Genomic DNA, 52,927 nt, shown 5'->3' on the forward strand with positions numbered 1-52,927 from the left:
TTTCGCCGCGGTGCCGCACGCGTGGCAGAACCGCGCGAAGGCGCTCTTGCGGGTGCTGCAGGCGCCGCAGCGGTCGAAGAGGCCGATGCCGCAGTGCGGGCAGAAGTCGATGGCCGTGTTCTTCAGGTCCACCGGGCGCTCGCAGCCGGGGCACACGCCCTTGTCGAGCCGGGCCAGGGCCACGTCGTAGCTCAGTTCTTCGCGGCGCTGGGCATCGGGCAGGGCCTCGGCCTGGCGCTGGCGCTCCAGGTAGCGGTTGAGCGCGAGGATGGCGTAGCGCCCCACCAGCACGGTGACCACGATGCCGACGATGGAGCGCACGTAGCCGCCGTAGCTCGGCAGGTAGGGCACGAGTTCGACGAAGAACGCGAACAGCGCGAAGAAGATGAAGCCCCAGACGAACGGCCACCAGGTGCTCTTGCGCTTCTTCGCGAACAGCCAGCCGGCCACCACGAGCAGCGGCAGCGTGAGCGCGAGGCGGTAGAGGAACACGCGCATCTCGACCTTGCGCTGCGCCGCGCGCATCGATTCGTAGCCGGCGGCTTCGAGCTGGCCAAGGCGCTGGCGCGCGGCCGCGGCCGCCTGCCGGGCGTCGAGCGCGGCCTGCTGCTGGGCCTCCACCGCCTGCTGCGTCTGGCGCTCGCGCACCTTCAGCGCGTCGAGCGCCTGGGTGCGCTGCACCACCTCGGGGTTGTGTTCGGCCTGCTGCGTGGCGCTGCGCGTGGCGATCCAGTGGTTGAAGCTCTCGTTCGCGGCCTGGCTCTCGCTGCGCGCCTTGCTGCGCTGCAGCTGGGCCTGCTCCAGCGCGGCCTGCGCCTGCTCCTCGGCCGTGCCGGCCGCGCGCACCTCGGCGCGCAGGGCCTCGGCCGCCGGGCGGTCGAGGAAGTCGTCGAGCTGCAGCGGCGCTTCCACCCGGGGCAGGTCGCCCACCAGCGTGCCGCCCAGGCCGATGAGGAAGCTCGCGAACACCAGCGACACGAGCCACAGCCCGCGGCGGAACCACTTCTCGGACAGGCGCAGGGATTTGGCCATCACAGACTCCTTTCGTTATTGCTACATTTTTAATAGCAAACTATTCAATGGATACGGCGGCATGAAGCCACTTCGATCCCAAACCACCGATCATCGGCCGTTCACCGGCCCGCGTCCAGCGCCAGCGTGGCGGGCGCCGCGCCCAGGCCCGCGCGGGGCATCCACGCCAGCACCGAGTCCACGGTGACCGTGGCGATGCGGTCGGCAAAGCGGTCGCGGTCCGGATGGTCGTCGAAGGCCACGTTCGCCGCCGTGACGCGCCCGCCCAGCCGCGTGAGCGGGCCGATGCGCAGCACGGCGGGCTCGTAGCCCTTGAAGCGCAGCCACGCCTGCGCCTGGCTGCGCGTGCGCACGGTGGCGGGCTCCATGGCCAGCGCCAGCGTCTCCAGCGCCCATTGGTTGGACTGCTGGTAGCGCGTGCCCCAGGCATAGCTGACCATGCTGTAGGCGCGCTGGTGCAGCGCCACGGTGCGGGAGCGGTCGGCCAGCACGTCGGCCAGCCGCGCCTGCACCTCGGGCGCGGGCACGAGCCACACGGCCTCGTAGCGCCACAGGTCGTCCATGAAGAACTCGCCCAGGCCCTGCAGGTAGAGGCTGCCCACGGCCGTGCCGCATTCGTTGAGCTTGTGCGCCACGCGCCAGGGGCCCTCGGGCGTGCGGTAGGCCCAGCCCAGGTGTGAGTAATGCACGCCGTATTTCGACAGGTCCTGCCCGGCCCGCGCGAGCAGCACGACGCGCGCGCCGCTGCGCCGGTGCTCCGCCTCCAGGGCGCGCGCCGTGCGCTCGGCCAGCGCCATGCCGCGCTCGATGCCCTGGGGCGTGGGCCGCCGGGCCTCGCAGGAGCGCCCCGCATGGGCGGTGCCGGCCGCCAGCGCCGCGGCCCAGGCCAGGGCGCACAGGGCGAAGCGCCACGGGGTTGTCCATCGATCGGACACGGTGGCCGCCCTCACAGCCGCTCGTTGTGCAGCAGCGAGCGGCCCAGGGCGTTGGGCACGAAGGCCAGCGCCTCGCCCGCCGCCGAGAGGACCACGCCCGTGCCGATCACGCTGCAGGTGACCACCGTGCCCACGCCCACCGCCACGCCCGAGGCGGCGCGGCCCGCCACCTCGACGCTGGTACGGGCGCCGTCGGAAGCGCGCTCCAGCACGTAGACCGTGCCCACGGCCGAGGCCTCCACCGCGCGCACGGTGAGCACCGCGCCGGCCACCGACAGCGCCGCGGGCAGCGCGACGACCGCCCCGGCCGCCGTGGATGCCACCGATGCAGTGCCCACGACCGAGGCCACCGGCAGCATGGACAGCGCCACCGAGGCGTCGCTCTGCGCCCGCGCCGGCAGGGCCGCCGCCATGGCGGCGCCGGCGAGGGCCAGACCCGCCACCCACCGGTGGAGCGACCGCGGGGGCCGGAAAGGGGGGGCCGGGGGCTCGGGGCTGCGGTACGGAACGAGCGGCATGGGGATCTCCTGGAAAAGCTAAGGGTTGGGGTGGCGGTGCGGGGCATCGCTCAGTTCGCAGCGCGGTCCCCGCGCCCTGCGGCGGCCGGGGCGTCCTGCGCGGCGGGCAGGGGGGCTGCGGGGGCCGCCTGCATCGCTTCGCGGCGGCCCTGCAGGCGGGCTTCGGCGAGGTCGGCCTCGTGGCGGTCGCGCAGCATCTTGGCGAGCGTGAACGCGGTGGTGATGAGGTAGAGCCAGCTCACGCCCAGGAAGGCCTTGTAGGTGGGCGAGATCTCCATGTCCGCGAGGCCCCAGCCGGTGAGGCCCACGGCCACGCCGAAGCCGCCCCAGACGACCAGCTTGAAGAGCGGCGTGTCGCCCGCGCCGCGGCGCGCGGCGGCCTGGTTGTCGCGCACGAACTTGGCGAGCATGAACACGGCCGAGAGGCAGAACACGTAGCCCATCACCATGAAGATCTGCTCCAGCCGCTCTCCCGGCAGCCAGGCCAGCCCCACCGCGCAGCAGAACGCGGCGATGCCGAACGACACCCAGACCTGCAGTTGCCAGGCGGAGGTATCGCGCTGGACCAGCGGGGTGGAAGAAGGCGACGGGGAAGCGGAGTGGCGTGACATGGAATCGGAGGCCTGCGGCCCGGGGTGGAACATGGGCGGCATCATGGCCAGCGCCCCGGCCCGCGGCACCGCGCGGAGCGACGCAGTGGCCACGGCTCGGACGACCGGTATCGATTGGCGATACTTTTCTGCGCCCGCCGGGCCGCAAGCGCTGCAAGGAAGGCACCGCGCCGCCACGGGCCGCCGGCAGCGCCTGCCAGCGCCCCGCCCGCCCGGCCCCGTGGCGGGCCGTTGCGCCCGGGCACCGGGCCACACGCTACAAATTCAATAGCAAACACATCAATGGATACGGCGGCATGGAGCCATTCCGATGCAGAAACCGGGGCGAGGCAGGCCTGCGGGGCCCGGGCGGGCCGGGCCAGCCCGGGCGCTGCGGTCTGGGCAGGCGCGGCGCCATCGGTTAGGCTGCGGTCCTTACTTTTGGACACTACCGAGGAGCCCCCCCATGCCAGCCCTGCACATCGCCCGCGCCGCGAGCGCCTTCCTGCTGTGCGGTCTCGGGCTCGCGGCGCCCTCCCTGGCGGGGGTCATCGCCGGCACCGGCGCCACGCCCTCGCGCAGCCAGCTCGGCGCCACCGATGCGGCGTCGCTGCAGCCCGCCACGGGCCAGACGGGCCACGTGCTGCTGGTGCCCTACTTCACCGCGCAGCAGGGGCAGATGACGGTGCTGCACTTCGTGAACACCGACCTCTCCAACGGCAAGGCCATCAAGCTGCGCATCCGCGGCGCGGCCAACGGCGACAGCCTGCTGACCATGACGCTGCTGCTGTCGGCCGGCGACATGTGGACCGGCGCGATCACTGCGGGGGCCGACGGACGCGCGCAGCTCGTCACCGCGGACAACTCCTGCTCCTCGCCCCGGCTCGCCTCCGGCACGCCGCAGCCCTTCGCCACCGACCGCCTGAGCCCCTCGTGGACGGTGCAGGAACGTGCCGGCCACACGCGCGAGGGCACCATCGAGGCCATCGTGGCGGCCGACATTCCTTCGGCCGCCGTGTACGGCGCCACCAGCCAGGACCGTTCGGCGCTCTACACGGCGATCCGCCAGATCAATGACCTGGCCCCGTGCACCGCCTCGGCCATCGACGCGGCGCTGCTGGAAGACACGAGCGACGAGGCCACCGCCGCCGCCCGCGGCTTCGCCACGCCCTCCGGCGGCGTGGGCGGCACCTGGTACGTGATCGACGTGCCCGCGGCCACCACGTTCTCCTCGCCCATGACGACGCTGCAGGCCTTCACCGCGGCCGGCCAGCCCGCGCGCGGCAACTACGTGCTCTTCCCCCCCACCGACCAGGCCATCGCCCAGCCCGAGCGCTACACGGCCGACCCGCTGCTGGTCTCGGGCGGCTACGCCACGCGCCAGAAGGACATCGACGGCGCCACCAACCTGCCGACCACCGCCGCGGTGATCCAGGCCCGGGCCTACGACCTGCCCGACCTGTCCACGCCCTACCACCTGCCCGCCTCGGAACCGAACGCGCGCCGCACGGCGGCCGAACTCTCGGAAGTGTTCGCCGCGCGCGAGCTGCGCAACCAATATTCGACCGAGACCTCCATCTCCGCGCAGACCGACTGGGTGGTGGGCATGCCCACCAAGCGCTACAGCGTGGCCCTGGACTACTCCACCGGGGTGCGCACGTACTCCGTGGTGCCGCCGGCCGGCACGGGCGACCAGTTCTTCCACACCGACAACACGCTGGTCTCCGGCGGCAAGGTGTGCAGCAACAACGCCGGCTGGTCGTTCCTGGTGGCGTCGCGCGATGCCACGGTGTCCACCAGCGGCGCGGCCATTCCCACGGCGCTGCCGCTGGTGCCGCTGCTGTGCGGCGCGGTGTCGGTGGCGGCCTTCGGCGGCAGCTCGCCGCTGTCGGCCTCGGTGGCGCTGTCGCCGCTGCGCAGCGGGCTCGTCTCCGGCTGGGCCACGCTGCAGATCAACGACATCCCGGGCCTGCCCGTGATCGGCGCCGCGTTCACCAAGCTGGTCAACCCCAGCGCCACGCCGGGCGTGGCCGGCCACTACGGCCTCCTGTACCCGCACATGATCCGCCAGCCCTGAGCAGGCGGGAGCGCGCGGCGCCGCCGCCCCGCGCCCGGCCGGGCCGGCGCGCGCGCCTCAGACCGCGATCGGCAGCTCGGTGGTGGACAGCACGTTGCGCAGCACCATGAACGACCGCACCTGCCGCACGCCCGGCAGGTACAGCAGCTGCTCGGCATGCAGGCGGTTGAAGCTGTCGCTGTCGCGCGTGCGCACGAGCATGAAGTAGTCGAACTCGCCCGTCACGACGTGGCACTCCATGCAGCCGGAGATCTTCGCGGCCGCCTTCTCGAATTCCGCGAACGACTCGGGGGTGGAGCGGTCCAGCACCACGCCGATCATCACCAGCATGCCCGCGCCCACGGCGCGCGGGTTGAGCAGCGCCACCACCCCGTCGATCAGCCCCAGGCGCCGCAGCCGCTCCACGCGGCGCAGGCAGGCGGGCGCGCTCAGGTGGACCCGGGCCGCCAGCGCCACGTTGGAGACCGAGGCATCGCGCTGCAGGGCCCGCAGGATGGCCCGGTCGGTGCGGTCGAGCCCGCTGGCGGCATCGGCCACCGGGGCATCGGCCACCGGCTTGCTTAATTTAGTTGCGCACATCGCCTGTTTCCTGCAATGAAAGTTGGGTGGATTGCCATTGCTTCTGGCCCGAAGCGTTTCTTCTCTGGCATTTTCGCAACCCTGTTGCGCGGCCATTTTCCTACCATTGCAGTCAGCGCTGCCGCACGGTGCAGGCAGCTTTCCCTTCGGTTTCCCCTTGCCAGGAATGCTTTCCATGAACTTGCAGAAATTCCCGCGCCACGCCCTCACCTTCGGCCCCACGCCCATCCAGCCGCTGCCGCGCCTGTCCGCGCACCTGGGCGGCAAGGTGCACCTGTATGCCAAGCGCGAGGACTGCAACTCGGGCCTGGCCTTCGGCGGCAACAAGACCCGCAAGCTCGAATACCTGATCCCCGAGGCGCTCGAAGGCGGCTACGACACGCTGGTGTCGATCGGCGGCATCCAGTCCAACCAGACGCGCCAGGTGGCCGCCGTGGCCGCGCACCTGGGCCTCAAGTGCGTGCTGGTGCAGGAGAACTGGGTGAACTACTCCGATGCGGTGTACGACCGCGTGGGCAACATCGAGATGAGCCGCATCATGGGCGCCGACGTGCGGCTGGACGCCGCGGGCTTCGACATCGGCATCCGCCCGAGCTGGGAGCAGGCCATGGAGGACGTGCGCCGCGCGGGCGGCAAGCCGTTCCCGATCCCGGCGGGCTGCTCCGAGCATCCGCGCGGCGGCCTGGGCTTCGTGGGCTTCGCCGAGGAAGTGCGCCAGCAGGAGGCCGAGCTGGGCTTCCAGTTCGACTACATCGTCGTGTGCTCGGTCACGGGCAGCACGCAGGCCGGCATGGTGGTGGGCTTCGCGGCCGACGGCCGGGCGGACCGCGTGATCGGCATCGACGCCTCGGCCAAGCCCGAGCAGACGCGCGCGCAGATCCTGCGCATCGCCCAGAACACCGCGCAACTGGTCGAGCTGGGCCGCGACATCACCGACGCCGACATCGTGCTCGACACGCGCTACGGCGGCCCCGAATACGGCCTGCCCAACGAGGGCACGCTCGAAGCCATCCGCCTGTGCGCGCGCCAGGAGGCGATGCTCACCGACCCGGTGTACGAGGGCAAGTCGATGCACGGAATGATCGACATGGTGAAAAACGGCGAATTCCCCGAGGGCTCGCGCGTGCTCTACGCGCACCTGGGCGGCGTGCCGGCGCTCAACGCCTACAGCTTCCTCTTCCGCAACGGCTGAAGCCCGGCGCGCCGGCCGCATCGTTTCCCCGACGCAAGGACCCCGAAATGACGAAGTACCTGCTGCCCTCCCGGCGCACCGGCGTCGCATTCCTCCTGGCCGTCGCGGCATCGGGCCCGTGGTCCGCGGCGTGCGCCGAAGGCTACCCCTCCCGGCCGATCCAGCTCGTCGTTCCCTTCCCCGCCGGCGGGGCCGTGGACATCGTGGGGCGGCTGATCGGCAAACCCCTGGGCGACCACCTGGGCCAGCCGGTGGTGGTCGAGAACAAGGCCGGCGCCGGCACCATCGTCGGGGCCGCCTTCGTCGCCAATGCGCCGGCCGACGGCTACACGCTGCTGATCAGCTCGGGCTCCACGTTCACCGGCAACCCCGCGCTCAACCCCAGGCTGCCGTACGACCCTGTCCGGAGCTACGAGCCCATCGGCCTGGTGGCGCGGGTCCCGCTGGTCCTGCTGGCCCACCGCGATGTGCCGGCCGGCAGCCTGGCGGAGGTGATTGCCGCGGTGAAGCGCGCGCCCGACAAGTTCTCCTACGGCTCCTTCGGCAACGGCACCACGGGCCACTTCGCAGGCGAATTGCTGTGGGCCGCCACGGGCATCCGGCCGATGCACGTGCCCTACCGGGGCAGCGCGCCAGCGATGGCGGACCTCATGGGCGGGCAGATTCCCTTCACCATCGACACGGTGGCGGCGGCGCTGCCGCAGTTGAAGGCGGGCAAGATCAAGGCGATCGCGGTCATGGGAGCCACGCGCGCCACGCAGTTGCCCGATGTGCCCACGGTGGCGGAAAGCGGTTTTCCGGGATTCGCCGCCGACTCCTGGCTGGCCGTCGTCGCTCCGCGCGGGCTGCCGCCCGATGCCAGGGGCAGGCTGCAAAAGGCCGTGGGCGAGGTGGTGGCGGCGCCAGCGGTCCGCAGCAGGCTCATCGCCAGCGGACTGGAGCCCGCCTACGAACCCGCGGACGCGGTGATGGCGCGCATCGAGGACGAACTGCCGCGCATGCGCGCCATCGCGCAACGCGCCAACATCCGCCCGGAGTGAGCCGCCGGCCTGGTGGCCGGCAGCGGCGAGGACGGCGGGGGCCGCAGGGCCCCGGATGGACCGGCCGCATGCCCGGATCCGCATCGGATATGCCGCATGCCGCCTGATCCATTGAATAGTTTGCTACACAAACGATAGCAATCAACTGCCGGCGCGTGCCGGCGGACGCTCAGGCCCGCAGCCAGGCCTGCATGTGCGGGTAGGGCTGCGCGCCCTGCGCCTCGGCCTGCGCGGGTTGCAGCGCGAGGCCCGCCGCGGCCAGCCCGGCGGCGCCCAGGTACACGCCCATCTCGAACGTGAAACGCAGGCTCTGCGATTGCCCGTGGTAGCCCCCGTCGTGGAACAGCACGGCGGAATCCAGCCCCAGGTGGCGCATGGCGGCCCAGGCCCAGGCCGTGGCCTCGGTCTCCCCGCCGTGCTCGACGGAGGGCAGCGCTTCCAGCGCGCCGTCCACCTGGGCGCGCAGCGCGGCAGGGACCACGGCCAGGTGCCCCGCCTCGTGCAGCAGGTCGCCCGGCCAGCGCAGGCGGGCCATGTCCATGCAGAGCCCGCCATGCTCGATGCGCACCCCGGGCAGGAAGCAGCCCTCGGGCAGTTCGGCCTCGCGCACCGGCAGGCCGATGCCGCGCAGGAAGTCCACGATGCGGCGCGCCAGCGCCGCGTTCTCCGCGTCCAGGTTCACCTCGGCTTCCATCGCATTCCTCTCGTCGTTGCTGGGGTTTCAGGGGGCCGGCTGCAGCAGCTGCGCCACGCGCTCGCGCAGCGCCTCGGGCTGCACGGCCCGGGCGGGCAGCGGCGCGCCCACGTGCAGCCCCACGCGGTTGAAGAGCCCGCGGCGGAAGGGCCGCGCCATGGCCGCGCCGTCCACGCGGCTGAAGAACGATCCCCACAGGTTGGTGAGCGCCATGGGCACGACCGGGGGCTCGACCCCTTCGGCGCGGGCGCGCTCCAGGATCTTCATGATGCCGCCCTTGAAGGGCTGCAGCGTGCCGTCGCGCGTGATGCCGCCCTCGGGGAAGATGGCCAGCAGGTCGCCGCCGCGCAGCACCTGCGCGGCGCGCTCGAAGGCGGCCTCGTAGATGGCCGGGTTCTCCTTCTGCGGCGCGATGGGGATCGCCTTGGCGAGGCGGAACAGCCAGCCCAGCACCGGCACGCGGAAGATGCGGTGGTCCATCACGAAGTAGATGGGCCGCGGGCTCGCGGCCATGAGCAGCACGGCATCGACGAAGCTCACGTGGTTGCAGGCCAGCAGCGCCGCGCCCTGCGTGGGGATGTGCGCATCGCCCTGCACCCGGAAGCGGTACACCAGCCGCGAGAGCACCCAGGCCACGAAGCGCAGCAGGTATTCGGGCACGATGAGGAAGATGTAGCCCGCCACGATGGCGTTGGCGATGCCGGTGAAGAGGAACACCTGCGGAATGCTGAACTTCGCCGCCAGCAGCGCGCCCGCGATGACCGAGCTGGCGATCATGAACAGCGCGTTCAGGATGTTGTTGGCCGCGATGATGCGCGCGCGGTGCGTGGGCTGGCTGCGCATCTGGATCAGCGCGTACATGGGCACGCTGTAGAGGCCCGCGAACAGCGAGAGCAGCAGCAGGTCGGCCATCACGCGCCAGTGCGCGGGCTGGGCGATGAAGGCCGCGATGCCCATGGCCGGCGCGGGCGGCAGGCCGCGCGACGCGAAGTACAGGTCGATGGCGAACACGCTCATGCCGATGGCGCCCAGCGGCACCAGGCCGATCTCCACGTGCCGGCGCGAGAGCACCTCGCACAGCAGCGAGCCGATGCCGATGCCCACCGAGAACACCACGAGCAGCAGCGAGGCCACGCGCTCGTCGCCGTGCAGCACGTCCTTGGCGAAGCTCGGGAACTGCGACAGGAACACCGCGCCGAAGAACCACATCCAGCTGATGCCCAGCAGCGAGCGGAACACCACCACGTTGCCGTGCGCGAGCTTCAGGTTGCGCCAGGTCTCGGAGAACGGGTTCCAGTTGATGACGAGGCCCGGGTCGGTGGCCGGCGCGCTCGGGATGAACTGCGCGACGGCCCGGCCCGCAAGCGCGATGGCGACGCACGCCGCCGCCACCCAGGCATGGCCCACGCCGGGCAGCGCCACCAGCAGGCCGCCGGCCACCTGGCCGAGCAGGATGGCCACGAAGGTGCCCATCTCCACCATGCCGTTGCCGCCCGTCAGCTCGCGCTCGGAGAGCACCTGCGGCATGTAGGCGAACTTCACCGGCCCGAACAGCGTGGAGTGCAGGCCCATGAGGAAGGTGCAGGCCAGCAGCACCACCGGGCTGGCCGCCAGGAAGCCCCAGGCGGCCACCAGCATGATGGCCACCTCCAGGTTCTTCACGAAGCGGATCATCCGCGTCTTGTCGATCTTGTCGGTGAGCTGGCCCGAGGTGGCCGAGAACAGCAGGAACGGCAGGATGAAGAGCGCCCCGATCACGAGGCCCGCCATCGAGGGCGGCATCCACGACACGCTGAGCTGGTAGGTCACCATCACCGTGAAGGCGAACTTGAAGAGGTTGTCGTTCGCGGCGCCGGCGAATTGCGTCCAGAAGAACGGCGCGAACCGCCGCTGGCGCAGCAGCGCGAACTGGTTGGGGTGCTCGCCATGGCCACCCGGAGGTGCCGCCATGTCGGTCGCCGCGATGCGGACTGGGCTCTCGCTCATGCCGTGCTCCTGGGGGTGTATCGAATCATTTCGCCTCCGCGCTGGGCGGCATTGTGCCTTCGCGGCGGCCCCGCCAGGGCGTGCCGCGCTCGCACCGCGCGAAGTACCGCCGGTGCCCGAGCGCCGACAGCACCGGCCATGCGGCCATCGCCGCCGCGAGGTGCTTGAGGCTGTGGCCCGAGACGCACTGCGACGTGGCCGCGAACACCGCCGCGTCGCCGGCCTCCAGCAGCTTGGCGAGCGCATACCAGCCGACCACCGCGGCCAGCGAAAAGCCCAGTCGCCCCGGCAGCGGCGCGCGGCCTGCGCCTCGGTCACGCGCCGCATCGGCGGCCAGCGCCAGCAGGAGCAGCATGCCGCCGCCCTGCACCAGCCCCCAAGGCCACAGGTTGCCCGTGATGCCCCAGCTGCGCAGCGCCGCCCACCCGCCCGCCAGCACCGCCACCGCCGTGAGGGCTGCGGCCCGCGCGCCGATGCGCTCGTCCACCGCGAGCGCCAGCATGCCGGCGAAGGCCACGAGCATGCCCGCACGGTCGGCCAGCAGCGTGATGCCGTGGGGCTGCCAGTGGTAGAGCGCCGAGCCCGCCGCCGTGAGCAGCAGCCCCGTGAAGAACACGCCCGCCGCGCCGGCCGTGGCCCCGCGCAGCGCCCCCTCGCGCAGCCGCGCCGCGAGGCGCGCCAGGCCCGCGATGCCCAGCACCGCGAACGGAAGGTTGGTGAGCACGTCCATGGCGTGGGGCAGGCCCCAGAGCGTGCGCTGGTCCGCATAGGCATGGGCCTGCGCACCGGCCGCGACGAACGGGCCGGCCAGCGCCACGGCCAGGCAGGCCAGCAGCGCGGCGCAGAGCGCGCCTTCGCGGCGCGAAAGCCGCAGCGGGGCGGCGGAAGGGGCGTTGGAGGAACGGTGCATGGAAGAAAAAAGGGCGTGGATGGAAGTGCCGGCAGTCTGGCGCACTGCCCCACGGAGGCATCGATTTTCGCAACCCACAGCTCGAACCGATTCCCGGAGTATCCATAATCGATACCCATGAGCACCACTGCCGACCTCGTCGCCGCCCTGAAGAAGGAACTCAAGGCCGCGCACATGACCTACGCCGACCTCGCCCAGGCGCTGGGCATGGCCGAATCCAGCGTCAAGCGCATGCTGGCCAAGGGCGACATGCCGCTGTCGCGCATCGATGCGATCTGCCGCGCGCTGCGGCTGGATTTTGCCGACCTGGCGCGGCGCGTGGCCGACAGCCAGCCGCTGCTAGACCAGCTCACCCTGGAGCAGGAGCGCGCGGTGGTGGCCGACAAGAAGCTGCTGCTCATGGCCATCTGCGTGCTGAGCCAGTGGACGCTGGAGCAGATCCTGGGCACCTACCGGCTCTCGGAGGCGGAGGGCGTGAAGTACCTCGCGCAGCTCGACCGCATCGGCATCATCGAGCTGCGCCCCCTCAACCGCTACCGGCTCAAGCTGGGCAAGACCTTCCGCTGGCGCCCGCACGGCCCGGTGATGCACTACTTCCGCGACCATGCGCTGCTCGACTACTTCGCGGGCAGCTTCGACGGCCCCGGCGAGGGCGTGCTGATGGTGCACGGGGCCATCAGCCGCAGCCTGGCGCCGGCCTTCCAGGAGCGCATCCAGCGCGTGGCGCACGATTTCGCGCAGCAGCACCTGGCCGACCAGCGCCTGCCCGAAGGCGAGCGCGAGGGCTACACCGTGCTGCTGGCGATGCGCAGCTGGGAGTTCGAGGTGTTCACCGCGATGCGCCGCTGAAGGGGGCGGACCGGCCGCCCCATGCCGCGTCAGCGCCGGAAGTTCTGGCGCAGCGCGCTGCAGATGCAGGCCGCCAGCTCTTCCTGCTGCTCGATGCCGAACTGGACGGACCGGTCGAAGTTGCGCGCCCAGGTGATGCGCCGCAGCGATGGATCCACCAGCCGTATCGATGCGCGGATGCGGCCCTCGTCGATGCGCACGCTGCCTTCGACACGGTGGTGCGCGCAGCGCGCGGCCGCGCCGGCCGGTGCGGGCGACGGCCCCGAGGGCATGAGCACGGCGCCGAACGACTTGAAGAGCTGCTCCAGCAGCTCTTCGTACAGGCCGTCCGCGAAGGCCTGCCCGTCCATGCGCTCGGCGATGTAGTGGATGGGCTGCACCACCAGCAGATGGTCGGAGCCCGCGCCCCCGGCGGCGTCGCGGCGGCGCCGGAGCACGGGCATGTAGGTGCCGACGGGGATATGGATCTCGATGTCCTGGGGCGGCTCATGGGCCGCGTAGTAGGCCTCCAGCCGCTGCCGCAGGCGCCCCACCTGCACCCGCACGATGGGGTCCTCCGCCGGCAGGAACACCGCGGGCTCGCGGTCGAACACCTCGATGCCGATGGCGTATTCGCTGGTGTTGCGGCTGTCGCCGGCGATGGCCTGCGCCACGAGAAAGCGCAGCAGCCTCTGCATCCGGTGCGCTTTGGTGAAGCACTCGCTCCGCATGATCGCATCGCACGCGGAGCGGACATCGTCTTCTTTGATTTCCTCGGTTCCGTCTTTCAAAGTCATTCCCTCATTCATGTGTTCGCTTGTTATGTGAGGGAGCCCGGCAGGCGGCGCCACCGCCTGCCGGGCTCCCGCGAAAAGCTTCGCACGAATCGCGGGAGAACGGAGGTGGGCACATCGGCCCGCGGGGCTGGCGTTGATACGTGGCGTGCAACGGCCGGAGCCGGGGAAGGCACGCACCGCCCCGTGGCCCCTGGGCCGCGCGGCTACGGTAACGCTGCGGCAGGCTTAACCGTAACGATACCTTCCCATGCCGCAGCCCCGGAAATAAGATGCCCTCCAGCTCGCGACACCACCACCGCGGCATACAACAGAACATTGGAGGGGTCCATGTCAGATTCGCTTCCCGCGGATGTCATCCAGGCCATCGCGATATCGAACGCGAAGTCCATCGGAGAGCAGCCGGCCATCCTGGCGAACCTCGCGCTGGCGCAGCAGATCTTCAACCAGAACATGCAGCAGCAGATCGCGCTGAGCCAGCAGCAGGCGATGAACCAGGTGCAGATGGCCGCCACGGCCAAGAGCGTCGCCATGATCGACAACTGCAAGAACCAGGGCGCGATCGATCAGATGGTCAAGGACATCGAGAAGCTGATCCGCGACATGGACCTGATCCAGATGCAGAACCGGTCTTCCGGCAGCGGCTGAAGCCCGCCGCCGGCCCCGCAGCCCGCGCCCCCCATTCCACGCATGCCCTTCGCGCCGCCCTTGCCGGTCGGCGCGGAACCATCCTCCCCATTCCGGGGCGGCGGTAGGCAAGCCGCCATTTCACTTCAACAAACTGACCAACGAGGAGAAGAACCATGGCTTTGAACGAAGAAGTAGTGAGCGCCGTCGCCATCGGCAACCTGAAGGCGATTTCGGAACAGCCCGCGATGCTGTCCAACCTGGCCTACTCGAACACGGTGGCCAACACCAACCTGTCGCAGCAGAACGCGGTGGCGAACCAGCAGGCGATGAACGAGCTGGGCATCTCCATCGTTGCCAAGGCGTCCAACACGGTGAGCAACCTGGGCCCTCTGGAAGCCCGCTCCGCGGTGGACATCCTGACCAATAACGAGCTGGCGCAGACCATCGCCGACATGAAGGCCACCCTGCAGGCCTTCAAGGGCTGATCAACCGGCTCCACGGGGCCTGAAACGGAGGGCAGAACATGCTTGACGAACAAGTGGTGAGCGCGGTCGCGATCGGCAATCTGAAAGCGATTTCGGAACAGCCGGCCATGCTGTCCAACCTCGCTTATTCCAACGTGGTGGCGACCAGCAACCTCGGGCAGCAGAACGCGGTGGCCAACCAGCGCGCGGTCGGCGAACTCGGATTGCCGCTGGTGGCCAAGGCGACCAACACCATCAGCAACGTCGGCCCGCTGGAGGCCCGCGCTGCGGTGGATGTCCTGACGAACGACGAACTCGCGCAGACCATCGCCGACCTCAAGAGCGTGCTGGACGCATTTGCGGGGCCGTCCGGCGCAAGGCTGCCGAAGGATCTTCTGAAGGAGATCCGGGCGCTGGTCGACGTGGGCCTCAAGGTGGAGGCGGGGGTCCTGACCGTGCCCCCATCGGTCGACACGATCTTCATCCCCGGCAACATCGCCAAGGAAGACGTGCAGATCCTGATCGAGAACCGCGGCCTGATCCTCAAGGTCAGGCGCAAGTAAGCACCCACGGGTGATCGCGGGGCGGCCACCGGGCTGCCCCGCCTCTTTGCGAGGGAGGAAACATGGGAAGCATCGAAATCAAGGTGGCGGACGCAGCGCAGCAGGGCCTGCCCGGCGAGGTCACCGAAGCCGTCGCGCTGACCGGCGTGGCCACGGCGCAGCAGCCGGCGAACCTGTCCAACCTGGCGTATGCCAACCAGGTGAGCAGCACCAACCTGAGCGCCCAGAACCAGGTCGCCCGGCAGGACGCCATGAACCGGCTCCACCACTCCATCCTGGCGAATGCCGTCAACCAGGTGCAGGACCTGCAACCGGCCACGGCGCGGTCCGCCGTGGCGGCATTCAGCGGCAACGAAACGGCCCAGGCGCTCGCCGACCTGCGGGCCGCCATCGACGCCTTTCCCAGCCACTGAAGGCACAACCCGAGGAGCAACGGCATGGAACAGAACCCCGCCACCCTGGCCCCCATGGAGCAGCACAACCGCCTGCTCATGGCCCAGATCGACGGCCGGCTGCGCAGCGGCTTCGACGCCGCGCTGCAAAGCAGCGACTACTACGTGATCCGCAACAAGGCCACGGGCGTGCTCTCGGTGCTGGCATCGTCCACCATCCAGGACGACCACGACGTCGTCCAAGGGCCCGCGCCGTTTGCGCAGTGCATCGAGTTCGTCAATTCCTCCGTGGTCACGCGGATGGCCGAATCCGATGGCTGGACGCCGGCCCCCGCAGCCGCGCCGGCCGCGCAGGAAGCCGCCACCCAGGAAGGCACGCGATGAGCCAGCCCGAATCCATCCAGGAACTGGGCAAGGCCGCCGAGGACATCGCCGCGTCGATGACCAAGGTGGCCACGAACATCGCCCTGCTGGGCGTGGAAGGCAATGCCGACGAGCAGATGCGCATCATCACCGAGGAGAACAACAAGGTGCTGGACCGCATCCGCAAGCTCTACCACCTGCCGCCCACGTCGGGGAACTGACATGGCGGCCACCGGCTCGATCGTCGATGCGCCGCTCGCCGCCGCGGACGCGCTGAACGCCGTGGCGCTTCCGCGCGCAGAGACGTCCTACACGCTGATGGTGCAGGTGTTGCAGAGCGAGCAGCCTTCCCCGCTGATCTTCGGATCGCTGGCCCTGAGCGCCAGTGCGATCACCCAGAGCCTGGCGCTCTACGAAGCCACCATGGCCCGCGGCCGCGGCGGCTGACGCGAAGCCTGCTCTGCTTGCCATGGCACGCACCGATCCCCCATGGCGCCCGCTGCCGGAACAGGTCGTGGTCGTGGCCTTTCCCACCGCGTGCCGGCAGGCCGCCTGGCCCGGCGCGGCGGGCGCCCCGGCGAGCTTCTTCATCGTGCAGGCGACCACTGGCGAGATCGAGCTGCCGCAAACCGACTTCGGCTGGCTGCAGCTCTCGGCGCCCGAACCCATCGCGCCGGGCTGGAGCCGCGTCGGCTACCAGGCCGGCGACAACACCCTGGACGCGCGCCGCGTACCGGTGCCCGTGCTGGTGCGCCAGCAGCGGTACGCCGTGGAATTCCTGCAGCAGGCGGGCCTGCTGGTGCAGACCGAGATGGTGCGCGTGTTGAATTCGCCGCTGAACATCGACTGCCTGATGGCGGTGATGTTCATCGCGAGCCTCATCAAGAAGATCCCGGTCCCGCCCATCAAGGTGCTCGTCACGGTGCTGGCCGTGCTGGCGCTCATCGCGCTGGGCATGGCCGTATCGCTGCTGCGCCACGGCTTCGCGCGGGTGCCGGAGCCGCTGCCGCTGTCCACCGACACGAACGGCGTGCCCATCGAGGTCGTGCCCGGGGTGTCCGTGCAGCAGGGCCTGCCGCTCGCGCAGGTTCCGGCGGAGGACCAGACCATCCTGCTGCAGACGGTCAAGGAAATCTATTGGCTGCTCAGGCAGGTCGCGTGACGCGGACGGCGGCGAGCCGCATTTGCATTCGCTGTTTTTTCAACCCCGGAGAAAGAGAGAGACCCATGCCCATCACCACGCAGGACATGCTCCAGAACGCCAGCGGCTACACCGCGATATTGCCGCTGAGCTACATGGTGCCGACCTTCTACCCGACCCCGCCCGGCACGGTGCACCCGTCGAGCGGAGCCCCCCTCATCCGCCTGGACGACCCCGACCTGCAGGCCCGCGCCCAGCGCCTGGTGAACGTGCTCTACTGGACCGCCGCCACCTACCAGAACCAGGAGGGCATGTCGGACAGCCGGACGCTGAAGGTGTTCATCGCCCCGGAGTTCTATTTCCGCAAGGCCTCCCGGCAGGAGACCGACCAGGCCCGCTTCCTGCGCGACACCACCTTCGGGTCCTACCCCGAACACGCGCGCTACGCGCTGAGCGAGGTGTTGTACGCCGCGACCCAGAACTCGCCGCTGTTCCGCGACTGGGTCATCGTCGCGGGCACGGTCTGCTCGGTGCTGCCCATGCAGGACCCGCACCGGCTGAACCTGCTCAACACCGCCATCATGCTGCGCGGATCGCGCGCGCGGCCCGACGAGAGCGTGCCCTACATCCTGATGGAGAAGCACTACATCTCCCACATCGACGGCCCGCCGGAGGACTGGCACGCCAACCTCGATCCCTCCACCACCTACAGCTTCCAGCTCAATCCCGACCAGCACCTCGACAACCTCATCTACTGGGACCGGATGTCGGTCGGGCTGGAGGTGTGCCTGGACCATGCCAAGCAGGTGGTGGTGAACGCCATGAACACCCTCGGCCAGACCCTGGGGCCGCAGGCCAACGCGCTCGACCTGCAACTGGTCACGTCCTGCGGCATGGCCATCGTCCAGCAGGCGGTGGCCGTGGGCGACGGCTCGCTCATCTTCCTGACCGACGGAATGTCGCACCTGCAGCGCCTGCAGGAGCCGATCTTCGAGATCGGCCGGTTCAACGCCGCCACCCACACGACGACGCTGATCGACCGAAGCACCTTCCAGTTCGCCGAACTGCCGGTGCACGACGACTACCGCGTGGACTACCTGCAGGGCCTCTACAGCAAGAAGGGCCTGCGCCAGGGCGTGTGGGCCGCCAAGTCCCCCCTGCCGCTGCACACCTCCAACCCCTGAGGGCGGGCGGCACTGCGCGGGCCGCAGCCCGCGCAGCCATCGGTCACAGCATTTCGCTGTGCACGTGCACCACGCGGCCGATGAGCCGGGCGGCGGGCTCGGTGAGCTGCTTGCGCGGAAACCGCGGCGCGTTCTCCGCCGCCAGCCACCAGGCGCCGCTGTCGCGCACCACGCGGCGCACCAGGCAGGCACCTTCGTAATCGACCACGAACACCTGGCCATCGGCCGGGGCGGGCTCGCGCGTGTCCACCGTGACCACGTCGCCGGCATGGAGCGACGGCTGCATGCTGTCGTCGCCGAGCGCCACGGCGATCAGGTCGCGCGCCCGCAGGCTGCGGCGCGCCAGCCAGTCATGGGTGAGCGCGATGGCGGGCATGCCGCCTTCACCCGCATCGGTGCCCTGGCGGAGTGCCGCCGCGCCGGCGGCCCGGCCCGCGTCGGCCCGCCACCGCAGGCTCTGCTGCGGCCGCACGGCGAGCACCAGCACGGCTTCGTCCCCGGCGTCGGCCCCTGCGGGCGGCGCCGCGGCGGCCTCGTAGAGCCCCTCGGCCTCGCCCACGCGCGGCAGCGGATGCCCCGGGGACTGGAACCAGTAGCGCATGCCGCGCAGGCCCTCGATCGCCCGCACGGTCTTGTCGGACACCGCGCGCGACCCGGACAGCATCTGCCGCACGAAAGCCCCGTCGCGGTAGCCCAGCACCCGCCCGAAGGCGGTGACGTTGCCCTCGGTGAGATGGCCCACCGCCTGCTCCAGGCGCTGGCGCCGGTAGAGTTGCAACGCGGTTTCGTCCATGGGGGCGGAAAGTAGCACGCGCTACGGTTGCTTTTGCTACTTTCCGAAAATAGAATCCAGAGCAATTGCTACTTTCCGCGCTGCGGGCCATGACCCTGGACCAATACCTCCAACTGCACGATGCGCTGAGCGTGCGCGAACTGCGGATGCGCATGGCGCAGCACGGCTCCCCCATCAAGAGCGATGCGCAGATCCGGCAATGGCAGCACCGCTACGCCCAGCGCATCCCATCGCCCATCAACTGCGTGGCCATCGAGCAGGCCACGGGCGGCCGCGTCACGCGCCAGGACCTGCGGCCCCACGACTGGGCGTCGATCTGGCCGGAGCTGGGCACGCTCCGCTGAAGCCCGGGCAGGGGCCTATAGTGCAGCGCCATGCCCCAGCCCCACCCACCCTCCGGCGGCACCGCGACGCCGGCCGCCATCCCCGTGCCGCCCGGTACCGTCATCGCCTCGCTGCTCCCCGGGGCGGATTTCTCCGATGCCTATGCCATCCCCGATCCGCGCCCGCACGAGAGCGCGCTGCAGACCTGGCTGACCCTGGTGGCGGACACGCCGGGCTGGATCGAGGGCCTCATGGGCCTGCGCAACCGCCTCGTGCGGCTGGCCGGCCTGCGCGACCTGGGCCCGCTGCGCGGCAACGCCGCGCAGTGGCTGCGCGCACCGCACACCTGCCGGGTGGGCGACCGTGTGGGGATCTTCGAGGTGCGCCACCTGTCGCCGAACGAAGTGGTGATGGGCCAGGACGACCGCCACCTCGACGTGAACGTCTCGCTGCTGCGCAGCGGGCCGGCAGCGCCCGGCAGCGCAGGCGGCACCCTCTCGCTCGGCACCGTCGTGCATGTGCACAACGCGCTGGGGCACGCGTACATGGCCGCGGTGGTGCCCTTTCACCGGCGCATCGTGCGCACCCTGATGGTCCGTGCCAGCCGCCTGCCGCCGGAGGGCAGCGGCGGCCGCTGACGGAGGGCGCTCCGCCCGCGAAACACCTGCTCACACAGCTTCGCGTGCCGGCGACACGGCCTTGACGAAAGGCCCCGAGGATGCAGCCATGGCCCGTGGATACGCCGCCCGCCCTGTGCAGGCGGCCCGCCCCGGCCCCTTCTTCACCGCCGTCACAAGGAGATATCCATGACCACTCCCCGCAAGGCCCTCTCCCTCACCGCTGCCTCGCTCGCGCTGGCCTCGGTCATGGGCACCGTGACCACCTCGGCGCATGCGGCCACCAGTGCCACGGTGATCGTGCAGTCCGGCCCCCAATATGCGCCGCCCCCACCGATGGTGGTCCAGCGCTATTCCGCGCCACCCCCGCCGCGCTACGAACGCGTGCCCCCGCCGCGCCGCGGCATGGTCTGGGAACAGGGCCACTGGGAGTGGCAGGGCCGCCGCCACGTGTGGGTGCCGGGCCACTGGCTGCGCGCGCGGCCGGGCTATGCGTACACCCAGCCCGGCTGGGTGCAGCAGGACGGTCGCTGGGAAATGCGCCGCGGCCGCTGGGACCGCGACGGCGACGGCGTGCCGGACCGCCACGACCGCCGCCCCGACAACCCCTACCGCCAATGAACAGGCGCGCAGGCCCGGCTGCGCGGCCTGCAGGCCACATAACCTTATAGGCACAAAGCATGAAGCCTTGACCACAATGGCGCATTCACGGCCCGTGACCGCGGCTGCCCGAGCGGCAGTCCGGCGCGGGCCTTTCCCAAGGACCTTCCCATGCGCCGCCACTTCCCCTCCTTTTCCTGGCTCCCTGCCGCAGCGCTCGCCGCCGCGGCCTGGACCGCCACCCTCGCCACCCCCGCCGTGGCGGCCGACACCGGTGCCGCCGCCGACTGGCCGCGCCAGCCGGTCACGCTCATCATGGGGTTTCCCGCCGGCTCGGGCGTGGACGTCGTGGCGCGCGCGGTGCAGGAGCCGCTCAGCCAGAAGCTGGGCCAGCCGGTCATCATCGACTACAAGTCCGGCGCGGCAGGCAACATCGCCAGCGAGTTCGTGGCACGCGCCAAACCCGACGGCTACACCCTCGTCTTCGGCACGGCGGCCACGCACGGCAGCAACGCCGCGCTCTACAAGAAGCTGCCCTTCGATGTGGAAGCGGATTTCGCGCCCGTGGGCACGCTGATCGACGTGTCGAACGTGCTCACCGTCAACCCCAACGTGATCGACGCGAAGACGCTGCAGGAATTCGTCGACATCGTGAAGGCGAACCCCGGCAGGTACAACTACGCCTCCACCGGCAACGGCGCGGGCACGCACATGGCGTTCGCCGAATTCAACGCGCGCCTGGGGCTGAACATGGTCCACGTGCCCTACAAGGGCGGCCCCGAGGCCATCACCTCCGTGGTGCGCGGCGAGACCTGCTGCATCATGAACCAGGTGCAGACCGTGCTGCCGCACTACAAGGCCGGCAAGGTGCGGCTGCTGGGCATCACCACGGCCAAGCCCGTGGCGGCCGTGAAGGAAGTGCCCACGATCGCATCGAGCGGCCTGCCCGGCACCAGGGGCTTCGACAGCTCGATCTGGTTCGGCATCTTCGCGCCCAAGGTCACCGATGCGGCCATCGTGCACAAGCTGAACACCGCGCTGCGCGAGGTGCTGGAGCAGCCCGACGTGCGCCAGCGCTTCGAATCGCAGGGCAACACGGTGCGCATCGAGACGCCCGAGCAGTTCGGCCAGACGGTGCACAAGGACCGGGCCAAATGGGCGCAGGTGGTGAAGGACGCGAAAATCAGCATCGATTAGTTGGAGGCAACCCCCTGAGCGGCTTTGCCGCTCCCCCCTTCTCTCGCGGCGCTGTGCGCCGCGGGAAGGGGGCACCCCCTGCGGCCTGGCGGAGCCAGTTCCGCGGGGGTTGCTGGCCTTGGGCCTCGCCAGTTTCATACGCCGTGAGCACAGCGCCTGCCCTTGCATCCATGGCACCTCTTACTGCACCGATTTCTTCATGGCACTCTCTTTCCCTCTGGGCGCAGCCGGGCTGGCCGCCCTCGAACAACGGCTGCAGCACGATCTGCTGACCCTCAACTGGCGGGCGAAACCGTGGGTGCCGCAGCGCCTGCACGATGGCCGGCCGGTCGTCGACGTGCTGGTCGTCGGCGCCGGGCAGGCAGGGCTCGCCGCCAGCATGGCGCTCGCGCAGCAGGGCATCGCCGCGGTGCTGCTGGACCGCGCGCCGGCCGACCACGAAGGCCCCTGGGCCACCACCGCGCGCATGGAGACGCTGCGCTCGCCCAAGGAGCTGACGGGCCCCGCGCTGGGCGTGCCCTCCCTCACCTTCCGCGCGTGGTTCGAAGCCCAGTGGGGCGCCGATGCCTGGGTCGCGCTCGACAAGATCCCGCGCCTGCAGTGGATGGATTACCTGCGCTGGTATCGCCGCGTGACGCAGGCCGACGTGCGCAACGGCCACGCGGTGACCGCGCTGCGGCCGCGGGCCGATGGCCTGGTCGAGGTGGATGTGGCCGCAGGCGGCGCGGCCCCCGCCACCTGGTATGCGCGCCGCGTGGTGCTGGCCACCGGCCGCGACGGACTCGGCGGCCCGCAAATCCCCTCCTTCATGGAGGGCGTGCCGCGCACGCGCTGGGCGCATTCGTCCGACGTGCTCGACTACGCCACGCTGCGCGGCCTGCGCGTGGGCGTGATCGGCATGGGCTCCTCGGCCATGGACAGCGCCGGCACCGCGCTCGAAGCCGGCGCGGCCAGCGTGGACCTGATCGCGCGGCGCACCGAGCTGCCGCGCATCAACAAGTCCAAGGGCTCGGGCGTGCCGGGCCTCGTGCAAGGGCACTCCCTGCTGCCCGACGAGTGGAAATGGCGGCTGCGCCACTACATCGGCGCGCAGCAGGTGCCACCGCCGCACGGCAGCACGCTGCGCGTGTCGCGCCACCCGAACGCGTTCTTCCACTTCGGCTGCGCCGTGCAGCGCGTGCGCGACACACCGGGCGGCCTGCAGGTGGCCACCGCGCGCGGCACCTTCGCCTTCGACTTCCTGATCCTGTCCACGGGCTTCGCCATCGACTGGCAGCAGAAGCCCGAATTCGCCGCCATCGCGCCGCACGTTCGCACCTGGGGCGAGCGCTACACGCCGCCGCGCGGCGAGGAGGATGCGGAGTTGCGCGATTCGCCGGACCTCGGCCCGCTGTTCGAGTTCCAGGAGACGCCCCCCGGCGCCTGCCCGGGGCTGGACCGCATCCACTGCTTCTGCTATCCCGCCGCGCTCTCGCACGGCACCATCTCGGGCGACATCCCGGCCATCAGCGACGGCGCGCGGCGCCTGGCCGGCGGCCTGGCGGGCCTGCTGTACCGCGAGGACGTGGAGCACCACTTCGCAGCTTTGCAGGCCTATGCGGAGCCCGAACTGCTGGGCGACGAATGGACGCCCGCCGACACCGCGCAGCGCACCGTCGGCCCCTGAGGCCTGCAGCGGCCCCCCAACGGCCCATCCCGCCTTCCACCGGAGCTTTCCCGCCATGACCACCCCCACCCCTACACCCACCCCCGCGGCCGCACCAGCCAGCGACACCATCGACCAGGTTGCGGGGCTCGTGCCCGGCCGCTCCGCGCACACGGTGCGCCACCAGCGCGACAAGGTCGCCACGGCCACGCAGGCCTGCGAGGACGCGCTTTTCTCCGGCGTGCTGCCCGGCGCCTTCACGCCGGCCGAGCGGCTGGCCATCGCGCAGGACGTGGTGCGCGTGAGCGGGGTGCCGGCGCTGGCCGCGCACTACCGCGCACGCCTGGAGGCGGAGGGCCCGCCGGCCGCGCCGGCGCTGCGCGCCCTGGCGGACGACACCGGCGCCACGCCGGATACCGCCGGCATCGCCGGATTCGAGGGCGCCAGCGCGCGCCTGCAGGCAGCCGTGCGCTTCGCGCGCACGCTGGCACTGGAGCCCGCGCGCAGCGACCGCGATGCGCTGCTCGCACTTCCGCAGGCCGGCCTCTCCACGCCGGACGCGGTGCTCGTCGCCCAGCTCGTGGGCTTCGTGACCTACCAGTTGCGCGTGGCGGCCGGCGTGGCCGCGCTCGATGCCCTGCCCGCGCCGGACGCCGCGGCCCCTGCAAGCCCGGCCGCGCCGGAAGCGCCCTTCGTGCATCCCGCCAACCTTCCGCCGCCCGGCCAGCCCCTGCGGCTGGCGGGCTACACGAGCGAGACGCTGGACTGGAAGGCATGGCTGCCCGTGGTCGATCCGCAGCAGGCGACCGAAGAGCAGCAGGCCGTGCTCGACCTGAGCCACCCCAAGGCCCGCACGTCCGATTTCTACCTGCTGCTGGTGCACCAGCCGCGCGTGCTGTCGGAGCGCTCGCAGGCGTTCAACGCCATCATGTACGCGCCCGGCGGCCTGGCGCGCGCCGAACGCGAAGTGGCCAGCACGGTCGTCTCTCGCGTGAACGGCTGCGTGTACTGCGCCTCGGTGCACGCCCAGCGCTTCGAACAGCTCGCCAAGCGCAACGACGTGATGGCGCAGATCTTCGAAGACCCCGACACCGCCGGCACGAACGCACGCGAGCGCGCCATCGTGCAGGCCAGCGCCGCGCTCACGCGCGCGCCGGGCGCATTCGGCCCGCAGCACCTCGCGCCGCTGCGCGCGGCGGGCCTCTCCGATCTTGAAATCCTCGATGCGCTGCACGCGGCCGCACTCTTCGCCTGGGCCAACCGGCTCATGCTGAACCTGGGCGAAGCGGTGTACCCCGCGGCCGCCTGAGGGCAAAAAAATGCCAGGGCCCGTGCGGCGGGCCCTAGAATGGCCCCCGCAGGAGAGCGAGCGGTCCGTCCGCTCCACCGAAGGCGCAAACTCCCATACACGCTCAGGTCCCGTACTGCACCACCACACAGCCGTCTGGAGAGCCGCCACGCCACGTGGCGCACCGAAGGAGCAAACCCCGCGCGGCGGTCGCACGGGGTGAATCTCTCAGGTACCAAGGACAGGGGGAGCGGCAGCCAGGCCTTGCGGCCGCCGGCTGTTCGCTATTGCAAGACCATAGCCACCGGCACCGCTGACCTGGCCCCCCCGTTGCGGGCGGGCCATCGACGAGAACACCCTGCGCCTGGCGGCGCAGCGATCGCGCCGGGGCGTGCCTGCATGGAAAGGCTTGTGACACCATGCGCGTGACCATCCTCGGAGCTGGCCTGCTCGGCACCACCTCCGCTTATTTCCTCCAGCAACTCGGCCACGAAGTGACCGTCATCGACCGCCAGGCCGCGCCCGGCGCCGAGACCAGCTTCGCCAACGGCGGGCAGATCTCCGTGAGCCATGCCGAGCCGTGGGCCAATCCCGGCGCGCCCCTCAAGGTGCTGCAGTGGCTGGGCCGCGAAGACGCCCCGCTGCTGTTTCGCCTGCGGGCCGATCCGCGCCAGTGGCTCTGGGGGCTGTCCTTCCTGCGCGAATGCACGCCCGCGCGCACGCGCCACAACATCGCGCAGATCGTGCGCCTGGGCACCTACAGCCGCGACACGCTGCAGCAGCTGCGCCGCGACCTGGGGCTGGAGTACGCGCAGCGCACGCAGGGCATCCTGCACTTCTATACCAATGCCCGAGAGTTCGATGCCGCGCTCGCGCCGGCCGAGCAGATGCGCCAGCTCGGCTGCGAGCGCCGCGTGGTGAGCGCCGACGAGGCCGTGCGCCTGGAGCCCGCGCTGGCGCACATCCGCCCGCAGCTGGCCGGCGCCACCTACACCGCCGCCGACGAATCGGGCGATGCCCACGCGTTCACGCGCGCGCTGGCGCAGCGGGCAGCGCAGGCCGGCGTGCAGTTCCGCTTGGGCTGCCACATCACCGCGCTGCGCACGGCCGGCGGCCGGATCGACCATGTCGAGATGACCGACGAACAAGGCCGCTTCGAGCGCGTGCAGGGCGATGCCTACGTGCTGGCCATGGGCTCCTTCAGCGCGCTGCTGGCCGAGCCGCTGGGCCTGCGCCTGCCCATCTACCCGGCCAAGGGCTATTCGGTCACGCTGCCCGTGCGCGACCCGCTGGCGGCCTACGGGGCGAGCCTGACCGACGACGAATACAAGCTCGTTTTCTCGCGCTACACCGATGCCTCGCGCGACGTGCTGCGCATCGCCGGCACGGCCGAGCTGGGCGGCTGGACGCGCGACCTGAACCGCGTGCGCTGCGAGGCCATCGTGCGGCGCGTGGAGCAGCTCTTTCCGGGCGCGGGCGATACCTCGCAGGCGCAGTTCTGGACCGGCCTGCGCCCCGCCACGCCGAGCAACGTGCCGCTCATAGGCAAGACGAAGCTGCCCAACCTGTTCCTCAACACCGGGCACGGCACGCTCGGCTGGACGCATGCCTGCGGCTCCGGCCGCGCGATCGCGCACATCGTGAGCGGGATCGCGCCCGAGGTGGACTTCGCCTTCACGGGCATGCCGCGCGGCACCACCGCGGCGCCCGCACTGGCCTGATGTCCGGCACATTTGCTATTATTTAGATAGCAAACTATTCAATGGATCCGGCGGCATGGAGCATAAAAAGCTTCAAGCCGCCGCTTCCGGGGGCCCCGGCGGCCCTCAAGCCTCGCCGAACCCCTCGCAGGTGAACACCGTGAGCACGCCCGTGTAGCCGTAGAGATGGTGGTGGGCGATCTCGCCCCCCGCGAAGAAACCCACCAGCGGCACGTCGCCCAGCGCGTGGCGCACGATCTGCAGCTCGGCGCTCGGCCCTCCGAAATGCGGGCCGCCGCGGCCCGAGCAGCTCACGTAGATGGCGCCGACGATGGTGCGCTCGGGCATGCCGTCGGTGGCATGCGCCAGCGCCTGCATGAGCGCCGCGCGCTCGCCGCCGGCCACCGGCGGCGGCGCCACGGGCTCCTGCGCCTCGGGCGCGAGTTCCTCGCGGATCTCCGCGCAGATGCGCATCAGGTCGGCCCGCGCGGCGGCCACGTTGCGCTGGCAGAACGCGAGCCGCATGCCCTCTTCCACCTTGTCGGCGAGCGCCACCCCCTGCCGCATGGGATCGAGCCCCACCAGGTGGCGCACCCGCACGTCGGTGCCGAAGTGCCCCGTGCGACCCATCGGCTGCGCGCCGGCATCCACCAGCCCCGCGAGCGTCGCGCGCAGAGCCCGCAGCGCCGGCTGCGGATCGCCGTCGAGCGTCACGCCCAGCGTGCGCAGGAGCACGTCGAGCGCCGGCTCGCCATCGAGCTTCAGCACCACGTTGTCCTGCGCGCCGGTGATCTGCGCGAACGGCCCCACGGGCTGGCAGCCCTGCGTGACGCGGGACAGCAGCCCCACGCCGCGACCGAACGCCACACCCGAGAGCCCCCCGCCGAACACGCCGCGCGCCGCGCCCTGCCCCGCGATATTGCCGTTGCCGCCCACCGCGAACTGCACGCTGCGCGAGCGGCTCGCCGCAATGCCGCCGAAAAGGTAGCCCGACACCGTGCGGTCCGACATCTCCGCGATCAACTCCGCGAGGTCCGGGGTGTCGCCATCGACGTGCACCAGCGCGGTGTGCGGCACGAAGCCGCCCCCTCCGCCCGCCGCACCGCCGCGCGTGAGCGGGGCCACGCCGGAGAACACGCGGTACTGGTCCGCAGGCAGGTCCAGCAGCATCACCGAGAGCGCCGGCTCGTCGAAATACTCGGCGTTGTTGGCCGCCACGCCCACGCCCACGGTGCCGCTCCAGTCGGTGACCTCGGGCAGCTCGGCGGAGAGAAAGTCGAGCAGGCCCTCGGCCTCGTCCGCGTAGTGGTCGGTGATGTAGAGCAGGCCCAGCGTGGGCGCGTTGGCATAGTGCGGCAACGCCATCTGCGCGCGCAGCTGCGCCAGCACCAGCGCAGCGGCCATGCGCCATTGCGGATGGGTGGCGTGGCCGTTCGGAAAAAGCTTCATGGTCGGACGGGCTGGATAGCCGGGGAGCCGGAGGCCGCGGGGCGCCTCACTTGCGGTTTCGGGGGGCTGCGGCCGCGCGGCGCGCAGTGGCCGGCGCTGCCGTGCGCTTGCCGGCAGCGTCGGCCTCGGGCGCGGAAGCGCTGCCGGACGCAGGCCGCTTGGCGGTGGCCTTGGCTGCGGGCCGTGCGGCCGCCTTGCCGGCCGGCGCATCGCCGCCGTCGGCAGCCGCGGCGCCTGCCGAAGCCTTGCGGGCGGCCTTCTGCATGCCTTGCATCCCCTGCATGCCTTGCGCCGCGAGCTGCGTGGCGATGTCGGTCGCGGACTTGAGGGCCTCGGCGGCCAGGCCCTGCGTCGCATTCATCGCGGGCAGCTTGGAGGCATCGCTCATCGCATTGGCCGCGATCTGCTGGAACTGGCCCGTGAGCGCCGTCCACCACTGCATCGGATCGATCACGCCAGGCGCGGCGGGCGGTGGGGCATCCGCGGCGGGAGCGGCGGAGGGCGCCTCCGCAGGTGCGGGCGCGGGCGCCGGCGCAGGGGCCGCTGCGGCGGCCTCGGGGGCCGCGGCGGGGCGCGCTTTGGCGAACGGATCGGGCCGCGGCGCCTGCGGGGCTGCGGGCGACGCGGCGGCCGGGGCCTCGGCCGCGCGCGGTGTGAACGCGCTCGCCAGATCGCCCATCGCCACATTCATGCCCTGCAGCGTGGCCAGCGTCATCTTCTGCACCTCGAGCGCCTGCACGGTGGCGGTCAGCGCGCGGGAGTTCTGGTCCAGCCAGAACTGCACGGCCTTGAGTTCCTCGATGCGCTTTTCCAGCTCTTCCACGCTGATCGTGGGTGCGACCCAGCCCGAGAGCGAAGGCATCTGCGGCATGCCCGCGGACGCGCCCTTGGCGAGGTTCTGCAGGAAATCGAAGCCCGGCACGAAGCGGCCGAAGCCGAACGGGGACGTGTCTTGGGTGGGGTTGCTCTGGTTGCTGCTCATGGCCCTTGTTCCTTCGGTGCAGTGCACCATGGTGCGCCCTGTCGCGCCGGCGCTCTTGCCGCAAGCCGCCGCTCTGACCGCTGGCAGCCCACGCGCGGCGGCATGGTCGGTGGCCGCAGCTTAACGCGATTGGCGCGCGCATACCAACGCAGCCGCCCCGGCCGCCGCACGGCCTTTGCGCACCCGGGCGCCGCGTCACGGTGGGCGTGCCTCCGGCGGCGCAATGCCAGTATCCATGCCGCCTGCAGCGGCAAAAGCGCGCAGGGCCCGCGCCGCTGGCCGGCAAACCCCCTAGAATCCGCCGACCAGCCCGTCTGGGACTTTCATCACTTCAACACGAGAAAACCGACACCATGGCAACTGCAAAGAAAACCGCCGCCGCTCCGGCCAAGAAGGCTGCGCCTGCCAAGAAGGCCGCCCCCGCCAAGAAGGCTGCCGCTGCAGCCCCCAAGGCCAAGGCCGCTCCCGCTGCGCTCAAGCCCCTGAAGACCACCTTCACCAAGACGTCGCTGGTCGCCCACCTGGCCGAGCAGGCCGGTGTCGAGCCCAAGGCCGCCAAGGCCGTGATGGCAGCGCTGGAAGCGACGATCCTGGGCTCGGTGCACAAGAAGGGCTCCGGCGAATTCACGCTGCCCGGCCTGATGAAGATCGGCCTGCAGCAGGTGGCTGCCAAGAAGAAGCGCTTCGGCAAGGACCCGTTCACGGGCCAGGAACGCTGGTTCCCCGCCAAGCCCGCATCGGTCAAGATCAAGACCCGCGCGCTGAAGAAGCTCAAGGACGCCACGCTGTAACAAGCGCTGCGCTCCCGCAAAAAGCCGATGCCGACGCATCGGCTTTTTGCTTTGCGGACAACGGCGATCAGCTGCCCGGCTGCAGGTACAGCCGAGCCAGCCGCTCGCGCTCCGCAGGGCCGACGCCGAGCCGGTGTGCCAGATAGCGGTCCACGCCGCCGTGGTCGCTTTCCACCGCCTGCAGCGCCGCCTCGAGAAAATCCTCCTGCACGCGCCACAGCGCGTTGAGCACGTCGTCGGGCGCAGAGCCATGCAGTTGCGCAGGGCGCTGGTAGAGGCCATTGGTGAGCAGGTAGTCCTGCATCACCACATCGCGCGGCACGCCCAGCGCCAGCAGGATCATCGCGGCCGCAAAGCCCGTGCGGTCCTTGCCGGCGGTGCAATGGAACACGAGCGGCACATCGCTTTCCAGCAGGTGCGCGAACAGTGCCGCGAATTCCGGCGCATTGTTCGCCACGAACGCGCGGTAGGTGTCCCGCATCAGCTCGGCCGCGATGGCCGCCGTCATCTCGTGGCCCGACAGCGCCATCTCCTTTGCGCGCTGCACCACCGTGGGTTCGATCGACAGCGCGTGGTAGGCCACGCCGGGCAGTTCATAGGGCAGCGTGGCCCGCTCGTGCGCGCCGCGGAAATCCACCGCGCGCCGCAGCCCCAGCGCAGCGATGGCCCGCGCATCCTCGGCCGTGAGCCCGGCCAGGTGGTCGGAGCGGTAGATGCGCCGCCACCGCACGCGGCGCCCGTCCTGTCCCGCATAGCCACCCAGGTCGCGGAAATTGGTGGCGCCGGAGAGGTTCAGGGATCGGGTGTAGGTTGCGTCGTCCATGGCGGCCACTGTATGCGATGCACCCGCCCCCGGGGATCAACCCGGCGACTGCCAGCGGACGCCGTGCTCCAATCGGCGGCACACTGCCGTTGGCGCAACCCATCCCGACCATGTCCCACGAACTCCAAACCCTGGCCGAGCAGCTCCGGCAATTCGCCCAGGCACGCGCCTGGGAGCCGTTCCACTCGCCCAAGAACCTCGCGTCCGCGCTGATCGTCGAGGCGGCGGAGCTGCTGGAACACTTCCAGTGGCTGACCGAAGCACAGAGCGATGCGCTCCCGCCGGACAAGAAGGAAGCCGTGGGCAGCGAGATGGCCGACGTGCTGCTCTACCTCGTGCAGCTGGCGACGCGGCTCGACATCGACCTGATCGATGCGGCACAACGCAAGATGGCCGCCAACGAGCGCCGCTATCCCGTGGCGTTGGCCAGGGGCCACAGCCGCAAGTACGACGCGCTGGACGGCGACCTCCCGTCGGAGTGAAGACCCTGGGCACGTTTGCGGACGTGCTGCTTCGCTTGCCCCGACAGCTTGCGTAGGACCGCGCCGCACCCGCCGCAGGGTTTGTGCCATCGCAAGATGCACGGTCGGCAGAGGGCTCCAATGCACGCATGCCGAGCGACACACTTTCCTTCTTCCGGCCCGGCGCGCACGTCCGCCCCAGGGATGGCGACACGCGCATGCTGGTCACCCACGACAACGGCGATGGCAGCGTGATCTGCTTCTGGTTCTGCGAAACGCAGGACCGGCTTGTCTGGCGGCCTTTTGCATGCAGCGCGCTGCGCGCCTGCTCCACAGATGCGCGCTCCGCCGCGCCGCCGTCCTACGCGGGCCTTTCCGGGGCGCCGCGATAGTCGCGGCCACTGCCCTGTCGCGCGGCAGCGTCCCGACCGACCTCCGCCGTTGGAAAAGACGCCGTGCCCGTGGCCGGGACTTTCCCTCTATCGCCCGAAGGAGAGACAGCATGCCCACAGCCCCGACCGAACACCCGCTGCACGAAGTACCGGACGAGCTGCCTCGCCCGCCGGGCGACCTGCCGCCCGCGCCACCGCCGTCGCCCGCCCCGGCACCTGCGGGCATTCCCGCACCGCCGGCGTAGCCGCGCGCACCGCCCTTCTCTTGTCTTCCCTTCCATCGCTCACCGACGGTGGGCCCTTCCAGCGAGCAGAAAATGCATCCACGCTCTTCGTTGACGCGGGCAAGCGCCATCGCCCTCTTCCTGGCCCTGAACAGCGTTGCGGCGCACTCCCAACTGCCGCCCGGCGATGGGCCGACCTCCGTCACCGGCGGCGTGCTGGAGCCCACGCCGCTGCGTTTCGAGGAATCGCTGCTCGGCCAATTGCGTGTGCCGGCGGGGTTCAAGGTGTCGGTGTTCGCCAAGGATCTGCACAACGTGCGCTGGCTGGTCGTGGCGCCCAACGGCGACGTGTATGCCAGCCGCCGCGAACAGGGCGATGTCCTGTGGCTGCGCGACACCGATGGCGACGGCCGCGCGGACCAGCAGAAGGTGGTGCTGCAGAACGCGAAATACGCGCACGGCCTGGCCCTTCGCGACCAGCGGCTCTACCTCGTGACCGACAAGAAACTGCTCGTGGCCGACGTGCAGGGCGATGGCACGCTGTCCGCCCCGCGCATGCTGGCCGACGACCTGCCCGATGCCGGCCAGCACCCCAACCGCACCATCGCCTTCGGGCCCGACGGCTGGCTGTATCTCTCGGTGGGCTCCACCTGCAACAACTGCCGGGAGACCAACGGCGAATCGGCCACCCTGCTGCGCATACGCCCGGACGGAACGGGCCGCGAAGTGGTGGCGCAGGGACTGCGCAACACCATCGGCTTCGGCTGGCATCCCCGCACCGGCGTGCTCTACGGCTTCGACCACGGCTCCGACTTCCAGGGCGATGACGAGCCCCCGGAAGAGCTGAATGCCATCGCACCCAACAAGCACTACGGCTGGCCCTATTGCTGGGGCGATCGGCAGGTGACGAAATTCCAGGTCAACGAGCCGCCGAACACCACCAAAGCCGACTTCTGCCCCACGACGGAAGCACCGGTGCTGCAGTACACCGCGCACGCCGCGCCGATCGGCTTCACTTTCTACACGGGGGAGCAGTTTCCGCAGGCCTACCGTGGCGATGCCTTCGTCGCCTTCCGTGGATCGTGGAACCGTTCGCAGCCCAGCGGGTACAACGTGGTGCGGGTGCGTTTCAACCCCACGGGCCAGCCGATGGGCACGGAAGAGTTCGCGGCCGGCTGGCTCCTGCCCCGGCCGGGTGCCACCCTGTCGCAGCCCGGTCCGGCCCCTTCTGCGGCGGAGCGGGACAAGGCCAGCCGGCCCGCACAGTTCGGCCGGCTGGCCGGGCTCGCGCAGGCACGGGACGGATCGCTTCTGCTGGCCGAAGACCAGAACGGCGTGATCTACCGCATCAGCTACACCGGCCGCTGATCGGCCGCTGATTGCCGCCCCCAGCCCAGCCCGACTACCGCCATCCCACCCTGCAGGCCACCCACCATGACCCATCCCTTGCGCACCCGCGCCCCTCACTTCACCAGCGCCGCATGCGCTGTGGCCTTCTTCCTGCTCGGTGGCTGCGCGGCGCTGGAGAACTACGACATGCCTGCCGCGGGGGCCCCGCGTACCGACGCTTCGCATGGGCGCGGCACCGGCATGGCGCTTGAACGGCCAGACGGCCGTGTGGCCGCCGCTGACGTGGCGCTGAAGACGGCCTCCGGTGCTCCGGCAGGACGGGCATTGCTGCGGGAATTGCCGCAGGGTGGCGGCGTCGAGATCGCCATCGAGGTGCAGGACATGGCGCCCGGCGCGCACGGCTTCCATATCCATGCCCACGGTGCGTGCGCGCCCGGCCCGGATGCAGCCACCGGCAAGGTGGTCGACTTCGGTGCGGCCGGCGGCCACTTCGATCCGTACACGACCCGCAACCACGGCAGCCCAGGCCAGTCTCCGCAAGAAGCCCACGCGGGCGAAGCGCCCAACATCCAGGTGGGTGCCGACCGCAAAGGGACGCTGCGCTTCACGCATCCCCACATTACGCTGCAGCCCGGCAGCAAGACATCCGTGCTGGGCCGCACGCTCGTCGTCCACGACAAGGAGGACGACTACGCCAGCGACCCGGCAGGCAATTCCGGTGGCCGGTTGGCGTGCGGACTCATCGAGCCGGCAGCGCCCAGCATGGTGCAGGGCCGGGCCACGATCGAAGGCAGCAACGTCTACCCCGAGGGCATCGCCTTCGACGCGCGCACCGGCACCGCCTACGTCGGATCGAGCAGCGAGGGCCATATCTACCGCATCGCACCAGGCGCGCAGAAGGCCGAGCCGTTCCAGCTGGGCGGATCGCCCGGCCGCCAGGCCGCTTTCGGCATGAAGGTGGACGGCAACGGCCGCCTGTGGGTGGCGGGCGGTCCGGCCAACAGCGTCGCGGCGATCGACCTCCAGAGCGCCGCCACGGTGGCGGTCATCGAAGGGCCGAAGGACGGTCAGGCGTTTCTCAACGACATCGCGCTGACCCCGCAATACGCGTACGTGACCGACTCGTTCCGCCCCGTGCTCTGGCGCATTGCCATCGCGCCGGGTGCACCCATGTCGCTGGAGCCCTGGCTGGATATTCGCCAGACACCCATCCGCTACCAGCCGAACCAGATCAATCTGAACGGCATCGTGGCATCGCCCGACGGCCGCAGGCTCCTCGCGGTCCAGCTCGCGACGGGCCAGCTCTGGCGCATCGACACGGCGACGCGCGAGGTGAAGGAGGTCCGCCTGGACGGCGGCGACCTGCGCCACGGCGACGGCCTCGCACTCCTGGGCGCGAACGACCTGTATGTGGTGCGCAATGCCGACAACGAACTGGTGCGGGTGGAACTGGCAGCCGATGGGTCCAGCGGCCGCATCGTGCAGCGCCTGCGCGATCCGCGCCTCAAATACCCCACGACGGCAGCCGTACAGGACGGAGCGCTGCTGGTGGTCAACGGACAGCTGGACAAGCAGAAGAACCCACCCCCGCTGCTGCCCTTCGACGTGCTGCGCATTGCGCTTCCGCCTCGCTGAGGAAACCACGCTTGCCAGGGCGCCTGGCAACAAAAAAGCCCTCCGGCATTTCTGCTTGAGGGCTTTTGTTTTTTCGGCGTTACCGAAAAATGATTTGGTGGCCTGGGACGGAATCGAACCATCGACACGCGGATTTTCAATCCGCTGCTCTACCAACTGAGCTACCGGGCCTAAGCCTCGAATTATAGCCAGAAAAACTGCCGCCTTGAACAGCGGCGGCAATTTTTTCTACGCCTGGCTACTGGCTGCGCTTGCTGCGCCCCAGATCGACGCCGAGTTGGCGCAGCTTGCGGTAGAGGTGGGTGCGCTCCAGGCCCGTCTTTTCGGCGACGCGCGTCATGGAGCCGCCCTCCCGGGCCAGGTGGAATTCGAAGTAGGCTTTTTCGAAGCCGTCGCGCGCTTCGCGCAGCGGGCGGTCGAGATCGAAACCCTGGTGCGAGTTGGGACCGGTGGCCGCAACGGGCTGCGGCACGGCATGGGCGGGCTGGGGCGCCTGCCCCGACTCGGATGCCGAGGCTGTGGTTGCCGCCGGCAAGGCCTGGGTCGCCGCCGACGACGCAGCCGGGGCCGCGGGCGCCGGAGGGGCCGAAGTGCGCGCAAGCCCCTGCTCCACCGCTTTCAGCAGCTTCTGCAGGGTGATGGGCTTTTCCAGGAACGAGAACGCGCCGATGCGGGTGGCCTCGACCGCGGTGTCGATGGTGGCGTGGCCGCTCATCATGATGACCGGCATGGTGAGGGTGCCGGCCGTGGCCCATTCCTTGAGCAACGACACACCGTCGGTGTCGGGCATCCAGATATCGAGCAGGACCAGATCGTAGCCGTGGGCCGCCCGGGCGATCCGGGCCTGGGTGGCGTTCTCCGCCAGATCCACGCTGTGTCCTTCATCGTTCAGGATTTCGGACAACAGGTCGCGGATACCGAGTTCGTCGTCGACCACCAATATGTTTGCCATGGGTTCGGATGTGCTTCTTGCTGCGTGTAACTTGTTGTTAATAAACCACGAAGGTTTCAGGCGCGAATGATAGCGACACTTGCGCCCCCCGCACCACACCCTCCTCCACACGATTGGAAAGATCGATACGGGCCCCATGCTCGTCGGCAATTTTCTTCACCACGGCCAGACCCAGCCCGGTCCCGCGGGCCTTGGTGGTCACGTATGGCTCGAAGGCCCTCTGCAGGATGTGGGCCGGGAACCCGGTGCCGGCATCGCTCACGGTGAGCCGCACCCGGCGCGAGTTTTCGCTCCAGCGTGTCGCGATGCGCACGGGCGCGACGGAGACGCCCTGTTCGCGGGCACGCTGCTCGCTGGCGTCCTGCGCGTTCTGCAGCAGGTTGTGGATGACCTGGCGCAACTGCTGCGCGTCCCCAGCCACGGGAGGGCAGCGCGGATCGAGTTCGGACTCGACGGGAACCGTGGCATTTTCGGCTCCGTAGAGCTGCAGGATGTCCGCCACGAGCGCATTGAGGTCCAGGCGATGCAACTCGGCCGCGGGCAGGCGCGCATAGTCCCTGAACTCGTTGACCAGCCGCTTCATCGCATCGACCTGCTCGACGATGGTCTTGACCGATTTGGCCAAGATGGCCTCTTCCGTCGCCCCGAGCTTGCCGGTGAGCTTCATCTCGAGGCGCTCGGCCGACAGCTGGATCGGGGTGAGCGGGTTCTTGATCTCATGGGCGAGCCGGCGTGCGACTTCGCCCCAGGCCTGGGCGCGCTGGGCCGAAACGATTTCGGAAATGTCGTCGAACACCAGCAACCGGAGGGCATCCGGGAGTTCCGCGCCGCGGGCCACCAGGCTCGTGCCGTTGCCGATCGGGCCGGCGTGACCGGAGTGCCCGGCCCCCACCGCAGCCGCCGCATGCAGCTCGAACGGGTGCTGCCAATGGTCGAGCCCGTGCTGCTCCCGGTCGCCGAGGAATGCGTCGAAATGCGCCTGCACGGCCGAGGCGAATGCCGCCAGCCCCGGTACGTCGGCCAGAGGCCGCCCTTCGAAGGCGGCCATGGGCGCGCGCAGGATGCGCGTGGCGCCAGGGTTGGTGGAGCGGATGCGCCCCTGGGCGTCCATCACGATGACGCCTGCGGTGAGGTTGTCGAGAATGGTCTGCAGCCGGGCGCGGGCCGCATCGACCTCGCCCATGCTGCGCTCGACGGCGGAACGCGCGTCCGCCAACTGCTGCGTCATGACGGCGAAGGAGCGGGTGAGCCCGCCCAGCTCATCGCTGGTCTGCAATACGGCCTTGGGGCTCAGGTTGCCCGAAGCGACCTCCCGCACCCCCTCCGCGAGCACCAGCAGCGGGCGGGCCAGTTGCCGGCCCAGCAAAACCGCGAGCAAAACGGCTCCGAAAACTGCCAGGAACAGGCTGAGCGTGAGGGTGCCGATGTACATGCGCCGCAACCCGCCGCGCGCGAGTGCACGCTCCTGGTACTCGCGGTTTGCCTCCTGCACCGCCAGTGCGTTGGCGACCACCACCTGGGGCAGGCGGATGGTGGCCTGCAGGTAGCGCGGCTCGGCCAGCAGACCGACGCTGGCCGTACCGACCGCGACCAGCGTCTTCACGCGCGCGTTCTGCACGGCCTTGGGGTCGGTCACGTCGTCCAGGCCCTCGATCTGGAAGGCCGAGCGCTGCTGCCGTGCGTTGCGCAGCAGTTGGGGTGCCGGGCGTTCCGGGCTGAGATCGAACCGGGACTGCCCGACGCTCGCCACGGGTTGTCCGGCCCCATTGAAAAGCACGATATCCGTGGCACCCAGTTGGTCGCGGATGCGCTCGAGCACCAGTCCCGCCGCGGCGTCCGGCACCTGCGCGAGCTGGGTGCCCGCGGTGCGCGTCTGCGTCGCCATGTCGCTCGCCAGGGTGTCCAGGGTGGCCCGCGCCAGACTGACCCCGGCCGTGAGCGCCCCCTCGACCTTGACGTCGAACCAGCTTTCGATGGAGCGCGAAACGAATTGGTAGGACACCACGTAGATCAGCAGCCCCGGCACCAGCCCGACGACGGCGAAGATGCCCGCGAGCTTGACCAGCAGCCGGCTGCCGAACCGCCCCTTCCGCAGGCGCACCACGAGCCGGACGGCCACCCAGACCAGCACCGCGAAGAGCAGCAGCGCCACCAGCACGTTCAGGCCGAACAGCCACGCGTAGTTGCGCTCGTACAGCGCCCGGTTGTTGGTCGCCACCGTGAGCAGGAACAGCAGCACGAGGCCGATGGCGCTCATGATGGCGGCGGCCACGCCCAGCGCCCAGCGCGCGGCGCGCGCCTGCCGGGGGTTGCGTGTCGCCGCGGATTCCGTGCCGGAGGCCGACGGGGGCGAAGGGGACGTCATGGCTGGGGCTCGATGGGCAGGCGCTCGGTGCGCGAGAGGGACAGATCCCAGCCCGAACGCCCCATGGCACCGATCTGGAACGGGCGGGGCAACTGCGACATGTCGAGCCGGAAGCGCAGGTGCACCACGTGGGCCGCCTGCCGGTCGATGTCGTCCGCCTCCGCGATCTTCCAGCGGGCGATGCGCTGCATCGAGGCCAGCGCGTCCTCCAGCTCGTCATAGCTCTGGCCCAGCACCACGCCCAGGCCATTGGGGGAGAACGGCACGGCAGATTGGTTGAGGCGCCAGCGACGGGTGAGGGGCTGGTAGCTCAACCGCAGGTAGCGCACGGCCCGCGCCACGGACTTGTCGGACCAGTACCAGCGCTCTTTCAGCACATCCGCCTCGGCAATGAAATAGACGGAAATGCCTTTGAACAGCGCGTCCTCGGCCTGGTCGGGAAGATCGAACCGCAGCGACGCGGACAGATAGAGCCCGCTGTCCGAAGCCTCCAGGCGCAGGTCGGATATGTCTCCCCCGGTCTGCGCCGCCACGAGCGCCGGCCCGCAGAGCCACAGGCCCATGCAGAAAACCAGCGCGCGCCACCATGCCCGGCCGAGCGGCGGCACGGCCACCCGCATGCGCGGACGCCCTCGCGCCCGCCGTGCGGATTCAGAGAGGGCGCTTGCCCAGGAGTGCGTAGAAGAATCCGTCGTGATCACCAGAAGGATTCTCGCTGCCGCCGCCGCCATCGCCGGGATCTCCGGGCAGCAAATGTCCGGGAGACGGCAGCAAATGGGCGTCATTGTTGTTCGCAAGAAACGCCTGAACCTGTCCATCGCCTTCCGCTCGGAAGACGGAGCAGGTGCAGTACAGCAGCCGGCCGCCTGGTTTGAGCAACGGCCACAGAGTGGACAACAGCCGCGCCTGCTGTGCTGCCAGCTGGGCAATGTCCGTGGGGCGGCGCAGCCAGCGCACGTCCGGATGGCGGCGCACGATGCCGGACGCGGTGCAAGGGGCATCGAGGAGGATGGCATCGAATGGCTCGCCGCCGCTCGCGTTCTGCCACCAGTCCTGCGGGCGCCCCGCATCCGCCACCAGCACCTGGGCGCTCAGGCCCAGCCGCTGCAGCGTCTCGCCGATGCGGGCGCTGCGCACGGGATCGATTTCCAGAGCTGTTACACGGATCGGCGACGCGGCACCCGCTTGTTCGAGCAGATGGGCGGTTTTTCCTCCGGGCGCCGCGCAGGCGTCGAGCACCCGCAGCGACTGCGCCAGGTCGAGGCCGTCCAGCAGAAGCGGCGCAGCCCGCTGGGCGGCCAGATCCTGCACGGACACCCAGCCCTCCAGGAATCCCGGCAGGCGCTGTACGGGCTGAGGAGACTCCAGGACGAGCCCCACGTCGGACACCTGCTTTGCTACCAAATTAATAGCAGACAATTCAATGTTGTAGGCGGCACCGGTCACTTTTTGCCGATTGATGCGCAACGCCATCGGCGCATGGCCGTTGTTGGCCTGCAGGATCTGCGGCCAATGCTCCGGATGGTCCTGGCGGAGCCGGTCGATCCACCACGCCGGGTGGTTCCACCGGGCGACGGGGTCGGCGTCGGTGGCGGCAACCAGCGCATCCCGCTCCCGGAGGAAGCGCCGCAGGCACGCGTTCACGAAGGCCGCCTGGCCGCGCGTGGCCGCGTGGCGCTTGGCGGCTTCCACGGCCTGGTTGACAAGAGTGAACGGCTCATAGGGCGCGTGCCCGGATTGCCAGCCCAGCGCCAGGGCCGTGCACAGCAGGGCATCCACCCGCGGCTTGGGCCGGCGGGGTGCCAACTGGGCACGCAGGGCCTCGGCGCGGCCCAGTTGCCGCAGCGCCGTGAACAGCAGCGCCTGGACACCCGCGCGCAACGCGGGCTCCACCGCCGCCACGGCCGCGGTGCCCGACTGCCCGCTCCGCACGGCCATCAATGCATCCGCTACGGCATCGAGCTGCCGCCACAAGGGGATGGCCCCTGCGCCGGAGTCCGGTCGGGGGACGGCAGTGTGCGGGCGGGATGAGGGCATGGAGTAAGGCCGTATGACGGCAATGGTTGGAAAAAGAACCTGGGGCCGGAAAGCGCCGGCCGGACCATGGATCACAGCGCGCGTGCAGCGTGGAACCCGAAAAGCCAGGCCAGCAACCGGGCCGGGAACTGACCGATCGCACGGTTGTAGACAGCCACGGCATCGTTGAACTGCTCGGTGGCCAGTGCGCTCTGCGCCCACAGCTCCTGCCAGCGCTGCTCCCACAGCGCCAGGGCATCGTCGCCCGGAACAGAGGGCAACGCCGGCGGCGGGGCATCGGTGTCCGCGGGCTCCGCCGCCAGCGCCTCGCGTGGCGCGCGCACCGTTCGCACCATTGCCGTCCAGGCCGCGCGCAGCACTTCACGCCCGGCCGTCAGTGCGGCGGCGGTGCCGGCGTCCAGCGGTCGCGCGCGCGCGCCGGCCAGGCAGGCCCCGAACTGGACCGAAGCCGCCCACAGGGCCTTGCGGGCTTCGGACTGCTCTGCCGGGGACGGGCTCAGCGTCGCTTCGTACTCGCCCAACATGCTCGTCACGCGCACGAAATGCACATCCAAACCACCGAACGCCTGGACCGCGGCAGAACGCAGCCGGACCAGCCGGTTGTAGGCACCTACCGCCCAGAACAGCAGCACTGCCAGAGAAATCCAGGTCGTCAGCATCGCAATAGATGGCCGCAGCGCAAAGGCCGGCATGCAGGCGCCGTCCCCGGACTCCGGAAAGGCGCGAAAAAGAAAAGGAAAAGACGGGCGTGCCTTGTCCGAGCGGGCTGAAAAAACGCTCCCGGCCTGCCGAAGAGACAGAGCGGGAGCGTTGCAGCAGGCCGGAAGGCTCGCAAGCCGGGCCGGGATTACTCGGCCGAGCCGCCTTCCACAGCGGAGCCTTCGACTTCCGAGGCTTCCTCGGGCACCGTCGTCTCCATCTCGGCCGCTTCGGCGTCGGCGATGGCGCGGCGCTCTGCGTCGTCCATGGCTTCCTTCGCCTTGCGTGCCTGGTGGTAGGCCAGGCCCGTGCCCGCCGGGATCAGACGGCCCACGATCACGTTTTCCTTCAGGCCACGCAGCTCGTCGCGCTTGCCCATGATGGCAGCCTCGGTGAGCACGCGGGTCGTTTCCTGGAACGACGCAGCCGAAATGAACGAATCGGTGGACAGCGACGCCTTGGTGATCCCCAGCAGCACGTTCGTGTAGGTCGCGGGAATCTTGCCCTCGCCCTGCAGACGCTCATTGGTGTTGAGGATTTCCGAACGCTCGACCTGCTCGCCGGCGATGTAGCCGGATTCGCCCGACGATTCGACCACGACACGGCGCAGCATCTGGCGAACGATCACCTCGATGTGCTTGTCGTTGATCTTCACGCCCTGCAGGCGGTACACGTCCTGCACTTCATCGACGATGTAGCGCGACAGCTCCTCGATGCCCAGCAGACGCAGGATGTCCTGCGGGTCGGCGGGGCCGTCCACCACGGACTCGCCCTTGTTGACCACCTGGCCTTCGTGGACCAGCACGTTCTTTTCCTTGGGGATCAGTTCGTCCCAGACCTTGCCGTCCGGATCGGTGATCTGCAGGCGCACCTTGCCCTTGGTTTCCTTGCCGAAGGACACTGTGCCGGTGATTTCGGCCAGCATGCCCTTGTCCTTGGGCGAACGGGCTTCGAACAGTTCGGCCACACGGGGCAGACCGCCGGTGATGTCGCGGGTCTTCTGGCCTTCGACCGGAATACGCGCCAGCACTTCGCCCGGGCCCACGTCCTGTCCGTCGCGGACCTGGATCAGTGCGCCGACCTGGAAGCCGATGGTCACCGAGTGGTCGGTGCCGGGGATCTTCACTTCCTGGCCTTGCGCGTCGATCAGCTTGACCTGCGGACGCACGACCTTGGCGGAGCCGCGGCGCTTCGGATCGATCACGACCAGCGTGGACAGGCCCGTCACATCGTCCACCTGCTTGGCAACCGTGAGGCCTTCCTCGACGTTCTCGAACTTCACCTGGCCGGCGAATTCCGTGATGATCGGGCGCGTCAGCGGATCCCAGTTGGCCAGGATCGTGCCCGCCTTGACCTGCTGGTCGGCCTTCACGGTCAGCGTGGCGCCGTACGGCACCTTGTGGCGCTCGCGCTCGCGGCCATGTTCGTCCTGGATGATGACTTCACCCGAACGCGCAATGACGACCAGCTCGCCCTTGGTGTTGCTCACGTAGCGCATCGTGGCGTTGAAGCCGATCACGCCATTGGACTTGGCTTCCACGCTCGACGCGATGGCCGCACGCGATGCCGCACCACCGATGTGGAACGTCCGCATGGTCAGCTGCGTTCCCGGTTCACCGATGGACTGGGCAGCGATCACGCCCACGGCTTCGCCGAGGTTGATCAGGCCGCCACGGCCCAGGTCGCGGCCGTAGCACTTGGCGCACAGGCCATAGCGGGTCTCGCAGGTCAGCGCCGTACGCACCTTCACTTCGTCCACGCCTGCGGCTTCCAGCTCCTCGAGGGTGTCCTCGTCGAGCATCTGGCCGGCCGCGGTCAGCACGGCACGCGTTTCGGGGTGGAGGATCTCGTCGGCCGTGGTGCGGCCCAGCACGCGGTCACGCAGCGACTCGATCACTTCGCCGCCCTCGACGATGGCGCGCATCACCGATCCGTTGGACGTGCCGCAATCCTCTTCGGTCACGACCAGATCCTGCGTCACGTCCACCAGGCGGCGGGTGAGGTAACCCGAGTTGGCCGTCTTCAATGCCGTATCCGCCAGGCCCTTCCGGGCACCGTGGGTGGAAATGAAGTACTGCAACACGTTCAGGCCTTCACGGAAATTCGCCGTGATGGGGGTTTCGATGATCGAGCCGTCCGGCTTGGCCATCAGGCCCCGCATGCCGGCGAGCTGACGGATCTGCGCGGCAGAGCCGCGGGCACCGGAGTCGGCCATCATGTAGATGGAGTTGAACGACTCCTGGTCCACCTCGGCGCCATGGCGGTCCGTGGTCTTCTGCTTGGCCAGCTGGGCCATCATGACCTTGGACACTTCGTCCCCGGCTTTGCCCCAGATGTCCACCACCTTGTTGTAGCGCTCGCCAGCCGTCACCAGACCGGAGACGTACTGCTGTTCGATCTCCTTCACTTCCTTCTCGGCGCGCTCGATGATGCCGGCCTTCTGCGGAGGCACCAGCATGTCGTCGATGGCGATGGAAATGCCTGCGCGCGTTGCCAGGCGGAAGCCGTTCTGCAGCAGCTTGTCTGCGAACACCACGGTTTCCTTCAGGCCGCACTTGCGGAAGCTCACGTTGATGAGCTTGGAGATTTCCTTTTTCTTCAGCGCCTTGTTGATGTTGCTGAAGGGCAGGCCCTTGGGCAGGATCTCGGACAGCAGCGACCGACCCACGGTGGTTTCCACGAGCTTGGTTTCGGGCACGAAATCGCCCGTGACCTTGTCGCGTGCGTATTCGGTCAACCGCACGCTGATGCGCGAGGCCAGTTCCACCTCACCGGCGTCCAGCGCACGCAGCACTTCGCCCGTATCGGCAAACACCATGCCCTCGCCCTTGCCGTTGATCTTGTCGCGGGTGGCGTGGTAGAGGCCCAGCACCACGTCCTGGGACGGAACGATCGAAGGCTCGCCGGAAGCGGGGAACAGCACGTTGTTGGAGGCCAGCATCAGCGTGCGGGCTTCCATTTGCGCTTCCACCGACAGCGGGACGTGGACGGCCATCTGGTCACCGTCGAAGTCGGCGTTGAATGCCGCGCAAACGAGCGGGTGCAGTTGGATGGCCTTGCCTTCGATCAGGATCGGCTCGAATGCCTGGATGCCCAGGCGGTGCAGCGTCGGAGCGCGGTTCAGCATGACCGGGTGCTCCTTGATGACCTCTTCCAGGATGTCCCAGACCACCGGCGTACCGGATTCGACTTCCTTCTTCGCCGCCTTGATGGTCGTGGCGATGCCCATCTGCTCGAGGCGCGAGAAGATGAAAGGCTTGAAGAGTTCGAGCGCCATCAGCTTGGGCAGGCCGCACTGGTGCAGCTTGAGCGTCGGGCCCACGGTAATCACGGAACGACCGGAGTAGTCCACGCGCTTGCCCAGCAGGTTCTGACGGAAGCGGCCGGACTTGCCCTTGATCATGTCGGCCAGGGACTTCAGCGCCCGCTTGTTGGCGCCCGTCATGGCCTTGCCGCGGCGGCCGTTGTCCAGCAGCGAATCGACGGCTTCTTGCAGCATCCGCTTCTCGTTGCGCGCGATGATCTCGGGAGCCTTCAGCTCCAGCAGACGGCGCAGGCGCGAATTGCGGTTGATGACGCGGCGGTACAGGTCGTTCAGGTCGGAGGTCGCGAAGCGGCCGCCATCCAGCGGAACCAGCGGACGCAGGTCCGGCGGCAGCACGGGCAGCACATCGAGCACCATCCACTCGGGCTTGATGCCGGACTTCTTGAAGGCTTCCAGCACCTTCAGGCGCTTGGCGTTCTTCTTCACTTTGACCTCGGAGCCGGTCAGATCGCCGCGCAGCTTCTCGATCTCCAGATCGATGTCGATGCCTTCGAGCAGATCCTTGATGCCTTCCGCGCCCATCTTGGCAATGAACTCATCGCCGTATTCCTTGCGCTTCGCATCATGGTCGTCCTCGGACATGATGCCGAACTTCTTCAGCGGGGTCATCCCAGGATCGGTCACCACATACGCTTCGAAGTACAGCACGCGCTCGATATCGCGCAGCGTCATGTCGAGCACGAGGCCCAGGCGCGACGGCAGCGACTTCAGGAACCAGATGTGCGCACAGGGCGCAGCCAGATCGATGTGGCCCATGCGTTCGCGACGCACCTTGGTCTGGGTCACTTCGACGCCGCACTTCTCGCAGATCACGCCGCGGTGCTTCAGGCGCTTGTACTTGCCGCACAGGCACTCGTAGTCCTTGATCGGGCCAAAGATCTTGGCGCAGAACAGGCCGTCGCGCTCGGGCTTGAACGTGCGGTAGTTGATCGTCTCGGGCTTCTTCACCTCGCCGAAGGACCAGGAACGGATCTTCTCGGGCGACGCCATGCCGATGCGGATGGCATCGAAATGCTCGTCCGGCGTGAATTGCTTGAACAGGTCGAGTAGAGACTTCATAAACCCTATCTCCTAGTACTTAAGAACGTTCCAGTTCGATGTCCAGGCCCAGGGAACGGATTTCCTTGACCAGCACATTGAACGACTCGGGCATGCCTGCCTCGATGGCGTGTTCGCCCTTGACGATGGACTCGTACACCTTGGTACGGCCCTGCACGTCGTCGGACTTCACGGTGAGCATTTCCTGCAGCACATACGAAGCGCCATACGCCTCCAGCGCCCACACTTCCATTTCCCCGAAACGCTGGCCGCCGAACTGGGCCTTGCCGCCCAGCGGCTGCTGCGTGACGAGCGAGTAGGGACCCGTGGAGCGGGCATGCATCTTGTCGTCCACCAAGTGGTGCAGCTTCAGGTAATGCATGTAGCCGATGGTCGTCGGGCGCTCGAAGCGCTCGCCCGTACGGCCGTCGTACAGGTAGGCCTGCGTGCGGCTCGGCGTCAACCCCTTGCGTTCGGCGATCTGGTCCGGATAGGCCAGCTTCAGCATGTCCTTGATCTCGGCTTCCGATGCGCCGTCGAACACTGGCGTGGCGTACGGGACGCCATTGGTCAGGTTGCCTGCCATGGCCAGGACTTCGTCGTCGCTCAGCTGCGAGAGATCTTCCTTGCGTCCCCGCGAGTTGTAGACCTCTTCCAGGAACTTGCGGAATTCGGCCACCTTGGCCTGCTCGCGCAGCATGTCCCCGATGCGCTGGCCGATGCCCTTGCCCGCCCAGCCCAAGTGGACTTCCAGCACCTGGCCGATGTTCATGCGCGAAGGCACGCCCAGCGGGTTCAGCACGATGTCTGCAGGCGTTCCGTCAGCCATGTAGGGCATGTCTTCGACCGGAACGATCTTGGAGACCACACCCTTGTTGCCGTGGCGGCCGGCCATCTTATCGCCGGGCTGCAGGCGGCGCTTGACGGCCAAGTACACCTTGACCATCTTGAGCACGCCCGCAGGCAATTCGTCGCCCTGGGTGAGCTTCTTGCGCTTTTCTTCGAAAGCGAGATCGAAGCTGTGGCGCGTCTGCTCCAGCGAGTTCTTGATCGATTCGAGCTGCGCAGCCACTTCGTCCTCTGCAGGACGGATGTCGAACCAGTGGAACTTCTCGACGGATGCCAGATAGGCCTTGTCGATTTTCGTGCCCTTGGCAAGCTTCTGCGGGCCGCCATTCGCCACGCGGTTGTTCAGCAGCTTCTCGATACGGTCGAAGGCGTCGGCCTCGACGATGCGCAGCTGGTCGTTCAGGTCCAGGCGGAAGCGCTTGAGTTCATCGTCGATGATCTGCTGGGCACGCTTGTCGCGCTGGATGCCTTCGCGGGTGAACACCTGCACGTCGATCACCGTACCCGAAGATCCCTGATCAACGCGCAGCGACGTGTCCTTCACATCGGATGCCTTCTCACCGAAGATCGCACGCAGCAGCTTTTCTTCAGGCGTCAGCGTGGTCTCACCCTTCGGGGTGACCTTGCCCACCAGCGTGTCGCCGGGCTGAACTTCCGCACCCACGTAGATGATGCCGGACTCGTCCAGGCGGTTCAGTTGCTGTTCCGACAGATTCGGAATGTCTCGCGTGATTTCTTCGGCGCCCAGCTTCGTATCGCGGGCCATCACCACGAGTTCTTCGATATGGATCGAGGTGTAGCGGTCTTCCGCCACCACACGCTCGCTGATCAGGATCGAATCCTCGAAGTTGTAGCCGTTCCAGGGCATGAACGCGATCAGCATGTTCTGCCCGATGGCGATTTCGCCCAGATCGGTCGATGCACCGTCGGCGATCACGTCACCCTTGGCCAACACGTCGCCCTTCTTGACGATGGGACGCTGGTGGATGTTGGTGTTCTGGTTGGAGCGTTGGTACTTGATGAGGTTGTAGATGTCCACGCCGACTTCGCCGGCAACGGCTTCAGCGTCGTTGACCCGCACCACGATCCGGGTCGCGTCGACGTAATCCACGATCCCGCCACGATTGGCGGTCACCACGGTGCCGGAGTCAACCGCCGCCACGCGCTCGATACCGGTGCCCACCATGGGCTTCTCGGGACGCAGCACAGGAACGGCCTGACGCGACATGTTGGCACCCATCAGTGCGCGGTTGGCGTCGTCGTGCTCGAGGAAAGGAACCAGCGAGGCAGCCACCGAGACGATCTGCGCGGGCGACACGTCCATGTACTGCACGCGCTCGGCACTCAACAGGGTCGATTCGCCCTTTTCGCGGGCAGATACAAGATCACCCGTCAAACGGCCGTCCTTGTCCAGCGTCGCGTTGGCCTGGGCGATGACGTACTTGCCTTCTTCGATCGCGGACAGGTAGTCGATCTGGTCGGTCACCTTTCCATCCACCACGCGGCGGTACGGAGTCTCGATGAACCCGTATTCGTTCAGGCGTGCATAGAGAGCCAGGGAATTGATCAGCCCGATGTTCGGACCTTCCGGCGTTTCGATCGGGCAGACGCGGCCGTAATGGGTCACGTGCACGTCACGCACTTCGAAGCCGGCACGTTCACGCGTCAGGCCGCCCGGGCCCAGTGCGGACACACGGCGCTTGTGCGTGATCTCCGCCAACGGGTTCGTCTGGTCCATGAACTGCGACAGCTGCGAAGCACCGAAGAACTCCTTGAGCGCCGCGGAAATCGGCTTGGAGTTGATCAGGTCGTGGGGCATCAGCGGCTCTTGCTCAGCCTGTCCCAGACGCTCCTTCACGGCCTTTTCGATACGCGCCAGACCGGTGCGGTATTGGTTCTCGGCCAGCTCGCCCACGCAACGCACGCGGCGATTGCCCAGGTGGTCGATGTCGTCGACTTCGCCCTTGCCGTTGCGCAGGTCCACCAGGATCTTCACCACGGCGAGGATGTCCTCGTTCGACAGCACCATCGGGCCGGTCGATTCGTCACGGCCGATCTTGGCGTTGAACTTCATGCGGCCCACGCGCGACAGGTCGTACGTGTCCGGGTTGTAGAACAGGCGCTGGAACAGGGCCTGCACCGCGTCTTCCGTCGGCGGCTCGCCGGGACGCATCATGCGGTAGATCGCCACGCGGGCCGCGAACTCGTCCACCGTCTCGTCGATCCGCAGCGTCTGCGAGATGTACGCACCCTGGTCCAGCTCGTTCGTGTAGATGACCTGCAGATCCTTCACACCGGCCGAACGCAGCTTCTTCAGCAGCGCCTCGGTCAGCTCTTCGTTGGCCTTGGCGACGATCTCGCCCGTGTCACCGTCCACCACGTTGCGCGCCACCACGCGGCCGATCAGGAAGTCTTCCGGCACGCTGATGTGCGTCGTGCCGGACTGCTCCAGCTCGCGCGTGTGACGGGCCGTGATCCGCTTGTCCTTGGCCACGACCACCTTGCCGGCCTTGTCGGTGATGTCGAAGCGCGCCACTTCGCCCTTGAGGCGATCGGCGACGAATTCCATCTGCGCGCCGCTGTCCATCAGGCGGAAGTTGTCGTTGACGAAGAAGTTCGCCAAGATGGATTCGGGGTTCAGACCGATGGCCTTCAACAGAATCGTGACCGGCATCTTGCGGCGACGGTCCACGCGGAAGTAGAGGATGTCCTTCGGATCGAACTCGAAGTCCAGCCACGAGCCACGGTACGGAATGATCCGCGCCGAGAACAGCAGCTTGCCGGAACTGTGGGTCTTTCCCTTGTCGTGCTCGAAGAACACGCCAGGCGAACGGTGCAACTGCGACACGATGACGCGCTCGGTGCCGTTGATGATGAAAGAGCCCTTGTCGGTCATCAGGGGCACCTCGCCCATGTAGACCTCTTGCTCCTTGACTTCCTTCACCACCTTGGATTGGCTGGTGGAGGACTCACGGTCGTAAATGATGAGCTGCACCTTGGCACGCACAGCCGAGGCAAAAGTGAGACCGCGGGTCTGGCATTCACGCACGTCGAATGCGGGTTTGGCCAAGTTGTATTCCACAAACTTCATCTCGACAAAACCGTTGTGCGAGACGATGGGGAAAGCTGCATTGAACGCAGCTTGCAGGCCTTCGCCTGTGCGCTTCTGAGGTGCCATATCCGCTTGGAGGAAAGCGGTATATGCATCTTTCTGCATCTGCAGCAAGTAAGGCACTTCGAGCACGCTGTCGCGGCTACCGAAGCTCTTGCGGATACGCTTGCGTTCGGTATAGCTGTACGTGGATGTTGGGGCCATGAGATCTCCGGGCAAAGACATGAGTCCTGGGTCTTCGACGAGTGCCCCACAAGGGGCGGGCCTTGCGGGCTTGGCGGTTGGCCACTACCAACCATGGCGGACGGCGATGCGTTGCACATCGCCCGGACCAAGGCATCTTCTGTTGTCGGGTTGTCAGAAGACACTAGAAAAGGTTTTGGCAGCCGCTTCGGCCAATCCCTTTCTGGTGTGCTCTCAAACATGCGCTTCCCAGAAGCGCGGAAAGGCTGGAAGCCCTTTCAAGAGCCTCCAGCCTTGCCAAAGCAACCGAATTACTTGAGTTCGGCCTTTGCGCCTGCGTCCACCAGCTTCTTGACAGCGGCTTCAGCATCAGCCTTGGCGATGCCTTCCTTGACGTTCTTGGGAGCGCCGTCAACCAGGTCCTTGGCTTCCTTGAGGCCCAGGCCGGTAATTTCACGCACAGCCTTGATGACCGACACCTTGTTGGCGCCGGCTTCAGACAGCACCACGTTGAATTCGGTCTTTTCCTCGGCTGCAGCGCCACCGGCTGCTGCGCCACCGCCAGCAGCGGGAGCTGCCATAGCAGCTGCGCTCACGCCGAACTTCTCTTCAATGGCCTTCACCAGGTCATTGAGTTCGAGGACCGTCATGCTGTCCAGAGCGGTCAAGAATGCGTCTTTGTCGAATGCCATAATTTTTCCTAACAATTGGTTTTAAGAGAGGGCGAGTGCGATTCAGCTTCAAGCTGCCGCAGGTTCGCCTTCGCTTTTCTTGGCCGCCAAGGCACCCAGCACCACTGCGGTACGGGAGATCGGCGACATCAGCAAGCCACACAGCTGAGCCAGCAACACTTCCTTGGAAGGGATGTTGGCCAATTGCTTCACGCCGTTCACGTCCAGGGCTTTGCCACCGAAAGCGCCGCCGCGAATCACCAACTTGTCATTGGTTTTCGCGAAATCGGCCACTACCTTGGCAGCCGACACAGCATCTTCAGAGAAGCCATAGATCAGAGGACCGGTCATCTGGTCAGCCACCACGTCGAACTGGCTACCAGCCACAGCACGACGGGCCAAGGTGTTCTTCAGAACACTCAGGGTCACGCCTTTGCTGCGAGCATCAACGCGCAGTTTGGTCATGTCGGCCACCGTGATGCCACGGTATTCCGCGATCACGAGCGTTTGAGCTTTAGCGGCGAGGCTGGTCACTTCATTGATGACCGCTTCTTTCTCACTGCGATTAAGACTCAAGGTCTACTCCTTCATTTGCGCACTCAGGAATTCCCTCGCGCGCGCTCTTGTTGCAGCGACCAACTGTTTCGGAACCAAAATTCCATCTGCAGCGGGATCGCCATCTGCGTTGGCCCCAAGGGATTTAAATGCAGCTACTTCCTGCATACCAACGGTCTTGGATGACCTGCCATCACAAAGTGCTGGCAGCCCACCACAATGAGCCGCTTTTCAGCGGCTCAAATTCTGATTTACGCAGAGATTGATTGCGTATCGACGCGAACGCCGATGCCCATCGTCGACGAAACCGCAACCTTGCGCAGGTATTGGCCCTTGCTGGTAGCCGGCTTGGCTTTCGTCAAGGCTTCGATCAATGCCGCAAGGTTGCCCTGAAGCTTTTCGTTGTCGAAGGAACGGCGACCGATGGTACTGTGCACAATCCCAGCCTTGTCGACACGGAACTGGACTTGACCCGCCTTGGCATTTTTCACAGCGGTGGCAACGTCCGGAGTGACGGTACCGACCTTCGGGTTCGGCATCAGACCGCGAGGCCCGAGGATCTGGCCCAAAGTACCGACGACGCGCATCGCATCAGGAGCAGCAATAACCACATCGAAGGGCATGTCACCAGCCTTCACCTGTGCAGCCAGATCGTCCATGCCAACCACGTCTGCGCCGGCAGCCTTCGCCTCTTCGGCTTTGGCACCCTGGGCAAACACTGCGACACGGGTGGTCTTACCGGTTCCGTTCGGCAACACCACAGCGCCGCGAACCACTTGGTCAGATTTCTTTGCATCGATGCCAAGTTGCACAGCCACATCGATGGACTCATCGAATTTGGCGGTAGCCGCTTCTTTCACCAACACCACGGCATCCGCAAAAGCGTACAGCTTCGTGCTGTCAACCTTGCCCTCAAACGCCTTTTGCTTTTTGGTCAGCTTAGCCATTTACAGCCCCTCCACCGTGACGCCCATCGAACGGGCAGAACCAGCCAATGTACGAACAGCAGCATCTACGTTTGCAGCGTTCATATCCTTCAGCTTGGTTTTGGCAATTTCTTCCAACTGTGCGCGCGTAATCTTGCCAACCTTGGTGCTGAGAGCGTTTGCGGAGCCCTTTTCAAGCTTGATGGCCTTTTTGATCAGGGTCGTTGCCGGCGGGGTCTTGATAATGAACGTAAAGCTCTTATCAGCAAAAGCCGTGATCACCACAGGCAGCGGCAGTCCAGGCTCGACACCTTGAGTCTGGGCATTGAATGCCTTGCAGAACTCCATGATGTTGAGGCCACGCTGACCCAGTGCGGGACCGATAGGTGGGGAAGGGTTTGCCTTGCCAGCTGGAACCTGCAGCTTAACAAAGCCGACGATTTTTTTCGCCATCGCGAATCTCCTTGCGGGTCACAACGCCTATTCTTTCAACAGGCTCCCCGAGGGTTGATAACTCTTTAAGCGCCGAGTTAAAAAGCGCACTACCAAAATATTCAGGTTTTTTCGACCTGACCAAACTCCAACTCCACTGGAGTGGAACGACCGAAAATCATGACAGAAACTCGAACACGGCTCTTTTCATAATTGACCTCTTCCACTGAGCCATTGAAGTCTGCAAAAGGACCCTCTTTGACTCGAATCAACTCGCCAACCATGAATTCGATCTTGTGCCGAGGCTTCTCAGTGCCTTCCTGCATTTGATTAACGATCTTTTGCACCTCGTCCTCGGAAATTGGGGCTGGACGATTCTTTGCACCACCAACAAACCCAGTCACTTTGCTGGTATGTTTTACCAAGTGCCAGGTATCGTCGTCCATTACCATTTCAACGAATACGTATCCTGGAAACAATCGGCGCTCGGTCGTTTTGCGCTGACCGTTTTTCATTTCCACGACTTCTTCGGTCGGCACCAAAATACGACCGAACTTCTCTTGCATTCCAGCGCGAGTGATTCTTTCGATGATATTTCGCTCTACCGCTTTTTCCATACCGGAGTAAGCATGAACAATGTACCAACGAAGATCAGGGTTTACAGAAGTCGCTTCAGCAGCCGGGGAAACATTGATATCGGGGGTGCTACCCATTTTATTTCCTCCAACCCAAAACAAGGTCGTAAAGAACCCACTCAAGGGTTTTATCAGTAAACCAGAGAAAAAGAGACATGACCACAACAAATGCAAAGACGTACGCCGTCATTTGCAAAGTCTCTTTTCGCGTCGGCCAAACTACTTTCTTTACTTCTTTCCAAGCATCCTTAGCAAACCCCGCAAATCGACGCCCGGGCTCTGAAACGATGAAGACTGCAGCTGCAGCGACGATACCGCAGATCAAAATCGCCCACTGCGCCAACGTCCCTTGCTTGCTCAAAAGATAAAAGCCAGCAATGCCCGCAATTAAAAGAACAGCCACCAAAGCCAACTTGACCTTGTCTGCCCCTGTATTGACGGTTTCGATTTGCGGAGACACTGCCATTTTCATTCCATTCGCAATTTCATGGCTTATAAGACACTGAAGCCCGCCAGATACTGGCGGGCTTGATAATCATGCCAATTTTTTGGCAGGGGCAGTAGGAATCGAACCTACAACCTTCGGTTTTGGAGACCGACGCTCTGCCAATTGAGCTATACCCCTAAATACCAAATATTAAGCAATGATCTTTGCCACGACACCGGCGCCGACCGTGCGGCCACCTTCGCGGATGGCGAAACGCAGGCCTTCTTCCATGGCGATGGGGTTGATCAGCTTGACGGTGATCGACACGTTATCGCCGGGCATGACCATTTCCTTGTCGGCCGGCAGCTCGATGGCACCGGTCACGTCGGTCGTGCGGAAGTAGAACTGGGGGCGGTAGTTGTTGAAGAACGGCGTGTGACGGCCGCCCTCGTCCTTGGACAGGACATACACCTCAGCGGTGAAGTGGGTGTGTGGCTTGATGGAGTTGGGCTTGCACAGCACTTGGCCACGCTCCACG

At 67.9% G+C, this 52,927-nt stretch carries 53 protein-coding genes, 2 tRNA genes and 1 riboswitch (1 of these 56 cut by a window edge); of the genes, 26 read left to right on the plus strand and 29 right to left on the minus strand.

Annotated features, from left to right (window positions below):
- From BM144_RS19380 to BM144_RS19395, 4 genes are all read right to left on the minus strand, one after another.
- A protein-coding gene (locus tag BM144_RS19380; RefSeq protein ID WP_092956248.1) for a zinc ribbon domain-containing protein crosses the window boundary here: on the minus strand, positions 1–1,032 show its 5' portion. Its footprint begins 39 nt before the window's first position; only the first 1,032 of its 1,071 coding nucleotides appear in the window; its start codon is at positions 1,030–1,032; its stop codon lies off the left edge, out of view.
- Positions 1,033–1,133: 101 nt separating this feature from the next.
- Positions 1,134–1,967, minus strand: coding sequence for a DUF2145 domain-containing protein (locus BM144_RS19385; protein WP_175526081.1), 834 nt, complete (start codon positions 1,965–1,967; stop codon positions 1,134–1,136).
- 11 nt (positions 1,968–1,978) lie between these two features.
- Positions 1,979–2,380, minus strand: coding sequence for a hypothetical protein (locus BM144_RS19390; protein WP_092956401.1), 402 nt, complete (start codon positions 2,378–2,380; stop codon positions 1,979–1,981).
- A 155-nt stretch (positions 2,381–2,535) separates the two neighbouring features.
- A complete protein-coding gene (locus BM144_RS19395) occupies positions 2,536–3,096 on the minus strand; it encodes a YiaA/YiaB family inner membrane protein (RefSeq protein ID WP_092956404.1) in 561 nt (186 codons plus the stop codon).
- A gap of 445 nt (positions 3,097–3,541) precedes the next feature.
- Here BM144_RS19395 and BM144_RS19400 point away from each other — a divergent pair, with 445 nt between their 5' ends.
- Positions 3,542–5,152, plus strand: a complete 1,611-nt coding sequence (locus tag BM144_RS19400; protein ID WP_092956251.1) for a surface layer protein NpdA — start codon at positions 3,542–3,544, stop codon at positions 5,150–5,152.
- A 57-nt stretch (positions 5,153–5,209) separates the two neighbouring features.
- On the opposite strand, the gene BM144_RS19405 is transcribed toward BM144_RS19400, so the two are convergent.
- Complete coding sequence (locus BM144_RS19405; RefSeq protein ID WP_092956254.1) at positions 5,210–5,731, minus strand: Lrp/AsnC family transcriptional regulator; 522 nt, start codon at positions 5,729–5,731, stop codon at positions 5,210–5,212.
- Between the two features lie 175 nt (positions 5,732–5,906).
- Between BM144_RS19405 and BM144_RS19410 the strand changes: the two genes are divergently transcribed.
- Complete coding sequence (locus BM144_RS19410; RefSeq protein WP_092956407.1) at positions 5,907–6,923, plus strand: 1-aminocyclopropane-1-carboxylate deaminase; 1,017 nt, start codon at positions 5,907–5,909, stop codon at positions 6,921–6,923.
- A 47-nt stretch (positions 6,924–6,970) separates the two neighbouring features.
- Entirely contained in the window at positions 6,971–7,963 is a 993-nt protein-coding gene (locus tag BM144_RS19415; protein WP_092956258.1) for a Bug family tripartite tricarboxylate transporter substrate binding protein, read from the plus strand.
- A 169-nt stretch (positions 7,964–8,132) separates the two neighbouring features.
- Here the strand turns inward: BM144_RS19415 and BM144_RS19420 are convergent, their stop codons facing one another.
- Genes BM144_RS19420 through BM144_RS19430 form a run of 3 tightly spaced genes read right to left on the minus strand, consistent with a single transcriptional unit; the run spans position 8,133 to position 11,553 of the window.
- Positions 8,133–8,657: a hypothetical protein gene (locus BM144_RS19420; RefSeq protein ID WP_092956261.1), complete on the minus strand. Its 525-nt coding sequence runs from the start codon at positions 8,655–8,657 to the stop codon at positions 8,133–8,135.
- Between the two features lie 27 nt (positions 8,658–8,684).
- Positions 8,685–10,643 carry an MFS transporter gene (locus BM144_RS19425; RefSeq protein WP_092956264.1) on the minus strand — a complete coding sequence of 653 codons (1,959 nt, stop codon included), beginning with the start codon at positions 10,641–10,643 and terminating at the stop codon, positions 8,685–8,687.
- 25 nt (positions 10,644–10,668) lie between these two features.
- Positions 10,669–11,553 carry a hypothetical protein gene (locus tag BM144_RS19430; protein WP_092956267.1) on the minus strand — a complete coding sequence of 295 codons (885 nt, stop codon included), beginning with the start codon at positions 11,551–11,553 and terminating at the stop codon, positions 10,669–10,671.
- Positions 11,554–11,670: 117 nt separating this feature from the next.
- Between BM144_RS19430 and BM144_RS19435 the strand changes: the two genes are divergently transcribed.
- Positions 11,671–12,402, plus strand: coding sequence for a helix-turn-helix domain-containing protein (locus BM144_RS19435; RefSeq protein ID WP_092956270.1), 732 nt, complete (start codon positions 11,671–11,673; stop codon positions 12,400–12,402).
- Positions 12,403–12,431: 29 nt separating this feature from the next.
- Here BM144_RS19435 and BM144_RS19440 read toward each other — a convergent pair whose 3' ends face one another.
- On the minus strand, positions 12,432–13,178 hold the full coding sequence (locus tag BM144_RS19440) for a hypothetical protein (RefSeq protein ID WP_245783739.1): 747 nt from the start codon (positions 13,176–13,178) through the stop codon (positions 12,432–12,434).
- Between the two features lie 327 nt (positions 13,179–13,505).
- Between BM144_RS19440 and BM144_RS19445 the strand changes: the two genes are divergently transcribed.
- The 9 genes from BM144_RS19445 to BM144_RS19485 all read left to right on the plus strand — a co-directional run bounded on the left by BM144_RS19445 (position 13,506) and on the right by BM144_RS19485 (position 17,912).
- A complete protein-coding gene (locus BM144_RS19445; RefSeq protein ID WP_092956273.1) occupies positions 13,506–13,823 on the plus strand; it encodes an FAD-binding monooxygenase in 318 nt (105 codons plus the stop codon).
- A gap of 155 nt (positions 13,824–13,978) precedes the next feature.
- Complete coding sequence (locus BM144_RS19450; protein WP_092956276.1) at positions 13,979–14,290, plus strand: R body protein; 312 nt, start codon at positions 13,979–13,981, stop codon at positions 14,288–14,290.
- Positions 14,291–14,328: 38 nt separating this feature from the next.
- Positions 14,329–14,832, plus strand: coding sequence for a hypothetical protein (locus BM144_RS19455; RefSeq protein ID WP_092956279.1), 504 nt, complete (start codon positions 14,329–14,331; stop codon positions 14,830–14,832).
- Positions 14,833–14,894: 62 nt separating this feature from the next.
- Positions 14,895–15,245, plus strand: a complete 351-nt coding sequence (locus tag BM144_RS19460; RefSeq protein ID WP_092956282.1) for a hypothetical protein — start codon at positions 14,895–14,897, stop codon at positions 15,243–15,245.
- 24 nt (positions 15,246–15,269) lie between these two features.
- Entirely contained in the window at positions 15,270–15,608 is a 339-nt protein-coding gene (locus BM144_RS19465) for a hypothetical protein (RefSeq protein ID WP_245783740.1), read from the plus strand.
- Entirely contained in the window at positions 15,605–15,808 is a 204-nt protein-coding gene (locus BM144_RS19470; RefSeq protein WP_092956285.1) for a Ras family protein, read from the plus strand. Before BM144_RS19465 ends, BM144_RS19470 begins: the two co-directional genes overlap by 4 nt.
- Position 15,809: 1 nt before the next feature.
- A complete protein-coding gene (locus BM144_RS19475) occupies positions 15,810–16,034 on the plus strand; it encodes a hypothetical protein (RefSeq protein ID WP_092956288.1) in 225 nt (74 codons plus the stop codon).
- Positions 16,035–16,056: 22 nt separating this feature from the next.
- On the plus strand, positions 16,057–16,749 hold the full coding sequence (locus BM144_RS19480; RefSeq protein ID WP_217644359.1) for a hypothetical protein: 693 nt from the start codon (positions 16,057–16,059) through the stop codon (positions 16,747–16,749).
- Between the two features lie 65 nt (positions 16,750–16,814).
- A complete protein-coding gene (locus BM144_RS19485) occupies positions 16,815–17,912 on the plus strand; it encodes a hypothetical protein (protein ID WP_092956291.1) in 1,098 nt (365 codons plus the stop codon).
- A gap of 43 nt (positions 17,913–17,955) precedes the next feature.
- On the opposite strand, the gene BM144_RS19490 is transcribed toward BM144_RS19485, so the two are convergent.
- Entirely contained in the window at positions 17,956–18,705 is a 750-nt protein-coding gene (locus BM144_RS19490) for a S24 family peptidase (RefSeq protein ID WP_092956294.1), read from the minus strand.
- 89 nt (positions 18,706–18,794) lie between these two features.
- On the opposite strand from BM144_RS19490, the gene BM144_RS19495 reads away from it, so the two are divergent.
- The 7 genes from BM144_RS19495 (at position 18,795) to BM144_RS19525 (ending at position 26,097) form a co-directional block, all read left to right on the plus strand.
- Positions 18,795–19,049, plus strand: coding sequence for a transcriptional regulator (locus BM144_RS19495; RefSeq protein WP_092956297.1), 255 nt, complete (start codon positions 18,795–18,797; stop codon positions 19,047–19,049).
- 30 nt (positions 19,050–19,079) lie between these two features.
- Positions 19,080–19,667, plus strand: coding sequence for a DUF2867 domain-containing protein (locus BM144_RS19500; RefSeq protein WP_092956299.1), 588 nt, complete (start codon positions 19,080–19,082; stop codon positions 19,665–19,667).
- 168 nt (positions 19,668–19,835) lie between these two features.
- Positions 19,836–20,267, plus strand: coding sequence for a YXWGXW repeat-containing protein (locus tag BM144_RS19505; protein ID WP_092956302.1), 432 nt, complete (start codon positions 19,836–19,838; stop codon positions 20,265–20,267).
- Positions 20,268–20,417: 150 nt separating this feature from the next.
- Positions 20,418–21,443 (plus strand): Bug family tripartite tricarboxylate transporter substrate binding protein, encoded by a 1,026-nt coding sequence (locus BM144_RS19510; RefSeq protein ID WP_092956305.1) that lies wholly within the window; start codon positions 20,418–20,420, stop codon positions 21,441–21,443.
- Between the two features lie 199 nt (positions 21,444–21,642).
- Positions 21,643–23,109 (plus strand): SidA/IucD/PvdA family monooxygenase, encoded by a 1,467-nt coding sequence (locus BM144_RS19515; RefSeq protein WP_092956308.1) that lies wholly within the window; start codon positions 21,643–21,645, stop codon positions 23,107–23,109.
- A 55-nt stretch (positions 23,110–23,164) separates the two neighbouring features.
- The gene (locus BM144_RS19520) at positions 23,165–24,397 is read left to right on the plus strand and encodes a CMD domain-containing protein (protein WP_092956311.1); all 1,233 of its coding nucleotides are present in this window, start codon (positions 23,165–23,167) and stop codon (positions 24,395–24,397) included.
- Positions 24,398–24,522: 125 nt separating this feature from the next.
- Positions 24,523–24,631: riboswitch (glycine riboswitch) on the plus strand.
- Between the two features lie 164 nt (positions 24,632–24,795).
- On the plus strand, positions 24,796–26,097 hold the full coding sequence (locus BM144_RS19525; RefSeq protein ID WP_092956315.1) for a D-amino acid dehydrogenase: 1,302 nt from the start codon (positions 24,796–24,798) through the stop codon (positions 26,095–26,097).
- Between the two features lie 105 nt (positions 26,098–26,202).
- Here the strand turns inward: BM144_RS19525 and BM144_RS19530 are convergent, their stop codons facing one another.
- The gene (locus BM144_RS19530; protein WP_092956318.1) at positions 26,203–27,525 is read right to left on the minus strand and encodes an FIST signal transduction protein; all 1,323 of its coding nucleotides are present in this window, start codon (positions 27,523–27,525) and stop codon (positions 26,203–26,205) included.
- A 46-nt stretch (positions 27,526–27,571) separates the two neighbouring features.
- A complete protein-coding gene (locus BM144_RS19535; RefSeq protein WP_092956321.1) occupies positions 27,572–28,507 on the minus strand; it encodes a PhaM family polyhydroxyalkanoate granule multifunctional regulatory protein in 936 nt (311 codons plus the stop codon).
- A gap of 353 nt (positions 28,508–28,860) precedes the next feature.
- Here BM144_RS19535 and BM144_RS19540 point away from each other — a divergent pair, with 353 nt between their 5' ends.
- Positions 28,861–29,298 (plus strand): HU family DNA-binding protein, encoded by a 438-nt coding sequence (locus tag BM144_RS19540; RefSeq protein ID WP_092956324.1) that lies wholly within the window; start codon positions 28,861–28,863, stop codon positions 29,296–29,298.
- 67 nt (positions 29,299–29,365) lie between these two features.
- On the opposite strand, the gene BM144_RS19545 is transcribed toward BM144_RS19540, so the two are convergent.
- Positions 29,366–30,121 (minus strand): tyrosine-protein phosphatase, encoded by a 756-nt coding sequence (locus BM144_RS19545; protein WP_092956327.1) that lies wholly within the window; start codon positions 30,119–30,121, stop codon positions 29,366–29,368.
- Between the two features lie 110 nt (positions 30,122–30,231).
- Here BM144_RS19545 and BM144_RS19550 point away from each other — a divergent pair, with 110 nt between their 5' ends.
- The 5 genes from BM144_RS19550 (at position 30,232) to BM144_RS19565 (ending at position 34,183) form a co-directional block, all read left to right on the plus strand.
- A complete protein-coding gene (locus BM144_RS19550; RefSeq protein ID WP_092956330.1) occupies positions 30,232–30,603 on the plus strand; it encodes a nucleotide pyrophosphohydrolase in 372 nt (123 codons plus the stop codon).
- A gap of 197 nt (positions 30,604–30,800) precedes the next feature.
- On the plus strand, positions 30,801–30,974 hold the full coding sequence (locus BM144_RS23235; protein WP_175526082.1) for a hypothetical protein: 174 nt from the start codon (positions 30,801–30,803) through the stop codon (positions 30,972–30,974).
- A 110-nt stretch (positions 30,975–31,084) separates the two neighbouring features.
- Complete coding sequence (locus BM144_RS23655; RefSeq protein ID WP_281246101.1) at positions 31,085–31,219, plus strand: hypothetical protein; 135 nt, start codon at positions 31,085–31,087, stop codon at positions 31,217–31,219.
- A gap of 72 nt (positions 31,220–31,291) precedes the next feature.
- Positions 31,292–32,566: a PQQ-dependent sugar dehydrogenase gene (locus tag BM144_RS19560; RefSeq protein WP_092956336.1), complete on the plus strand. Its 1,275-nt coding sequence runs from the start codon at positions 31,292–31,294 to the stop codon at positions 32,564–32,566.
- 66 nt (positions 32,567–32,632) lie between these two features.
- Complete coding sequence (locus tag BM144_RS19565; RefSeq protein ID WP_092956339.1) at positions 32,633–34,183, plus strand: superoxide dismutase family protein; 1,551 nt, start codon at positions 32,633–32,635, stop codon at positions 34,181–34,183.
- Between the two features lie 95 nt (positions 34,184–34,278).
- Here the strand turns inward: BM144_RS19565 and BM144_RS19570 are convergent.
- The 16 genes from BM144_RS19570 to BM144_RS19645 form a co-directional block, all read right to left on the minus strand.
- Positions 34,279–34,354: transfer RNA gene (locus BM144_RS19570), tRNA-Phe, on the minus strand.
- A gap of 67 nt (positions 34,355–34,421) precedes the next feature.
- A complete protein-coding gene (locus tag BM144_RS19575; RefSeq protein ID WP_092956342.1) occupies positions 34,422–35,135 on the minus strand; it encodes a response regulator in 714 nt (237 codons plus the stop codon).
- Positions 35,136–35,172: 37 nt separating this feature from the next.
- On the minus strand, positions 35,173–37,500 hold the full coding sequence (locus BM144_RS19580; protein WP_092956345.1) for a sensor histidine kinase: 2,328 nt from the start codon (positions 37,498–37,500) through the stop codon (positions 35,173–35,175).
- Positions 37,497–38,120, minus strand: a complete 624-nt coding sequence (locus tag BM144_RS19585) for a DUF4390 domain-containing protein (protein WP_092956348.1) — start codon at positions 38,118–38,120, stop codon at positions 37,497–37,499. Before BM144_RS19585 ends, BM144_RS19580 begins: the two co-directional genes overlap by 4 nt.
- Before the next feature lie 31 nt (positions 38,121–38,151).
- The gene (rsmB, locus tag BM144_RS19590) at positions 38,152–39,537 is read right to left on the minus strand and encodes a 16S rRNA (cytosine(967)-C(5))-methyltransferase RsmB (protein WP_092956351.1); all 1,386 of its coding nucleotides are present in this window, start codon (positions 39,535–39,537) and stop codon (positions 38,152–38,154) included.
- A 71-nt stretch (positions 39,538–39,608) separates the two neighbouring features.
- The gene (locus BM144_RS19595) at positions 39,609–40,196 is read right to left on the minus strand and encodes a LemA family protein (protein ID WP_092956354.1); all 588 of its coding nucleotides are present in this window, start codon (positions 40,194–40,196) and stop codon (positions 39,609–39,611) included.
- 188 nt (positions 40,197–40,384) lie between these two features.
- Complete coding sequence (rpoC, locus tag BM144_RS19600; protein ID WP_092956357.1) at positions 40,385–44,620, minus strand: DNA-directed RNA polymerase subunit beta'; 4,236 nt, start codon at positions 44,618–44,620, stop codon at positions 40,385–40,387.
- A gap of 19 nt (positions 44,621–44,639) precedes the next feature.
- Positions 44,640–48,764 carry a DNA-directed RNA polymerase subunit beta gene (rpoB, locus tag BM144_RS19605; protein ID WP_092956360.1) on the minus strand — a complete coding sequence of 1,375 codons (4,125 nt, stop codon included), beginning with the start codon at positions 48,762–48,764 and terminating at the stop codon, positions 44,640–44,642.
- Between the two features lie 290 nt (positions 48,765–49,054).
- Positions 49,055–49,435 carry a 50S ribosomal protein L7/L12 gene (gene rplL / locus BM144_RS19610; protein WP_092956363.1) on the minus strand — a complete coding sequence of 127 codons (381 nt, stop codon included), beginning with the start codon at positions 49,433–49,435 and terminating at the stop codon, positions 49,055–49,057.
- A 48-nt stretch (positions 49,436–49,483) separates the two neighbouring features.
- Positions 49,484–49,990, minus strand: coding sequence for a 50S ribosomal protein L10 (rplJ, locus tag BM144_RS19615; protein ID WP_092956366.1), 507 nt, complete (start codon positions 49,988–49,990; stop codon positions 49,484–49,486).
- A 230-nt stretch (positions 49,991–50,220) separates the two neighbouring features.
- Positions 50,221–50,916, minus strand: a complete 696-nt coding sequence (rplA, locus tag BM144_RS19620) for a 50S ribosomal protein L1 (RefSeq protein WP_092956369.1) — start codon at positions 50,914–50,916, stop codon at positions 50,221–50,223.
- A complete protein-coding gene (gene rplK, locus BM144_RS19625) occupies positions 50,917–51,348 on the minus strand; it encodes a 50S ribosomal protein L11 (protein WP_092956372.1) in 432 nt (143 codons plus the stop codon).
- A 101-nt stretch (positions 51,349–51,449) separates the two neighbouring features.
- On the minus strand, positions 51,450–52,040 hold the full coding sequence (nusG, locus tag BM144_RS19630; protein WP_092956375.1) for a transcription termination/antitermination protein NusG: 591 nt from the start codon (positions 52,038–52,040) through the stop codon (positions 51,450–51,452).
- 1 nt (position 52,041) lies between these two features.
- Positions 52,042–52,428 carry a preprotein translocase subunit SecE gene (gene secE / locus BM144_RS19635; protein ID WP_092956419.1) on the minus strand — a complete coding sequence of 129 codons (387 nt, stop codon included), beginning with the start codon at positions 52,426–52,428 and terminating at the stop codon, positions 52,042–52,044.
- A gap of 83 nt (positions 52,429–52,511) precedes the next feature.
- Positions 52,512–52,587, minus strand: a tRNA-Trp gene (locus tag BM144_RS19640).
- A gap of 12 nt (positions 52,588–52,599) precedes the next feature.
- The coding region (locus BM144_RS19645) for an EF-Tu C-terminal domain-related protein (protein WP_491893110.1) at positions 52,600–52,927 on the minus strand (328 nt) is incomplete at its 5' end.

It is taken from the genome of Paracidovorax konjaci (genome assembly GCF_900112675.1).
Taxonomy (GTDB): Bacteria; Pseudomonadota; Gammaproteobacteria; order Burkholderiales; family Burkholderiaceae_C; genus Paracidovorax; species Paracidovorax konjaci.

What these genes read in the sequence shown, in the direction of transcription:
- BM144_RS19390 (WP_092956401.1), bottom strand. Translation starts at nt 2,380, where the DNA reads ATGGCGGCGGCCCTGCCGGCGCGGGCGCAGAGCGACGCCTCGGTGGCG.
- BM144_RS19395 (WP_092956404.1), bottom strand. Translation starts at nt 3,096, where the DNA reads ATGTCACGCCACTCCGCTTCCCCGTCGCCTTCTTCCACCCCGCTGGTC.
- BM144_RS19400 (WP_092956251.1), top strand. Translation starts at nt 3,542, where the DNA reads ATGCCAGCCCTGCACATCGCCCGCGCCGCGAGCGCCTTCCTGCTGTGC.
- BM144_RS19405 (WP_092956254.1), bottom strand. Translation starts at nt 5,731, where the DNA reads ATGTGCGCAACTAAATTAAGCAAGCCGGTGGCCGATGCCCCGGTGGCC.
- BM144_RS19410 (WP_092956407.1), top strand. Translation starts at nt 5,907, where the DNA reads ATGAACTTGCAGAAATTCCCGCGCCACGCCCTCACCTTCGGCCCCACG.
- BM144_RS19415 (WP_092956258.1), top strand. Translation starts at nt 6,971, where the DNA reads ATGACGAAGTACCTGCTGCCCTCCCGGCGCACCGGCGTCGCATTCCTC.
- BM144_RS19420 (WP_092956261.1), bottom strand. Translation starts at nt 8,657, where the DNA reads ATGGAAGCCGAGGTGAACCTGGACGCGGAGAACGCGGCGCTGGCGCGC.
- BM144_RS19425 (WP_092956264.1), bottom strand. Translation starts at nt 10,643, where the DNA reads ATGAGCGAGAGCCCAGTCCGCATCGCGGCGACCGACATGGCGGCACCT.
- BM144_RS19430 (WP_092956267.1), bottom strand. Translation starts at nt 11,553, where the DNA reads ATGCACCGTTCCTCCAACGCCCCTTCCGCCGCCCCGCTGCGGCTTTCG.
- BM144_RS19435 (WP_092956270.1), top strand. Translation starts at nt 11,671, where the DNA reads ATGAGCACCACTGCCGACCTCGTCGCCGCCCTGAAGAAGGAACTCAAG.
- BM144_RS19440 (WP_245783739.1), bottom strand. Translation starts at nt 13,178, where the DNA reads ATGACTTTGAAAGACGGAACCGAGGAAATCAAAGAAGACGATGTCCGC.
- BM144_RS19445 (WP_092956273.1), top strand. Translation starts at nt 13,506, where the DNA reads ATGTCAGATTCGCTTCCCGCGGATGTCATCCAGGCCATCGCGATATCG.
- BM144_RS19450 (WP_092956276.1), top strand. Translation starts at nt 13,979, where the DNA reads ATGGCTTTGAACGAAGAAGTAGTGAGCGCCGTCGCCATCGGCAACCTG.
- BM144_RS19455 (WP_092956279.1), top strand. Translation starts at nt 14,329, where the DNA reads ATGCTTGACGAACAAGTGGTGAGCGCGGTCGCGATCGGCAATCTGAAA.
- BM144_RS19460 (WP_092956282.1), top strand. Translation starts at nt 14,895, where the DNA reads ATGGGAAGCATCGAAATCAAGGTGGCGGACGCAGCGCAGCAGGGCCTG.
- BM144_RS19465 (WP_245783740.1), top strand. Translation starts at nt 15,270, where the DNA reads ATGGAACAGAACCCCGCCACCCTGGCCCCCATGGAGCAGCACAACCGC.
- BM144_RS19470 (WP_092956285.1), top strand. Translation starts at nt 15,605, where the DNA reads ATGAGCCAGCCCGAATCCATCCAGGAACTGGGCAAGGCCGCCGAGGAC.
- BM144_RS19475 (WP_092956288.1), top strand. Translation starts at nt 15,810, where the DNA reads ATGGCGGCCACCGGCTCGATCGTCGATGCGCCGCTCGCCGCCGCGGAC.
- BM144_RS19480 (WP_217644359.1), top strand. Translation starts at nt 16,057, where the DNA reads ATGGCACGCACCGATCCCCCATGGCGCCCGCTGCCGGAACAGGTCGTG.
- BM144_RS19485 (WP_092956291.1), top strand. Translation starts at nt 16,815, where the DNA reads ATGCCCATCACCACGCAGGACATGCTCCAGAACGCCAGCGGCTACACC.
- BM144_RS19490 (WP_092956294.1), bottom strand. Translation starts at nt 18,705, where the DNA reads ATGGACGAAACCGCGTTGCAACTCTACCGGCGCCAGCGCCTGGAGCAG.
- BM144_RS19495 (WP_092956297.1), top strand. Translation starts at nt 18,795, where the DNA reads ATGACCCTGGACCAATACCTCCAACTGCACGATGCGCTGAGCGTGCGC.
- BM144_RS19500 (WP_092956299.1), top strand. Translation starts at nt 19,080, where the DNA reads ATGCCCCAGCCCCACCCACCCTCCGGCGGCACCGCGACGCCGGCCGCC.
- BM144_RS19505 (WP_092956302.1), top strand. Translation starts at nt 19,836, where the DNA reads ATGACCACTCCCCGCAAGGCCCTCTCCCTCACCGCTGCCTCGCTCGCG.
- BM144_RS19510 (WP_092956305.1), top strand. Translation starts at nt 20,418, where the DNA reads ATGCGCCGCCACTTCCCCTCCTTTTCCTGGCTCCCTGCCGCAGCGCTC.
- BM144_RS19515 (WP_092956308.1), top strand. Translation starts at nt 21,643, where the DNA reads ATGGCACTCTCTTTCCCTCTGGGCGCAGCCGGGCTGGCCGCCCTCGAA.
- BM144_RS19520 (WP_092956311.1), top strand. Translation starts at nt 23,165, where the DNA reads ATGACCACCCCCACCCCTACACCCACCCCCGCGGCCGCACCAGCCAGC.
- BM144_RS19525 (WP_092956315.1), top strand. Translation starts at nt 24,796, where the DNA reads ATGCGCGTGACCATCCTCGGAGCTGGCCTGCTCGGCACCACCTCCGCT.
- BM144_RS19530 (WP_092956318.1), bottom strand. Translation starts at nt 27,525, where the DNA reads ATGAAGCTTTTTCCGAACGGCCACGCCACCCATCCGCAATGGCGCATG.
- BM144_RS19535 (WP_092956321.1), bottom strand. Translation starts at nt 28,507, where the DNA reads ATGAGCAGCAACCAGAGCAACCCCACCCAAGACACGTCCCCGTTCGGC.
- BM144_RS19540 (WP_092956324.1), top strand. Translation starts at nt 28,861, where the DNA reads ATGGCAACTGCAAAGAAAACCGCCGCCGCTCCGGCCAAGAAGGCTGCG.
- BM144_RS19545 (WP_092956327.1), bottom strand. Translation starts at nt 30,121, where the DNA reads ATGGACGACGCAACCTACACCCGATCCCTGAACCTCTCCGGCGCCACC.
- BM144_RS19550 (WP_092956330.1), top strand. Translation starts at nt 30,232, where the DNA reads ATGTCCCACGAACTCCAAACCCTGGCCGAGCAGCTCCGGCAATTCGCC.
- BM144_RS23235 (WP_175526082.1), top strand. Translation starts at nt 30,801, where the DNA reads ATGCTGGTCACCCACGACAACGGCGATGGCAGCGTGATCTGCTTCTGG.
- BM144_RS23655 (WP_281246101.1), top strand. Translation starts at nt 31,085, where the DNA reads ATGCCCACAGCCCCGACCGAACACCCGCTGCACGAAGTACCGGACGAG.
- BM144_RS19560 (WP_092956336.1), top strand. Translation starts at nt 31,292, where the DNA reads ATGCATCCACGCTCTTCGTTGACGCGGGCAAGCGCCATCGCCCTCTTC.
- BM144_RS19565 (WP_092956339.1), top strand. Translation starts at nt 32,633, where the DNA reads ATGACCCATCCCTTGCGCACCCGCGCCCCTCACTTCACCAGCGCCGCA.
- BM144_RS19575 (WP_092956342.1), bottom strand. Translation starts at nt 35,135, where the DNA reads ATGGCAAACATATTGGTGGTCGACGACGAACTCGGTATCCGCGACCTG.
- BM144_RS19580 (WP_092956345.1), bottom strand. Translation starts at nt 37,500, where the DNA reads ATGACGTCCCCTTCGCCCCCGTCGGCCTCCGGCACGGAATCCGCGGCG.
- BM144_RS19585 (WP_092956348.1), bottom strand. Translation starts at nt 38,120, where the DNA reads ATGCGGGTGGCCGTGCCGCCGCTCGGCCGGGCATGGTGGCGCGCGCTG.
- rsmB (WP_092956351.1), bottom strand. Translation starts at nt 39,537, where the DNA reads ATGCCCTCATCCCGCCCGCACACTGCCGTCCCCCGACCGGACTCCGGC.
- BM144_RS19595 (WP_092956354.1), bottom strand. Translation starts at nt 40,196, where the DNA reads ATGCTGACGACCTGGATTTCTCTGGCAGTGCTGCTGTTCTGGGCGGTA.
- rpoC (WP_092956357.1), bottom strand. Translation starts at nt 44,620, where the DNA reads ATGAAGTCTCTACTCGACCTGTTCAAGCAATTCACGCCGGACGAGCAT.
- rpoB (WP_092956360.1), bottom strand. Translation starts at nt 48,764, where the DNA reads ATGGCCCCAACATCCACGTACAGCTATACCGAACGCAAGCGTATCCGC.
- rplL (WP_092956363.1), bottom strand. Translation starts at nt 49,435, where the DNA reads ATGGCATTCGACAAAGACGCATTCTTGACCGCTCTGGACAGCATGACG.
- rplA (WP_092956369.1), bottom strand. Translation starts at nt 50,916, where the DNA reads ATGGCTAAGCTGACCAAAAAGCAAAAGGCGTTTGAGGGCAAGGTTGAC.
- rplK (WP_092956372.1), bottom strand. Translation starts at nt 51,348, where the DNA reads ATGGCGAAAAAAATCGTCGGCTTTGTTAAGCTGCAGGTTCCAGCTGGC.
- nusG (WP_092956375.1), bottom strand. Translation starts at nt 52,040, where the DNA reads ATGGGTAGCACCCCCGATATCAATGTTTCCCCGGCTGCTGAAGCGACT.
- secE (WP_092956419.1), bottom strand. Translation starts at nt 52,428, where the DNA reads ATGGCAGTGTCTCCGCAAATCGAAACCGTCAATACAGGGGCAGACAAG.